Origin of the sequence: Pseudomonas sp. SC3(2021) (genome assembly GCF_019856535.1) — a bacterium.
Taxonomy (GTDB): Bacteria; Pseudomonadota; Gammaproteobacteria; order Pseudomonadales; family Pseudomonadaceae; genus Aquipseudomonas; species Aquipseudomonas monsensis.
In genome coordinates, this window is sequence record NZ_CP082236.1 from 3,760,001 (window position 1) to 3,817,671 (window position 57,671).

Genomic DNA, 57,671 nt, shown 5'->3' on the forward strand with positions numbered 1-57,671 from the left:
GGGCGGTCTCCTCCTAAAGAGTAACGGAGGAGTACGAAGGTGCGCTCAGACCGGTCGGAAATCGGTCGTAGAGTATAAAGGCAAAAGCGCGCTTGACTGCGAGACAGACACGTCGAGCAGGTACGAAAGTAGGTCTTAGTGATCCGGTGGTTCTGTATGGAAGGGCCATCGCTCAACGGATAAAAGGTACTCCGGGGATAACAGGCTGATACCGCCCAAGAGTTCATATCGACGGCGGTGTTTGGCACCTCGATGTCGGCTCATCACATCCTGGGGCTGAAGCCGGTCCCAAGGGTATGGCTGTTCGCCATTTAAAGTGGTACGCGAGCTGGGTTTAGAACGTCGTGAGACAGTTCGGTCCCTATCTGCCGTGGACGTTTGAGATTTGAGAGGGGCTGCTCCTAGTACGAGAGGACCGGAGTGGACGAACCTCTGGTGTTCCGGTTGTCACGCCAGTGGCATTGCCGGGTAGCTATGTTCGGGAAAGATAACCGCTGAAAGCATCTAAGCGGGAAACTTGCCTCAAGATGAGATCTCACTGGAACCTTGAGTTCCCTGAAGGGCCGTCGAAGACTACGACGTTGATAGGTTGGGTGTGTAAGCGCTGTGAGGCGTTGAGCTAACCAATACTAATTGCCCGTGAGGCTTGACCATATAACACCCAAGCAATTTGCGTCGAAGAGACCAGATTGCGGTGTGTGAAGACGAAATGAACCGAAAGTTCGCGCAACTCACAAGACACCTATATCACATACCCGATTTGCTGAAGCGAGGCCAGATGGTCACGAGTCAGTACCCGAATTTCTTGACGACCATAGAGCGTTGGAACCACCTGATCCCATCCCGAACTCAGAAGTGAAACGATGCATCGCCGATGGTAGTGTGGGGTTTCCCCATGTGAGAGTAGGTCATCGTCAAGATTAAATTCCGAAACCCCAATTGCGAATGCAGTTGGGGTTTTGTTTTGCCCGCAGGAAAGTTTCAGGTCAGATCCAGCCGTCGCAAGAGCTGCCATTGGGAAAAATCGTTCTGAAGTGACCGGGCAGTTTTTGGTATGGTGCAGCTCGTTTTTTAACGGACTGATGTCATGCCCACGGATCGGCACTCATTTATGTCAAAGAGTCGCTGTAGAAATGCCTGAAGCCATCCCGATCAAGGACCACGAAAAAGAGACGCGTCTGGTCAACAAGCGGTTGATCGCCTGCGCCTTGTTCGTCTTCGCCATTAGCTGCGCCCTGGTAGTACGCCTTTACATCCTGCAAGTGGTGGAGTTCGACTACCACTCCACCATCTCAGAAAACAATCGTGTCCACGTCTTGCCCATCCCGCCGACACGCGGCCTGATCTACGACCGCAATGGTGTGCTGCTGGCCGACAACCGCCCCAGCTACAACCTGACGATCACCCGTGAACGCGCCACTGACGTCAATCGGGAGCTGGATGAGGTCATCAATCTGCTGCACCTGCCTGCCGAAGATCGCACGGTGTTCGACAAGGCCATGAAGCAGTCCCGCCATCCCTTCACGCCAGTAACACTGTTCTATGAGCTGACGGAAGAGCAGATCGCTGTGCTGGCGGTCAACGAATTCCGCCTGCCAGGACTCGACGTTGAACCGCAGTTCGTCCGCCATTATCCGTTCGGTGCCCATTTCGCCCATTCGATCGGTTACGTCGGCCGGATCAACGAAAAAGAATCCAAGGCCCTCGATTCGGTTGAATACCGCGGCACCCAGTCCATCGGTAAAACCGGTATTGAACGCTTCTATGAAGCTCAGCTGCACGGTCACGTTGGCTACGAGGAAGTGGAAACCAACGCCCAGGGGCGTGTGCTGCGGGTGCTCAAACACACTGATCCTGTGCCCGGCAAAAACATCGTTCTGAGCCTCGACGTCAAACTGCAGGAAGCCGCCGAAGCTGCTCTAGGCGATCGTCGTGGCTCCGTCGTCGCGCTCGACCCGTCCACGGGCGAAGTGCTCGCCATGGTCAGCAACCCGAGTTTCGACCCTAATCTGTTTGTCACGGGCATCAGTTCCAAGGAGTACTCGGCGCTGCGTGATTCCATCGACCGGCCGCTGTTCAACCGCGTCTTGCGCGGCTTGTACGCGCCGGGCTCAACAATCAAGCCAGAGGTGGCAATCGCCGGTCTCGATGCGGGTGTGGTGACCCCACAGACCCGCGTCTTCGACCCGGGTTACTATCAGCTCCCGGATTTCGATCACAAGTACCGTAACTGGAACCACAGCGGCGATGGCTGGGTAGACATGGACGCCGCGATCATGCGCTCCAACGACACCTACTTCTATGATCTGGCGCACAAGCTCGGCATTGATCGCCTGCACGATTACATGGCCATGTTCGGCCTCGGTGAGAAAGTCTCGCTGGACATGTTCGAAGAGTCGCCAGGCCTGATGCCATCCCAAGCCTGGAAGCGCGCCACTCGACGCCAGGCCTGGTTCCCCGGTGAAACCGTGATCCTTGGCATCGGCCAGGGCTATATGCAGGTCACGCCGCTGCAACTGGCCCAGGCCACTGCGCTGATCGCCAACAAGGGCGTATGGAACCGGCCGCACCTGGCCAAGACCGTCGATGGTGTCGCACCGGTCGACGAGCATCCCATGCCGAACATCCTGCTCAAGGATCCGCGCGACTGGGAACAGGTCAACCACGGTATGCAAATGGTGATGCACGACGCCCGCGGCATCGCCCGTGCGGCCGCTGCCGGGGCGCAATACCGCATTGCCGGCAAGAGTGGTACTGCGCAGGTGGTGGCGATCAAACAGGGCGAGCGCTACAACCGCGAGAAGACCCTCGAACGCCATCGCGACAACGCCTTGTTCGTCGGCTTCGCCCCGGCCGAGCATCCGAAGATCGCGATCTCGGTCATGATCGAAAACGGTGAGGCCGGTGGGCGGGTTGCCGGCCCTGTCGTGCGGCAGATCATGGACGCCTGGCTACTTGATCAGGACGGCCATCTCAAGCCGCAGTACGCGGCGCCAACCAAGGCGCCGGGTGATCCGCACGTTTGACCGACAACGGCTGCGCGGGGCAATCAGACTTTTTCGTCGATTCTTTTGGCATTGATAGCGGCCTCGCGTGCGGCGACGATGGCGGCATCCGACGCCGGTGTCCCCAGTTCGCCTTTACGCCACAACTGATGAGAGAACAGGCCGTCGATGGCTTCAGCGCTCGGCGCTTTGCCCTTGGGTATAAACAGGGCCGCCAGATCAATGGTGTTGGCGAAGTTTTCTTTGGTCAGGTTGTACTTGCCCAAGTGGCTGCCTCCCCACCCGGCATCGGCCGCGACCAGTTCGATGGAGGTGTCGCGGTAGCTGTTCGCCGCGGTTTTGAGTGCGCCAGAGGCATTGAGCAGGGCGTTCAATTGCTCCATGTCTGAGGCGCTCAGCTCGCTATTGGAATTCAACGCCTTGAGGCTGCCATCGGTTTCAACGGTAAAGCCGAATTTCTTGTTGGCCAGATCCGGAAAAGTGTCACTCAACGCCGACTTGAAGTCCTCGAACGCCAGCTTCAGCGATTCGTGGGCATTTCTATGCTGTTCGGCGATTTTCGGGAAGTCTGCAGCCTGGGGGCGGCCAAGCCAGACGTCGATCGCTTCGAGGGTCGGGCTGACAGTCTGGGCGTCATCACTGGGATGATAAACCGCCGCCGGATTGAGGTTGACCGCCGTCTTCTGGAGGTCTTCGCTGAGCGACTTTATGTTCAGCGGTTGTGCGGATTTGGTCAGTTCAGCGGCTGAAGGCTGAATAAATGCAGAGTTTAAAGAGATCGCCATGTCGTCATTCCCTGATCGTTGGTTGTAAGTCATTTATCGGCGATCTGAGGCTGTGCTTAAGTCATGCGCTGGCAGTAGGCGTTTCAGGATGTGTCATGGATCTATGCTGGTCGCTGTCGTCGCTGCAACGTGGTGGTCTTCACTCAATACTGGATTGAAAACCGCCACCAGCGAATCGACTACAACCTCAGGCCCCTGGTACCGGGCAACTCATATCCCCTTCCTCACACTTCAAATACTGCTTCAGCGCCTCGACCCGGACCTTGGTCACCGCCGTCAGGCAATTGCTGTAAACCCAGGGATAAACACTTCCGCCCGTTACACCCGACGATGAAAACTTGCACTCGGCATCGCGAAATCCGATCCACGCCCGCTGCGCGCTGACCAACAACTTCTTGCCCTCCGGGTTGTCCTTCAAGCGCCCGGTGATCTGCTGATACAGCGCATTCAATTCTTTGTCCGCTGCCTTGAAGTCCTGTCCGGCACACTGATTCATCGTCGCCTGATCGCTGGCATTGGCGCAGTCGACGGCAGCGTGGGCGAGGGGGGTGAACACCAGGGGCGACAGGGCCAGGAAAAAACGTGGGGACATAGGGGGGCTCACTGTAGATGACGGGAATAACCGGCATTGTAGCGATCAGACTCAACTCCCGCTGTAACCGCGCAGGCGCATGCAGTCATTGGTCAGGTCGATCTGTTTCTCCGCCACCACAATTCCGTCACCCACTCCGGCGCCGACCGCCGCTTCCATGCTCTTGTCCGACGGCGTGCTGTTGTAACTGGCAGTCGCCGACTTGGCCTGATACTGGCACTCGGCTTTGTCGTGCTCCACTGTCGCCTGGGACGCGCCAGGCTTGCTCCAGTGGTCAACGGAACTGACGCAGGCTGACAGCGTCAGCAGTGATGCCCAGAGGGCGGCATAGTGCGGAGACTGCATGGTCTGCTCCAATGTCTGCCGGAATAACCGCTGAGTTTAGACGCAACGGTCAAAGGTCGAGCCCGGGTCGTTGACCGTTTGATACAACTTCAGGTTGGACATGTGGTCATACGAGCCTAGTGTTCAGAACAGGAGGTGACGTATGAAACCAGTACCCAATAGTTTCGAACGCAAAATCACTCTCAAGGCGCCACGTTCCCATGTCTGGCGTGCCTTGGTCGATGCCGAGGCGTTTGGCCAGTGGTTTGGGGTGGCGCTGGAGGGCAGGCGGTTCATTGCCGGCGAATGGACGCAAGGGCAAGTCACGTATCCGGGTTATGAACATGTGTTGTGGAATGTGCTGATCGAGCGGGTCGAACCGCAGCAGTTGTTCTCGTTCCGCTGGCATCCGTATGCCGTGAATCCGAAGATCGACTATTCCCAGGAGCCGACCACGCTGGTCAGGTTCGAACTGGAAGACTTCGAGGACGGCACGTTGCTCAAGGTGTCAGAGTCCGGCTTCGCGCACATTCCCGATGTCCGCCAGAAAGAGGCCTATTACATGGACAGCCGTGGCTGGGAGGAGCAGTTGAGCCGGCTCGAACAGTTTCTTGCCGAGAGCGCCCGGGCACGTGAGCGTGACGGCGGCTGAGGTTTTCCAGTTCTGGTTGAAACGCTGGGTACTGGCGGTTTTTCGAAAATGACCAGCAGACGCAAACGTCGCGGCCGCTGAAAGTCGCGCAGATATCCGCTGCCATGCTCGACGGCTGACAGGGCTAAGGGTTTTCGGAAGGGGGTCTATAGCGAATGTCTTACACGCACTGGTAGCTTTTACGACTATTGCCGATTGGATCCAGAGCGTAATCTACACCCATCAACTGAGACACAGGGAGTGTTTCAGGATCATGGATGATCGACCATTTGCAAGGATCGCTGCCGACAGGGAGTCGATAATGGTCTTGGGAAAAACCCGCTTCGGCGGGTTTTTTTTCGTCCATGGAAAAGTAAACCCCCTGTAAGAGTTGCCGAAGGCTGCGATCTTTTGATCTTGATCTTAAAACCAAATCTAAAGATCGCAGCCTTCGGCCGTTTCTACAGAGGGCGCGCGTTATGAGGCGATCAGTTGGCGCAGGACGTAATGCAGGATCCCGCCCGATTTAAAGTATTCAACCTCGTTCAAGGTATCGATCCGGCACAACACCTCGATCTTCTCCTGACGCCCGTCTTCACGGGTGATCACCAGCGGCAAATTCATCCGCGGTGTCAGCTCGACGCCGGTCAGGCCCTGAATCTCGAAGGTTTCCTTGCCAGTGAGATTGAGGCTCTTGCGGTTCTGATCGAGCTTGAACTGCAGCGGTAACACGCCCATGCCCACCAGGTTGGAACGATGGATGCGCTCGAAGCTTTCGGCGATTACCGCTTTGACGCCCAGCAGATTAGTGCCTTTGGCCGCCCAGTCGCGGCTGGAGCCGGTGCCGTATTCCTGACCGGCAATCACTACCAGTGGCGTGCCGTCGGCCTGATAACGCATGGCGGCGTCATAGATCGCCATCTTCTCGCCACTCGGGATGTACAGGGTGTTGCCACCTTCTTCGCCGCCGAGCATTTCGTTGCGGATGCGGATGTTGGCGAAGGTGCCGCGCATCATCACTTCATGGTTGCCCCGGCGTGAACCGTAGGAGTTGAAGTCCCGTGGTTCCACGCCTTTTTCGCGCAGATAGCGCCCGGCCGGACTGTCAGCCTTGATGTTGCCGGCAGGGGAGATGTGGTCGGTGGTCACTGAATCGCCGAGCAATGCCAGCACCTTCGCCGCTTTGACATCGCTGATCTCCGGCAACGGCCCGCCAATATCGTCGAAAAATGGCGGATGCTGGATGTACGTCGAATCGTCCTGCCAGACATAGGTCGCCGCTTGCGGCACTTCGATTGCTTGCCACTGTTCATCACCGGCAAACACTTCGGCGTATTCCTTGTGGAACATTGCGGTGTTGACCTGATTTACCGCAGCGGCGATTTCCTGGCTGCTCGGCCAGATGTCACGCAGGTACACCGGATTGCCTTGCTGATCGTTGCCCAGTGGCTCGCTGCTGATGTCGGTGCGCACGCTGCCGGCCAAGGCGTAAGCGACCACCAGCGGCGGCGACGCCAGCCAGTTGGTCTTGACCAGCGGATGCACCCGGCCTTCGAAGTTGCGGTTGCCGGACAGCACCGACGCCACGGTGAGATCGGCTTTCTGGATAGCTTTCTCGATCGGCTCCGGCAGCGGTCCGGAGTTGCCGATGCACGTAGTGCAGCCGTAGCCGACCAGCGAGAACCCGAGTTGATCGAGGTATTGCGTCAGCCCGGCGGCCTTGTAGTAGTCGGTGACCACTTTCGAGCCGGGCGCCAGCGAACTCTTCACCCACGGCTTGCGCGTCAGGCCCTTCTCTACGGCTTTTTTCGCCAGTAGACCGGCCGCCATCATCACGCTCGGGTTGGAGGTGTTGGTGCAGGAGGTGATCGCGGCGATCACCACCGCGCCGTTCTTCAGGCGATAGGTGTGGCCTTCGTATTCGTACTCGGTTTCGCCGACCAGATCGGCGTTGCCCACGGCCACGCCACCACCACCTTCGCTTTCCAGGCGACCTTCTTCCTTGCTGGTGGGTTTGAATTGCAGGTCCATGAAATCACTGAAGGCTTGTGCGACATTCGGCAACGAGACCCGGTCCTGCGGGCGTTTCGGCCCGGCCAGGCTGGCTTCGACGCTGCCCATGTCCAGCGCCAGGCTGTCGGTGAACACCGGTTCCTGACCAGGCAGGCGCCACAGGCCCTGGGCCTTGGTGTAGGCCTCGACCAGTTTCACCACTTCAGGCGGACGACCCGACAGGCGCAGGTATTCCAGGGTCACATCATCGACCGGGAAGAAGCCGCAGGTGGCGCCGTATTCCGGGGCCATGTTAGCGATGGTCGCGCGGTCGGCCAGCGGCAGGTCGGCGAGGCCGTCACCGTAGAACTCGACGAATTTGCCGACCACGCCTTTTTTGCGCAGCATCTGCGTGACGGTCAGCACCAGGTCGGTGGCGGTGATGCCTTCCTTGAGCTTGCCGGTGAGTTTGAAGCCGATGACTTCCGGAATCAGCATCGACACCGGCTGCCCGAGCATCGCCGCTTCCGCCTCGATGCCGCCGACGCCCCAGCCGAGCACGCCGAGGCCATTGATCATGGTGGTGTGGGAGTCGGTGCCGACCAGGGTGTCGGGGAATGCGTAGGTGCGCCCGTCCTCATCCTTGGTCCACACCGTGCGCCCGAGGTATTCGAGGTTGACCTGGTGACAGATCCCGGTACCCGGCGGCACCACGCTGAAGTTGTCGAAGGCGCTTTGACCCCAGCGCAGGAACGCATAACGTTCGCCGTTACGCTGCATTTCGATGTCGACGTTCTGTTCAAACGCGCTGGCGCTGCCGAATTTGTCGACCATCACCGAGTGGTCGATCACCAGGTCCACCGGCGACAGCGGGTTGATCCGCTGCGGATCGCCGCCGGCCTTGGCCATCGCCGCACGCATCGCGGCGAGGTCGACTACGGCGGGTACGCCGGTAAAGTCTTGCATCAATACGCGGGCCGGGCGGTACTGGATCTCGCGGTCGGAGCGGCGCTCCTTGAGCCAGGCGGCAATCGCCTTGAGGTCGGCGCCGGTGACGGTTTTTTCATCTTCCCAGCGCAGCAGGTTTTCCAGCAGGACTTTCAGCGACATCGGCAACTGGTCGATATTGCCCAGGCTTTTCGCGGCATCCGGCAGACTGAAATAGTGGTAGGTCTTTTGGTCGATTTGCAGGGTTTTGAGGGTCTTCAGACTATCGAGGGACGGCATTACGATCACTCCTTTGAGTCCGCACGGCTACGGACGGAGGGGACGGGCAGAGCTATCAACGTAGCCCTGTTTTCAGTAGCTGGCTAATAACTGGACTCTATCAATAAGTCCAAGGTTCCGAACTCGGCTATCATGCGCCGGTTTTCGTGACAGGCTTTGCTTCATCGCAAGGCTTGAGCAGCGCGCAGGGGCCGAATGTCCGCCCTCTGCCCAGGAGTAAGAATGAACACCCTATTCATGCATTGCCGGCCAGGCTTCGAAGGCGAAGTCTGTTCGGAAATTTCCGACCTCGCCGCCCAGCTCAACGTGGCCGGTTACGCCAAGGCCAAAGCGGCCACTGCGTACGCCGAGTTCGTCTGCACCGAAGAAGACGGCGCCGAGCGCCTGATGCGCGGTCAGCGTTTTGCCGAGTTGATTTTCCCACGCCAGTGGGCGCGCGGACTTTTCATTGATCTGCCGGAAAACGACCGCATCAGCGTAATCCTCGCGCACATGGCCGATTTTCCGGTATTCGGCAGCCTGTGGCTGGAAGTCGTCGACACCAACGATGGCAAGGAGCTGTCGAACTTCTGCAAGAAATTCGAAGGTCCGCTGCGCAAGGCATTGACTGCTGCCGGCAAACTGGTGGAGGACGCCAGCAAGCCGCGTCTGTTGCTGACCTTCAAGAGTGGCCGCGAAGTGTTCCTCGGCATGGCTGATGCGGGTAACTCGGCGATGTGGCCAATGGGGATTCCGCGTCTGAAGTTTCCCCGAGAAGCGCCCAGCCGTTCGACGTTGAAACTGGAAGAGGCCTGGCACCACTTCATTCCGCGGGATCAGTGGGAAGATCGCTTGCACAGTGACATGACCGGTGTGGATCTCGGCGCCGCGCCGGGCGGCTGGACCTGGCAACTGGTCAACCGCGGCATGCTGGTGACCGCCATTGATAACGGTCCGATGGCTGAAAGCCTGATGGACACTGGCCTGGTTCAGCACCTGATGGCCGATGGTTTCACCTTCAAGCCCAAGCAACCGGTGGACTGGATGGTCTGCGACATCGTCGAGAAGCCGGCGCGTAACGCGGCGATGCTCGAAGAATGGATTGGCGAGGGCCATTGCCGCGAGGCGGTGGTCAACCTGAAGCTGCCGATGAAGCAGCGTTATGCCGAAGTGAAACGTTTGCTCGAGCGCATCGCCGATGGTTTCAAGGCCCGTGGGGTCAAGGTCGATATCGGCTGCAAGCAGCTGTATCACGACCGCGAAGAAGTGACGTGCCACCTGCGCCGTCACGACATCAAGAAAGCCAAATCCCGCTGAAATATGTAACTGGCCGTTATGGCGAGGGACTTGCTCCCGCTGGGCTGCGAAGCGGCCCTGAGTTCGGCATCCATGTTAGTTCCGGCGCACCGGGCAAAAAGATTTTACGACGGCTACGCCGCCGAGCGGGAGCAAGCTCCCTCGCCACACGCTTGGCAATGCGCGACAATGCCGGCCAGTTTCAGGAGTGAATCATGAGTGAAATGATCGATACCCCGGTCGACGGCACCCTCGACGCCACCGGCCTCAATTGCCCGGAGCCGGTGATGATGCTGCACCAGCACATTCGCGATCTGGTGCCCGGCGGCCTGCTCAAGGTGATCGCCACCGATCCCTCGACCAAGCGCGACATTCCCAAGTTCTGCGTGTTTCTCGACCACGAACTGGTCGAGCAACACGAAGAGTCCGGTACCTATCTGTACTGGATCCGCAAGAAACACGCCTGAAACCAAGGCAGCGCACAAACAACTGTGGGAGCCAGCAGGCTGGCTCCCACATTTTTTGTTCCGGTGTAAAGAGAAGGCTCAGCCCAGCGAACGACTGATCCGGATACGCTTGCGCGCACTGCGGGTCAGACGGATCGACAACATCAGTGCCGCACAGCTCAAACCGACGATCAAACCCTGCCACAAACCACTCGGGCCCCGTGGCGCGCCGAGCCAGTCGGTCAGGCCGAGGGCGTAACCCACCGGCAAACCGATACCCCAGTAGGCGAACAAGGTCAGGATCATCGTCACCCGCGTGTCCTGATAACCGCGCAGGGCGCCGGCGGCAGTGACCTGAATCGCGTCGGAAAACTGGAACAGCGCCGAGTACACGATCAGCATCGCCGCGATATGAATCACGGTCGGATCAGCGGTGTAGATCGCCGCAATCGGCTCGCGCAACAACAGCATCATGCTCGCCGACAGACAGGCGTACGCCAGCGCGGTGCCCATGCCGACGCCGGCGGCGAAACGTGCTTCCCGGGGCTCTTCACGACCGAGTGCCTGGCCGACGCGGACGGTCACCGCCATGCCGAGGGAATACGGAATCATGAACACCAGCGAGCTGACGTTCAGCGCAATCTGATGCCCGGCCACCACAGTGGCGCCGAGGCTGCCGATCAACAGCGCGATCACGGCGAAGATGCTCGACTCGGCAAACACCGCGATGCCGATCGGCAGACCGACCGCCAGCAGACGCTTGATCACTGCCCATTGTGGCCAGTCGAAGCGGCTGAAGATCTCGCTCGAACGATAGGCCGGGGCCCAGCGCTCGTAACCGGCCAGACCCAGCGCCATGAACCACATCACGATTGCCGTGGCCCAACCGCAGCCGACGCCGCCCATGGCCGGCACGCCGAAGTGGCCATAGATGAAGATGTAGTTCAGCGGAATGTTCAGTGCCAGACCGCACAGGCCCAGCACCATCGCCGGACGGGTGCGGCCGATGCCGTCACTGGTGCAGCGCAGCACGTGATAGATCGCAACCGCTGGCAGACCGCTGGCGATACCGTGCAGGTACTGCATGCACGGGCCGATCAATTCCGGATCGACTTTCATCAGGTGCAACACCGGCTCGGCGGCGATCAGCATCGACGTCGCGATCAGGCCGACCACCAGCGCCAGCCACAATGCCTGACGGACGATCGGGCCGATTTCGCTGTGGGTGCCGGCGCCGAACCGTTGGGCAACCTTGGGGGTGGTGGCCAGCAGGGTGCCAGTCATCAGCAGAAACACCGGGACCCAGATCGAGTTGCCCAGTGCCACTGCCGCCAGATCCCGTGGTCCGACGCGGCCGGCCATGACTGCATCGACGAAGCCCATGGCCGTGGTCGCCAGCTGCGCGATGATGATCGGCAGCGCCAGGGCGAGCAGGGTCTTGAACTCCAGGCGGATACGCGCGGGGCGGGTGAGGGAGACAGCGACAGGTTGGTCAGTTACGGAATTCACAGGCGAAGCGTCCAAAGGTGTTGATGCGCAAGGCGCCGCATTCTACGCCGCTGACACCTTGGTCAGGAAAAATCCTCTGTTGCGGATTTGTAATCATCAGGCCCATCAACTATGTCGAGGGCGCCTGCTCCCGCTGGGGACGAGGCGCCCCCCGAGCCTATCCAGCGCGGTAGCTCAGGGAAAACCCGAGGGCAGACTTTCCGCCCGCTGCGCAGTCTGGCGGGAGCAAGCGCCCTCGCCACGATGCAGTCTGCACTGGCCCAACGGTGGATCTGCACCTAAACTGCCGATCCGCCAAAGGAGCCCGCCATGCTGATTGTTGCCGACGAAAATATCCCGCTGCTCGATGCCTTTTTTGCCGGTTTCGGCGAGATCCGCCGGGTGCCAGGCCGTTCCATCGACCGTGCGACGGTCGAGCAGGCCGACGTGCTGCTGGTGCGCTCGGTGACCCAGGTCAACCGGGCGTTGCTGGAAGGCAGCCGGGTGCGCTTTGTGGGCACGTGCACCATCGGCACCGATCACCTGGACCTCGATTATTTCGCCGAAACGGGGATCACCTGGTCCAGCGCGCCGGGTTGCAACGCCCGAGGGGTGGTCGATTACGTGCTCGGCACTCTGATGACGCTCGCCGAAATCGAAGGCGTCGATCTGACGCAACGCACCTATGGCGTGGTCGGTGCCGGCGAGGTCGGTGGTCGGCTGATCAAAGTGCTCAAAGGCCTGGGCTGGAACGTGAAAGTCTGCGATCCACCACGTCAGGCGGCCGAGGGTGGCGATTACGTCAGCCTGGAGCAGATCCTTGAGCAGTGTGACGTGATCAGTCTGCATACCCCGTTGACCCGCAGCGGTGACGGCGCGACCTGGCACCTGCTCGATCAGGCGCGATTGCATCAGCTTAAACCCGGAGCCTGGCTGATCAATGCTGCGCGCGGTCCGGTGGTCGATAACGCTGCGTTGCGTAAAGTGCTGCTGGAGCGTGAAGACCTGCAAGCGGCGCTCGATGTCTGGGAGGCCGAACCCGAGGTCGATGTCGCGCTGGCCGAACTCTGCGTACTGGCCACGCCGCACATTGCCGGTTACAGCCTTGATGGCAAACAGCGCGGGACGGCGCAGATCTATCAGGCTTACTGCAATTTCATTGGCCAACCGGCGAGCATCCAGCTCAGTGACTTGCTGCCGGCGCCGTGGCTGTCGCAAGTCACCCTGCACGCCGACAGCGATCCGGCCTGGGCGCTGGCGATGTTGTGCCGTGGCGTGTACGACCCGCGCCGGGATGATGCGGATTTCCGCCGCAGCCTTGTAGGCAATGTCGCTGAGCAGCGTGCAGCCTTTGATGTGTTGCGCAAGCAGTATCCGGTGCGACGCGAGATTGAGGGGCTGAAGGTACGGATCGAGGGGGATTCGCCAGTGTTGCAGCAGATTGTGGCAGCGCTTGGGGCGGTGGCTGTCTAGCGATCAAATCGGCTCTATCGCTGGCAAGCCAGCTCCCCCAGGTTCTCTGTGTTACTCAAGACTTGAACTAGCCACCGGACTTGTGGGCGCGGCCCTACCCGCGATGGTCGCACCACAATTGGCAATTTGCGGGCAGAAAAAACCCGGCCAGAAAGGGGCCGGGTCGGAAGACGCTGGCTATATCACTTTTGTTCGGCAGGCTTGACCAATCGCTTCTCCAGTTCGCGGCAGGCGTCCTGGATCATGTCTTCAGTGATCGGTACTTCACGCCCCTCCTTGTCAATGATGGAGCAACCAAGAGGTTGGCCGGGCTTGGTGCGGATCACTTGAATCTTGTCATCGCTGCTGTGTTGCAAGGACATGGCCTGTCTCCTCATCAGGTTGTGCGCGTAGATTAAAACCGCCACGTGACCAGGCTGTGACAACTCCCTGGGGACTGTCAAAAGCGGCATCTCCACTCAAACAGAAATGACCGCTCGTCTCAACCGGCACTTTAGACCGATAGCAACTATGGCCTAGTCTTTGGGGGCATATTTAACCTGACTCATTGTGATTTACAGAGTTCCACCCCATAGAAGGTTTAGGCTAGCCCCTTTCATCAACACGGATGTGTACCTGAATGACCCCGAAGCTTTCTTCCCGGCACCGTCGCGCCCTGCGCCTGACCAGCCGATTTCTGGCCCCCTACCGTTGGCAGGTCATCGGTGCGCTGCTGGCGTTGGTCGTCACCGCCGCTGTCACGTTGTCGATGGGGCAGGGGATCAAATTGCTGGTCGATCGGGGCTTCATGACCCAGTCGCCGCACCAGTTGAACCAGAGCATCGGCATCTTCATGTTGATGGTACTGGGCCTGGCAGTCGGCACGTTCGCGCGGTTTTACTGGGTGTCGTGGATTGGCGAGCGCTGTGTGGCGGATATCCGGCGTGAAGTGTTCAACCACCTGGTCTATCTGCACCCCGGCTTTTATGAGAACAACCGCAGTTCGGAGATCCAGTCACGCCTGACTGCCGACACCACACTGCTGCAGTCGGTGATCGGCTCCTCGCTGTCGATGTTCCTGCGTAACCTGCTGATGGTTATCGGCGGCGTCGTGTTGCTGTTCGTGACCAATGCAAAGCTCACCAGCATCGTGGTGATTGCCTTGCCGTTCGTGGTCGCGCCGATCCTGATTTTCGGCCGGCGTGTACGCAATCTCTCGCGACTGAGCCAGGACCGCGTCGCCGATATCGGCAGCTACGTTTCCGAAACCCTCGGCCAGATCAAGACCGTGCAGGCCTACAACCATCAGGTGCAGGATGAGCAGCGTTTCGCGACAACCGTCGAGGACGCGTTCGACACCGCGCGTAAACGCATCTTTCAGCGTTCATGGATGATCACCGTGGTGATCGTGCTGGTGCTGGGCGCGGTGGCGGTGATGTTGTGGGTGGGCGGCATGGACGTAATTGCCGGGCGTATCACCGGTGGCGAACTGGCGGCGTTCGTCTTCTACAGCCTGATCGTCGGCAGTGCGATCGGCACCTTGAGCGAAGTCATCGGTGAACTGCAACGTGCCGCGGGTGCTGCCGAGCGCATCGCCGAACTGTTGAGTTCGCATAACATCATCCAGCCCCCGACCACGGGACTGGTGACCTTGCCGGAACGAGTCAAGGGCGAACTGCAATTGCAGGATGTGCGTTTTTCCTACCCGTCGCGTCCGGAAAGCTACGCCGTCAACGGCTTGAATCTGACCATTCGCGCTGGCGAGACCCTGGCGCTAGTCGGGCCGTCCGGCGCCGGCAAGTCCACGGTTTACGATTTGCTGTTGCGCTTCTACGACCCGATTGAAGGGCGGATCCTGATCGACGGCGTGCCGCTGACCAGCCTTGACCCATTGGACCTGCGCCGCAATTTCGCCCTGGTCTCGCAATCGCCTGCGCTGTTTTTCGGCAGCGTCGAAGACAACATCCGTTACGGTTGCCCGGGCGCGACGCTGGAACAGGTCAAGGAAGCGGCGAAAATCGCCCACGCCCATGATTTCATCGAAAAGATGTCGCAGGGTTATCAAACGCATCTGGGCGACGCTGGCCTCGGCCTCTCTGGCGGCCAGCGTCAGCGTCTGGCGATCGCTCGGGCGTTGCTGGTCGATGCGCCGATCCTGCTGCTGGACGAAGCCACCAGCGCCCTCGATGCGCAAAGCGAACACCTGATTCAGGAAGCGCTGCCAAGCCTGATGCACAACCGCACCACGCTGGTGATCGCGCATCGTCTGGCTACCGTGAAAAACGCTGACCGGATCGCGGTGATGGACCAGGGAAAACTGGTGGCAATCGGCACCCATCAGGAGCTGATCGTCAGTAATCCGCTGTACGCGCGGTTGGCCGCGTTGCAGTTCAACGACGGCCACGCGATCGCCGTGTAGACCTTGTCGCAGGCGGCGATCTTTTGATCTTGCTGCAAAAAAATGCCCGCATCCAAGTGCGGGCATTTTTTTGCAGCAAAAGATCACCGCCTGCGGCAGCGTCTACAGATCATTGGTCATCGAAATACCGCTCATGCCAATCCACCAGCGGCTGCGGCGAGTTGAGCTTCTGGCCGTAGATCACCGAATAAGACAGCACGTTCTGCACATACTGGCGGGTTTCGTCGAACGGGATGCTTTCCACCCAGACGTCGAAGCTCAGGTGGTCGGCGCCGCGCAGCCATTGGCGAACGCGGCCCGGGCCTGCGTTGTAGGCGGCGGAGGCGAGGACGCGGTTGCCGTTGAACTGGCTGTGCACTTGGCTCAGGTAAGCGGCGCCGAGCTGGATGTTCTTGTCCGGGTCAAGCACTTGCTGCGGCGAGGCCAGCGGGATGCTGAACTTGCGCGCGGTTTCCTTGGCGGTGCCGGGCATCAGCTGCATCAGGCCGCTGGCGCCGACGCCGGAGCGGGCGTCGTCCATGAACGCGCTTTCCTGACGGGTGATGGCGAACACCCAACTGGAATGCAGGCCGCGCACCTTGGCTTCGCGCACGAGGGTGTCACGGTGCGCCATCGGGAAACGGATATCGAGATCATCCCAGTATTGCGCCTGACTGATGGTGCGGATTGCCGGGAAGTACCATTTCAGGTCGTAGGCCAGTTTGGCCTGGGCGACCATTTCGTCGCGGTTGAAATGGCGGCTGACGTGGTACCACTCACGGCGACCGTCGACGATCTGCCCGCGGGCATGGAATTCCAGGGCGCGTCGCACGCCGGGGGTGTTACGCACTTTGTTGATGGTCGCCTGGCTCAGTACCAGCGGCTTGTTCATCACCGAGTACGGCAGTTGCGAGCGGTCGGCGGCGAGGAAGCCGTAGAAGTCGCGTTCCTTGGCCAGATTCTTGTACAGCGTCTGCGCTTCCGGGTTCCGTGGCTGCGCCAGTTCCAGACTGCGGGCCTGCCAATAGCGCCAGCGGTTGGTGGTGGCCAGATCCTGCGGCAGACGGCGGGTCAACTGATAGGCGTCGTCCCAGCGGGCCAGACGCAGCAGCAGGCGCAGGCGCCATTCGGAAACGGTGTTGTCGCGCAGCTCCGGGTCGTACTTGGTCATCACGTCCAGCGCCCGGCTGTCGAAACGCCGGGCCAGCGTCAGGCCGATTTCCCGGGCGATCGCGACTTTCTCGTCACGGGAGAAGTGCATGCTGCTGGCGTAACCATCGAGCAGGGCCATGGCCTTGTCCGGATCCTGACGGGCGAGGCGACGCAGGCCGAGGCTGACCACGTCGGACATCGGCTCGTCGGCCGGGGTGAAGCGCGACGGCTGGTTGAGCAGTTCGGGCTTCTGCGCGACATCCACCAACAAGCGTCCGCGTGGGGCGAGGGTGGTCAGGCCGTTGACCAGACTGTTGGCCAACGGATAGTTACGCGCCTGGGCGGCCAGTTTGGTGCGCTCCCAGCGTTTCTGTTCGGTCAGTTGGCCATCGGCGGCCCAGATCCCGAACAGCCCGTCACAGGCCGCCGGTTGCGATTTGCCGGTCAGCCACAGTTTGTCGGCGTTGGCGTAACCTTCGGCCTTGTGGCCGCTGCTGATCTGGTACTGCGCGTTGAGGCAGTCCAGTTCGGTAAAGTTCAGTTTAGGGTCGTAATACCTGGTGAAGGTCGCCCAGTCGCCGCGGTCGGCCAGCCAGCGCAACCAGCGCAGTTTCATCCAGTTGGCCTGCGGCAGGTCGCCGTGCTCGGCGAGGAATTTTTCGATCTCGGCGTTGCTCGCGGTCTTCAGACGCGCGGTCAACTCGTCGTAAGCCAGATACGGTTCCAGCGGATAATCGGCCAGGGCCTGGCTGTAACGGAAGTATGGGCCGGTATCGCCCTTGGCCAGGGCGCGCTTGGCTTCATCGTAATACTGGCGTTGGGTGGACAGGTCCACCGCCTGGGCGGATTGAGCGGCAGCGGCGGTAAGTAGCAAACAGGACAAGACACTGAAAAGGCGACTGCGCATGAGACATCCGGGCAGAGAAATCATGACAAGCACCGGCCGCGGCCAGCACTGAATTGTTTGTAGCTTAGCCTTTTGCCAGCAACGGGCGAAAGCTTTGCGACCCATGCAGCACAAGTTCGCAACAAATGTTGTGCAGAGTGCTTCGACAGACAAATTGCCGGCCTGTTGAAGTCCTAAGTCAGGTAGAATGCGCGCCCGGTTTTTGGAGAAGCTCATGACCCTGCTCAAATTCAGCGATGTGTCCCTTGCATTCGGCGCGATGCCGTTGTTGGACAAGGTGTCCTGGCAGATCGCCCGTGGTGAGCGGGTGTGCATCATCGGCCGCAACGGCACTGGCAAGTCCAGCATGATGAAACTGGTCAAGGGCGACCAGAAGCCCGATGACGGCTCGGTGTGGCGTGCCCCCGGTCTGAAAATCGGCGAATTGCCACAAGAATTGCCGGTGGCCGACGAGCGGACCGTGTTCGACGTGGTTGCAGAAGGTCTCGATGGCGTTGGCGCCTTGCTCGCCGAATATCATCACCTGAGCCAGAACATCGTCACCGATGCCGATCTGGACAAGCTGATGCACGTCCAGCACGACCTCGAAGCTCGTGACGGCTGGCGCTTGCAGACCCTGGTCGACAGCACCCTGAGCCGCCTGCAACTGCCGGCCGACAAGACCCTCGCCGAATTGTCCGGCGGCTGGCGTCGTCGCGTGCTGCTGGCGCAGGCGCTGGTGTCCGAGCCGGATCTGCTGTTGCTCGACGAACCCACCAACCACCTGGACATCGGTGCAATTGCCTGGCTCGAAGAAGCCCTGAAGGATTTCCAGGGCGCCGTGCTGTTCATCACGCACGACCGTTCTTTCCTGCAAAACCTCGCCACACGCATCCTCGAGCTGGACCGCGGCGGCCTGATCGACTGGAACGGCGACTACGCCAGCTTCCTGGTGCATAAAGAAGCCGCGCTGGCTGCTGAAGAAACCGCCAACGCGCTGTTCGACAAGCGTCTGGCCCAGGAAGAAGTGTGGATCCGTCAAGGCATCAAGGCCCGTCGTACCCGTAACGAAGGCCGTGTCCGCGCCCTGAAAGCCCTGCGTGTTGAGCGCAGCGAGCGTCGCGAGCGCACCGGCAAGGCGAACATTCAGCTGGAAACCGCCGACAAGTCCGGCAAGCAAGTGATGGTGTTGGAAAATGTCAGCTTCCATCACCCGGACGGCCCGTTCCTGATCAAGGACTTCTCGATGGTCCTGCAGCGCGGCGACCGTATCGGTCTGCTCGGCGCCAACGGTACCGGCAAGACCACCTTGCTCAAGCTGATGCTAAACGGCCTGCAACCGACCAGCGGCACAGTGGAAGAGGGCACCCGGATCGACGTGGCCTACTTCGACCAGTTGCGCCATCAGCTGGATCTGGAAAAGACCGTGATCGACAACGTCGCCGAAGGTCGCGATTTTATCGACATCGACGGCCAGAGCCGCCACGTGCTGAGCTATCTCGGCGACTTCCTGTTCAGCCCGCAGCGTGCGCGCACGCCGGTGAAGGCACTGTCCGGTGGCGAGCGTGCGCGTTTGCTGTTGGCGAAGCTGTTCAGCAAGCCGGCGAACCTGCTGGTCCTCGACGAACCGACCAACGACCTCGATGTGGAAACCCTCGAGCTGCTCGAAGAAGTGCTGCTGACCTTCAACGGCACTGTGCTGATGGTCAGTCACGACCGGGCATTCCTCGACAACGTGGTCACCAGTACCCTGGTTTTCGAAGGTGAAGGCAAGGTGCGTGAATACGTCGGTGGCTATCAGGACTGGATCCGTCAGGGCGGCTCGCCGCGCCTGCTGGGCGTGACCGAGAGCAAGTCGGGCAAGGCTGACCTGAATTCGGCGGTGGTTACCGCTGAGCCTGCTGTGGTTGCTGAGCCTGCCGCTGTCGCGCCGGCGGCCAAGAAGAAACTGAGCTACAAGCTGCAGCGCGAGCTGGAAGCGTTGCCGGGTGACATCGACGCCAAGGAACAGCAGATCGCTGCGGTCGAGGCTGAAATGGCTGAAGCCGGTTTCTATCAGCGTCCGCCTACCGAGACGGCCAAGGTAATTGCTTCGCTGGAGCAGTTGCAGGCTGAGCTGGATGCACTGGTAGAGCGTTGGGCCGAGCTGGATGCCTGACTGATCCGGTGACAAAAAAGCCCGGCCTCATTTGCGTGAGGCCGGGCTTTTCACATGCGGATCGAGATTCAATAGGCGTGGGCCTGGTGTTTCAGCGTTTGACCAGGTGCACCGCCAGTACATCGCAAGGCGCGCCGTGCAGTACGTCATTGGCCGTGGAGCCAAGCAACAGCGCCAGGCCGTGACGGCCATGGCTGCCGACGACGATCAGGTCGCAATGGTTTTCCTTGGCGAAATGATGGATTTCCTGGCGTGGCTGACCATAGGTCAGGTGGCAATTGGCGCCCTCAAGCTCTGCGTATTTGGTTTTCAGACGCTCGAGACGCTCCTTGGCCTGATCGAACTGCTGTTGTTGCAGTTGTGACAGATCCATCGGCACGTCGCCGCCGAACGCCATCGCCATTGGTTCGACGATATGTACCAGCGACAGCTTGGCGCCGTTGCTCGCCGACAGCTCTCGGGCGCGGTGAATCACAGGGTCGCACTCTTCGGTCAGATCTACGGCGACCAGGATATGGGAGTAGGGCATGAGGTGCTCCTCGTGAGGTTTCAATATTGTTAAGTATGGCTGGTTTCAAGCGCATTGGTTCCAAAGTGACACAATGCGCTCACCAAGAATTGGGAATAGAGATATGACGGTCTGGTTAGTGGTGTCAATCCTGCTGGTGGTATTAAGTCCGCTGGCCTGGTTGCGCCCTTCGCGTGTTCAAAGCGGTCGCATGGCCCTGCGCATGGAGGCGCGCCGCATTGGTCTGGCCATGCAATTGGCGCCTCAGGAATGGCCGCACTGGCTGGGGCAGGAGCCGCCCAATCCGTGCGCGCAATACCATCGGCCGCGCCGTGGCAATCAACCGGCGTGCTGGGCTTACTGGCAGAAAGCGCCGGGGGTGTGGGTCAATCAGTGGCAGGAAGTCTGCGAAGACCGGGCGCTGCTTAATCATTTCGAAAAGTTGCCGGGCAACGTTTTCAAAGTCGAGGCCGACAAGCAGATGATCGCCTTGTATTGGGGCGAGAAGGGCGAAGCCACGGTCTTGCAGGATATCGACGCGACTCTGAAAGCGCTGGCGTGATGCGCGGAATTTTCGCACTGCAACGGTGTGAAGCGTCCGGCAGACGAGCAATAAAAAGCCCGACATGATTCGTCGGGCGGGGTTGGCCAGGCAGGCCGGAAATTCTTTTCGAGGCTGTATCGGGCAATCTCTGATCAGCACATCTCACTGTAGTCCAGCCAGCGTAGCCTTTTAAACAGGGTTCGGTGTGAATTAGGGCGACTTTTCTAACTATTGATTCTATGAATGGCTTCACATGCAGGCGTGTGTTGCACGTCTGCGTGGTACGGAAATGACCGCAAAGTCGCATTTGAACCCGTATTTTGGGCGATTGACAATTGTCGGAAATTCCGTGAAGGTGACGTACCCAAATCAAACGGGCGTATGAATTGAGCGTTTGTCTTACAGACTGCTCCTACAGAATCCCGACTATCGCGTTGGCGGGTGTGCCGGGTGGATTGGCGTTAGCATCGACGAAAAAGCGTCCTGCCGAGCCATTCGCCTGCGTCCGACGTGTACTGTTCAGCTTCCATATCGTGGAGATCAGTTGATGATTTACGAAGGTAAAGCCATCACGGTTAAAGCTCTTGAAAGTGGCATCGTCGAATTGAAATTCGACCTCAAGGGTGAGTCCGTCAACAAGTTCAACCGTCTAACCCTGAACGAACTGCGTCAGGCCGTAGACACCATCAAGGCAGATGCTTCGATCAAGGGCGTGATCGTCAGCAGTGGCAAGGACGTGTTCATCGTCGGCGCCGACATCACCGAATTTGTCGACAACTTCAAGCTGCCGGATGCCGAGCTGGTTGCTGGCAATCTCGAAGCCAACAAGATCTTCAGCGATTTCGAAGACCTCAACGTTCCTACCGTAGCGGCCATCAACGGCATCGCGCTGGGCGGCGGTCTGGAAATGTGCCTGGCGGCTGACTATCGCGTCATGTCGACCAAAGCCAAGATTGGTCTGCCGGAAGTCAAACTGGGCATCTACCCAGGTTTCGGTGGCACTGTGCGTCTGCCGCGTCTGATCGGTGTCGACAATGCCATCGAGTGGATTGCCGCCGGCAAGGAAAACCGCCCTGAAGACGCCCTGAAAGTCAGCGCCGTTGACGCCGTGGTTGCTCCAGAGAAGCTGCAGGAAGCTGCCCTTGAACTGATCAAGCGCGCCATCTCCGGCGAGTTCGACTTCAAGGCCAAGCGTCAGCCGAAACTTGAAAAACTCAAGTTGAACGCCATTGAACAAATGATGGCTTTCGAAACCGCCAAAGGTTTCGTCGCCGGTCAAGCTGGCCCGAACTACCCGGCGCCGGTCGAAGCGATCAAGACCATCCAGAAAGCCGCGAACTTCGGTCGTGACAAGGCGCTGGAAGTCGAAGCCGCCGGTTTCGTCAAACTGGCCAAGACCTCTGCCGCGCAGAGCTTGATCGGTCTGTTCCTGAACGATCAGGAACTGAAGAAAAAGGCCAAGGCCTACGACGAAATCGCCAAAGACGTGAAGCAGGCTGCCGTACTCGGCGCCGGCATCATGGGTGGCGGTATCGCCTATCAGTCGGCCTCCAAAGGCACGCCGATCCTGATGAAGGACATCAACGAGCACGGTATCGAGCAGGGTCTGGCCGAAGCCGCCAAACTGCTGGTTGGCCGCGTTGATAAAGGTCGCATGACCGCTGCGAAAATGGCTGAAGTGCTCAACGGCATTCGTCCGACCCTGTCCTACGGCGACTTCGGTCACGTCGATCTGGTGGTTGAAGCGGTCGTCGAGAACCCGAAGGTCAAGCAAGCTGTACTGGCCGAAGTTGAAGCTCAGGTCAAAGAGGACACCATCCTCGCGTCCAACACCTCGACCATTTCCATCAGCCTGCTGGCCAAGGCCCTCAAGCGTCCGGAAAACTTCGTCGGCATGCACTTCTTCAACCCGGTGCACATGATGCCGCTGGTGGAAGTGATCCGTGGCGAGAAGTCCAGCGAACTGGCTGTTGCCACCACCGTTGCCTACGCCAAGAAAATGGGCAAGAACCCGATCGTCGTCAACGACTGCCCGGGCTTCCTGGTCAACCGCGTACTGTTCCCGTACTTCGGCGGTTTCGCCAAGCTGGTCAGCGCCGGTGTCGACTTCGTCCGTATCGACAAGGTCATGGAAAAATTCGGCTGGCCGATGGGCCCGGCATACCTGATGGACGTGGTCGGCATCGACACCGGTCACCACGGTCGTGACGTGATGGCTGAAGGTTTCCCGGACCGCATGAAGGATGACCGTCGTTCGGCCATCGACGTGCTGTACGAAGCCAAGCGCCTGGGTCAGAAGAACGGCAAGGGCTTTTACGCCTACGAAGCCGACAAGAAAGGCAAGCAGAAGAAGGTTGCCGATCCATCGGTGCTGGAAGTGCTCAAGCCGATCGTTTACGAGCAGCGCGAAGTCACTGACGAAGACATCATCAACTGGATGATGATCCCGCTGTGCCTGGAAACCGTGCGTTGCCTGGAAGACGGCATCGTTGAAACCGCCGCCGAAGCCGACATGGGTCTGGTCTACGGTATCGGTTTCCCTCCATTCCGTGGCGGTGCGCTGCGCTACATCGATTCGATCGGTGTTGCCGAGTTCGTTGCCCTGGCTGACCAGTACGCTGATTTGGGCGCGCTGTACCACCCGACCGCGAAGCTGCGCGAAATGGCCAAAAACGGCCAGAGCTTCTTCGGTTAAGCGCCCCCAACTAGAGTGAGAGTGAACTTATGAGCTTGAATCCTAGAGACGTCGTGATTGTCGACTTCGGTCGTACTCCGATGGGCCGCTCCAAGGGCGGCATGCACCGCAACACCCGCGCCGAAGACATGTCGGCGCACCTGATCAGCAAGCTGCTGGAACGCAACGCCAAGGTCGATCCTGCTGAAGTCGAGGACGTGATCTGGGGCTGTGTGAACCAGACTCTGGAGCAGGGCTGGAACATCGCGCGCATGGCGTCGCTGATGACCCAGATCCCGCACACCTCGGCCGGCCAGACCGTCAGCCGTCTGTGCGGTTCGTCGATGAGTGCCCTGCACACTGCCGCGCAAGCGATCATGACCGGTAACGGTGACGTGTTCGTGGTTGGCGGCGTCGAGCATATGGGCCACGTCAGCATGATGCACGGTGTCGATCCGAACCCGCACATGTCCCTGTACGCGGCGAAAGCCTCGGGCATGATGGGCCTGACCGCTGAAATGCTCGGCAAAATGCACGGCATCACTCGCGAACAGCAAGACGCTTTCGGCGTGCGTTCCCACCAGTTGGCCCACAAGGCAACTGTGGAAGGCAAGTTCAAAGACGAAATCATCCCGATGCAGGGCTATGACGAGAACGGTTTCCTGAAACTGTTCGACTACGACGAAACCATTCGTCCGGAAACCACCCTGGAAAGTCTGGCGGCCCTCAAGCCGGCCTTCAATCCAAAGGGCGGCACCGTGACTGCGGGTACTTCGTCGCAGATCACCGATGGTGCTTCGTGCATGATCGTGATGTCGGCGCAGCGTGCGCAGGACCTGGGCATTCAGCCGATGGCGGTGATCCGTTCGATGGCAGTGGCGGGTGTGGATCCGGCGATCATGGGCTATGGTCCAGTTCCGGCCACACAAAAAGCCCTGAAGCGTGCGGGCCTTGGCATCAACGATATCGACTTCTTCGAGCTCAACGAAGCTTTCGCTGCACAGGCCCTGCCAGTGCTGAAAGATCTGAAAGTACTCGACAAGATGAACGAGAAGGTTAACCTGCACGGCGGCGCGATCGCCCTGGGTCACCCGTTCGGTTGCTCCGGTGCGCGTATTTCCGGCACCTTGCTGAACGTGATGAAGCAGAATAGCGGCACCTTCGGGGTGGCCACTATGTGCATTGGTCTCGGCCAAGGCATCTCCACCGTCTTCGAACGCGTTTAAGCGTCTCGTCGATGGAAGCCGGGGCCAAGTGCCCCGGTTTTTGTTTTTGCGGATTTATTTTGTTTTTATTTTGAAAAAATTTGAGTGAGGGCCGAAGCATGCCGATACAACCTGGGCTCTACCAACATTACAAAGGTCCGCAGTACCGCGTATTCAGTGTTGCGCGGCATTCCGAGACCGAGGAAGAAGTGGTCTTTTACCAAGCCCTGTATGGCGATTACGGCTTTTGGGTGCGCCCTTTGAGCATGTTCGTCGAGTCGGTCGAGGTTGACGGCGAGCAGGTGCCACGCTTTGCTTTGGTGCAAGCCGAACCGAGCCTTTTTACCAAGGCATGAGGCGAGTGCGCACAGAACCCTGTGCTTGACCTCACCTTGTATCAACTATATATAGCGGTGCCGCGTCAGGCGCCAACCGCCTTTCACTTCTAGAATTCAGGAATTTTCTGATCCATGGGCAAATCGCTGGTCATTGTGGAATCCCCGGCTAAGGCCAAGACCATCAACAAGTATCTGGGTAACCAATACGTGGTGAAGTCGAGTATCGGCCATATCCGAGACCTGCCCACCAGCGGTTCGGCTAGCGCCAGCAAAGAGCCAGCCGCCAAGCGTGGCAAGGCCGCTGCAGGCGAAGGTCCGGTGCTCACGCCGAAAGAGAAGGCGCGCAAGCAGTTGGTCTCACGTATGGGTGTCGATCCCGATCATGGCTGGAAAGCCAAGTACGAGATCCTCCCGGGCAAGGAAAAGGTCATCGAAGAGCTGCGCCGGCTCGCCAAGGATGCTGACACCATCTATCTCGCAACCGACTTGGATCGCGAGGGGGAAGCCATTGCCTGGCACCTGCGCGAAGCCATCGGTGGTGACGACAGCCGCTACAAGCGCGTGGTGTTCAACGAAATCACCAAGAAGGCGATTCAGGAGGCCTTCTCCGAGCCCGGCGAGCTGGACATCGACCGTGTGAATGCCCAGCAGGCGCGTCGTTTCCTCGACCGCGTCGTGGGCTACATGGTCTCGCCGCTGCTGTGGGCCAAGATTGCCCGTGGCCTGTCCGCCGGTCGCGTGCAATCGGTTGCCGTGAAGCTGGTGGTCGAGCGCGAGCGCGAAATCCGTGCGTTCAACCCGGAAGAATACTGGGAAGTGCACGCCGACCTTGGCACTGCCAAGGGCTCGACCGTGCGTTTCGAAGTGGCGCGTGAAAAGGGTGAAGCCTTCAAGCCGCTGAATGAAGCACAGGCCACGGCTGCACTGGAGAAACTCAAGTCCTCCAGCTACAGCATCGTCAAGCGCGAAGACAAACCGACCAGCAGCAAGCCGTCGGCACCGTTCATCACGTCCACCCTGCAACAGGCCGCAAGCAACCGCCTGGGCTTTGGCGTGAAGAAAACCATGATGATGGCTCAGCGTCTGTACGAAGCTGGCTATATCACTTATATGCGTACCGACTCGACCAACCTCTCGGCCGATGCCGTGGCGATGGCGCGCACTTACATCGAAGATGAGTTCGGCAAGAAGTACCTGCCGGAAACGCCGAACGTCTACAGCAGCAAGGAAGGCGCACAAGAGGCTCACGAAGCGATTCGTCCGTCCGACGCCAACACCACGCCGAGCAAGCTGGCTGGTATGGAGCGTGATGCTGAGCGTCTGTATGAGCTGATCTGGCGCCAGTTCCTCGCTTGCCAGATGCTGCCGGCGCAATACCTGTCGACCACCGTCAGTGTGGCGGCGGGTGACTTCGAGCTGCGTGCCAAGGGCCGCATCCTCAAGTTCGACGGTTACACCCGCGTTCTGCCGCAGATCGCCAAGCCTGGCGATGACGATGTTCTGCCGGACATGGCGCAAGGTGACGTGATGAAGCTGATCAAGCTCGATCCGTCCCAGCACTTCACCAAGCCGCCGGCGCGTTACTCCGAAGCCAGTCTGGTCAAGGAAATGGAAAAACGCGGCATCGGTCGTCCTTCGACTTACGCAGCGATCATTTCGACCATTCAGGATCGCGGCTATGTGACCCTGCACAACCGTCGTTTCTATTCGGAAAAGATGGGCGACATCGTCACTGAGCGTCTGTCCGAGAGCTTCTCCAACCTCATGGACTACGGCTTCACTGCCGGCATGGAAGAGAACCTCGATGACGTGGCCCAGGGCGAGCGTGACTGGAAAAACGTGTTGGACGAGTTCTATGGCGATTTCAAGAAGAAGCTTGAGGTAGCCGAGAATCCGGACAATGGCATGCGTGCCAACCAGCCGGTCATGACCGACATTCCGTGCACCACGTGCGGCCGTCCGATGCAGATCCGTACCGCCTCGACCGGTGTGTTCCTCGGTTGCTCAGGCTACAGCCTGCCACCGAAGGAGCGCTGCAAGGCCACCGTCAACCTGGTGCCGGGCGACGAAATTGCTGCGGACGACGAAGGTGAGTCGGAATCGCTGGTGCTGCGTGGCAAGCATCGCTGCCCGATCTGCAGCACGGCGATGGATGCCTACCTGCTCGACGAGAAACGCAAACTGCACATCTGCGGTAACAACCCGGATTGCGCGGGCTACGAGATCGAAGAGGGTAACTACCGCATCAAGGGCTACGAAGGTCCGAGCCTGGAATGCGACAAGTGTGGCAGCGAGATGCAACTCAAGACCGGCCGTTTCGGCAAGTTCTTCGGTTGCACCAACCCGACCTGCAAGAACACCCGCAAACTGCTGAAGAGCGGTGATGCGGCGCCGCCGAAGATGGATCCGGTGAAGATGCCTGAGCTGAAATGCGAAAAGGTCAACGACACCTACATCCTGCGCGACGGTGCTTCCGGTCTGTTCCTCGCGGCCAGTCAGTTCCCGAAAAACCGTGAGACCCGTGCTCCGCTGGTGATTGAAATTCTGCCGCACAAGGACGAAATCGATCCGAAGTACCACTTCCTGTGTGAAGCGCCACAGAAGGACCCTGACGGCCTGCCAGCGGTGATCCGCTACAGCCGCAAGACCAAGGAGCAATACGTGCAGACCGAAGTCGACGGCAAGCCTACCGGCTGGAAAGCGTTCTACGACGGTGGCAAGTGGACCGTTGAAGACAAGCGCACGAAAGCCAAGGCTGAGTAAGCGCCGGTCCGATACACAAAAGGCCGCATGATGACCCTCGGGTTTCATGCGGCCTTTTTGTTTTGTGCTTGCGGTCGGCTCCGCTGATCCATGACACTGTCAGGTCTGTGTGACGTAATTATTTCGCTGTGGAGACTGCCGGCATGGCGCACGAACTCTATACCCGCACCAATCAGAAGATCTATTTTGCCGGCTTGTCGCTGGAAGCGCTGGCGCGCGCCGAAGAGGGGCGAGCGATGAACGCGTTGGCGTTGATTCAGGCGGGACGTGAATCCGCGTTATTCCACCTCTATGGCGCGCTGTTGGGTCTATGCCATGAGATTGCCGGGTTCTATCGTTTGCCCCAGGCCAGCGCGCCTCGAGCCGAGGTTTTGCTGACCCGCGAAGTGCTGGAAACGATTGCGATCCCCGAATTGGCCGAGATGATTGAGCTGGCAGGTAATCCGGAAACCTGGCTGGCGAAACTGTTGGCGGCGCATTCGGCGCTGTTCCAGCCACCACGGGTGCCGCACAAGCCCAAGGGCGATGTGACGCAGCCGTTGATTCAGGCCGTTAATCTGGATGAAGAGGAGGCGCCGCAGGAACTGACTCGCGAAGAGCTGGAGAGCTGGCGGCAGAATCTCAAAGGCTTGGCCATTCGTTTTCGCGAAGGATTGAACGAGTGTTGAGGTCGATTGACACGGTGGCAATATGAAACATGCTGCTGGTCAAGATCCCGAGCGAAGCCTGAATGATGTCTATATAATCCCTGCCTTTCGTGGAGAACAGACCTATATGCCAACGTCCTTTCTAGAAATTGTCGAGTTACCAGACGGCCGAATCGAACTGCGCAGGGCTGAGGACGAGGGTTCTCTGGTGACGCTGGATTTCTCCGAGGATGCCAAGACGTTCCTGCAGGGGCAGCATGTCGAGATCGCCAAGGCGATGTTGAGTGTTGGTGTGCAGATGGCGGGTCGGATGATCGAAGGTGAGTTTGATAAAGATGAGGGGCCGCGGGTTCTTCATTGATCCCTGCCTGTTTTTGTCGGTACCGCTTCAGATCGGCTTCTCTGTCCCTGGAGAAGCCCTGCGCTCCAAACAGCGCGCGTTGTCAGTGAGTCAACCCAATCGGATGTTCAGGCTTTGAGCGTCGCCCGTGCGTGCAGCGCTGATCAGTTGTTGCCGCGATTGGGCATTCAGCGGGTTGAGCCAGGTCACCACCGTATGACTGCGCGCCAGGCGCAGTGCTTCGCAGGCCAGTTGCTGGGCGCTCTGAGTGCCGCGTGGTTGCAGCAGTAGAATCCGTTCACGATTCAGGCCCGCATCCCGAAGCCATGCCTGGGTCAGGCTGGCCGGTGGCGCAATCAGCGTCAGCCAGCGTGCGTCCTGGTCCTCGCTGAGTTCGCGCAGGATCGGGGCGAGCAGGTTCAGGCAGTTCCCGGCCGCACCGCGCAGTGACAGCTCACTGAATACTTCGGGTTCGGCATTCCAGGGACGCTCGACCACTTCTTTCAGGATCGGCGCCATCGGTTGCGCCAGAAACGCTTCGAATAAAGGCAGTTGTGTTTGCTGAGGTGTGTGTGGGAACTGCATAAAGCCTCCTTTAGCGGCGGATTACGCCGACACTCAAGCCTTCGATCACCAGTTCCTGATCTTTCAGGTCAACTTCGATAGGCGCGAACTCAGGGTTTTCGGCGATCAGCCAGACCTTGCTGCCTTCACGCTTGAAGCGTTTGACGGTCACTTCATCACCGATTCGCGCCACGACAACCTGGCCGTTACGGGCTTCGCGGGTGGTATGAACCGCCAGCAGGTCACCGTCGAAAATACCGATGTCCTTCATGCTCATGCCGTGAACGCGCAGCAGGTAGTCGGCGCGTGGATGGAAGAAGGCAGGGTTGATGTTGCAGGATTCTTCGATGTGCTGCTGGGCGAGAATCGGTGCGCCGGCAGCGACCCGGCCAATGATCGGCAGGGTGGAGTCGTCGGCCTTGGCTTCGAAGCCCGGGATGCGAATGCCGCGGGAAGCGCCAGGGGTCATCTCGATGGCGCCCTTGCGGGCCAGTGCCTTCAGGTGTTCTTCTGCCGCGTTGGGCGACTTGAAGCCCAGCTCCTGAGCGATTTCCGCACGGGTTGGCGGGTAGCCGTTGTCTTCGAGGCAGCGTTTGATAAAGGCCAGAATCTCGGCTTGGCGTGGCGTCAGCTTTAGCATATTGATCGCTCTGTCTTTTTATACAGTGACTGGGATTATATACAGTGAAGCGGTCTTGGCAATGCCCGTTTTTTTACCGGCCGCCAGACGGTCGGCAAGGGTGTTTATTAATGCGATGGGCTTGTGTGGTTAAATAGCTGACCGACCATTCCCAAAACGAACCGGCAGGCTTGACAAGGCACAGGCTGAAACGTATGTTTCAAACAAGTGTTTGTCAGGCGGAGTAGCCATGGCCCAGTCGGAAACCGTTGAACGCATTCTTGATGCTGCCGAGCAATTGTTCGCGGAGAAAGGTTTCGCTGAAACCTCATTGCGTTTGATCACCAGCAAGGCAGGCGTCAACCTGGCAGCGGTGAACTATCACTTCGGTTCGAAAAAAGCGTTGATCCAGGCGGTGTTCTCGCGTTTTCTCGGGCCGTTCTGCATCAGCCTCGATAAAGAACTGGAGCGGCGTCAGGCCAAGCCTGAAAACAAGCCGACCCTCGAAGAACTGCTGGAAATCCTTGTCGAACAGGCTCTGGTGGTTCAGCCACGCAGCGGCAATGACCTGTCGATCTTCATGCGTTTGCTGGGTCTTGCGTTCAGCCAGAGCCAGGGTCACCTGCGGCGTTACCTTGAAGACATGTACGGCAAGGTGTTCCGTCGTTACATGCTGCTGGTCAATGAGGCCGCACCACGCATTCCACCGATCGAACTGTTCTGGCGCGTGCACTTCATGCTCGGCGCCGCAGCGTTCAGCATGTCCGGTATCAAGGCGCTGCGTGCAATTGCCGAGACCGATTTCGGCGTCAACACCTCCATCGAACAGGTCATGCGCCTGATGGTGCCGTTCCTGGCGGCCGGCATGCGCGCCGAAACCGGTGTCACCGATGCGGCGATGGCCACCGCACAACTGCGTCCGCGCAGCAAATCGACGCCGGTCGCCGCCAAGGTTTGACCGCACACGGGTGGGCGCAGCAGCTTGTATCCGCTAAGCTAGCCGCCCATGCCGACTCTCGTTCTGAACCCGATTCTGATGAAAACCGCTGACCTGCCGGGCACTGCCCACGGCAGCGATTTCATGCGGATCGGGTTTTTCGTTTTCAAGGAATCTCTATGACTGCTGGCCTGCAAGGCTCGTTGATGGTGGACGTCGCCGGTACCTGGCTGACGGCCGAAGATCGCCAATTGTTGCGCCAGCCCGAAGTGGGTGGCCTGATCATTTTTGCCCGCAACATCGAGCATCCACGGCAGGTGCGTGAGCTGAGTGCGGCCATTCGCGCCATTCGCCCGGATCTGTTGCTGGCGGTGGACCAGGAGGGCGGTCGCGTGCAGCGCCTGCGTCAGGGCTTTGTGCGTCTGCCGGCCATGCGCGCCATCGCTGACAATCCGAATGCCGAATACCTCGCGGAGCAATGCGGCTGGATCATGGCCACCGAAGTGCTGGCGGTCGGCCTCGACCTGAGCTTCGCCCCGGTGCTGGATCTGGATTATCAGCGCAGTGCGGTGGTGGGTACCCGTTCGTTCGAAGGTGATCCGGAGCGCGCAGCACTGCTCGCCGGGGCGTTCATTCGCGGTATGAACAGTGCCGGCATGGCCGCCACTGGCAAGCACTTCCCCGGTCATGGTTGGGCCGAAGCCGACTCACACGTTGCGATCCCGAACGACGAGCGCAGCCTCGACGAGATCCGCGCCCATGACCTCGTACCGTTCGCCCGACTCAGCCAACAACTGGCCGCTGTCATGCCGGCCCACGTCATTTATCCGCAAGTGGATTCGCAGCCTGCCGGTTTCTCCCGACGCTGGTTGCAGGACATCCTGCGTGGCGAGTTGCAGTTTGACGGTGTGATCTTCAGCGACGATCTGTCGATGGCCGGTGCCCATGTCGTGGGCGATGCTGCCAGCCGTATCGAAGCGGCCCTGAGCGCCGGCTGCGACATGGGCCTGGTGTGCAACGACCGTGCAGCGGCCGAACTGGCCCTGAGTGCCGCGCAACGGTTGAAGGTCAAGCCTTCTGCCCGCATTGCGCGCATGCGTGGCCAGGCGTTCGCCAGCACCGATTACCGCCAGGATCCGCGCTGGCTCACCGCCATCGGCGCGCTCAAAGACGCTCAACTGATTGATTAAGGACGTTTCGCTATGACGGTATACGCGATCATCGGTGGCACCGGCCTGACCCGGCTCGAAGGCTTGAGCATTCGTCAGTCGCTGGCCGTGGACACGCCTTATGGCGCGCCTTCGGCCGAGGTGCAGGTCGGTGAGTATGCCGGCAAGGAGGTGCTGTTCCTCGCCCGTCACGGCCACCCGCATCGCTTCCCGCCGCACAAGGTCAACTACCGCGCCAACCTGTGGGCGTTGAAGCAGGCCGGGGCTGAAGCGATCATCGCGGTGAATGCCGTAGGCGGGATTCACCCGGCGATGCGCACCGGGCATTTCTGCGTGCCGCATCAGATCGTTGACTACACCAGCGGCCGTGAACACACGTTTTTCGCCGACGATCTCCAACATGTCACCCACATTGACTTCAGCTTCCCCTACAGCGAACCGCTGCGTCAGCAGTTGATTGCCGCAGTGGCCGCCGAGGGTTGCGAATACAGCGATCAAGGTGTGTATGCCTGCACCCAGGGCCCGCGTCTGGAGACTGTGGCCGAAATCGTGCGTCTGGAGCGTGATGGCTGCGACATCGTTGGCATGACCGGCATGCCGGAAGCGGCGCTGGCGCGTGAACTCGAACTGGATTACGCATGTCTGGCGCTGGTGGTCAATCCGGCGGCGGGCAAGTCCACCGCGGTGATCACCATGGCCGAGATCGAGCAGGCGTTGCAGAGCGGCATGGGCAAGGTGAAATCAGTGCTGGCACGGGTATTGGCTGGGTGAAAGGCTGACAGCGCCATGACGATAATCATCAGTCAGCTTCACTCGCTGCCGTGGACTGAGGCCTTCAACCGTAATGCTTTGGCCAAAGCCCGCGTTTACGCCATCGAGGACCGGATAAAAATCCATTTGGTCGATGACGAGATGATTGAGGCGGCCTGCGCGGGTTCTGAAAGTTACGTTTATCAACAGGTCATCTATCTGGTTAAAGATGAGCAGGAGCGATTCGGCCTGCGATGCTTTTGCTCCTGCCCGGTGGAAATCAACTGCAAGCACAGCGCTGCGGTGCTCTTTCACTTGCAGGATCGCGCGGCTGAAGAGACTGACCGTGATGCCCCGGTTCAGTTGAATAGAGCACTGGAGCACTGGCTTTCCACTATTCCTGTGGCGACCCAGTCTTTTGAAGAGGCCTCGCAAGCGGCCAGTACGCGACTGTTTTACAAACTCAAGGCCACGCCGGTTTCGGGCAAATGGCTGGTCGAAATATTCAAGGTCTACCAGCTCAAGAGTGGCGAGCTGCGCGACGTCAAACCGTTGTTTTCGCTATCAGACATGCTGATGCGCCAGCCCGGTTATCTGAACGAACTGGACCTGCGGATTGCCAGGCTGTTGGTGGCCACGCACTCCCATCATGCGTATTACAGCGGCTATCCGCTGGACGGTCGCAGTGGCGCCGAATTGCTCGAAATGTTGTTGAACACGCGGCGCCTGTATCTGGATTTTGAAACATTGCAGCCGCTGACTTCGGGCGCGAGCAGAAGCGCGCAGTTTGCCTGGGCCGAACAAGCCAATGGCAGTTTTCGACCGCAATGGAGCAGTGATGAAGCGTCAGTGGAAACAGTGCTCGCGCTGGAACCTCTTTATTATCTGGATCGAGAGCGGCAACAAATCGGCCCGCTATGCAGCGAGTTCGATGAAAAACTCGCCTGTCATCTAGCATTGGCGCCGGAGATTCCGGCACGTCAGGCCATGCAGTTCAGCCATCGAATGAGTGTGGCTACTCAGGTCGCCCCACCGCACAAGTTGACGGAGCGGATCATCGACGATGTTTTGCCCAAGGCTCATCTGACCCTCGCCAGCGGCAAGCGCTACACTCGCTGGCAGTACGAGCCGGAGCACCGAGCCGCTTTGCTGTTCACCTACGGCGGTCTTCCCGTACAGGATCGCAACCCGGAGGTGGTGGTTCTTTCGGGCGTTGAAACCCAGCGTATCCAGCGTCAGCCTGCCGCCGAAAAAGCCCTGCGTCAGCAATTGCAGAAACACGGTTTCAAAAAGGCCACGCGCAAAAGCAGCGTTGATCATCCGGGTGAACGGTTTGATCTGCCCGATGATTCAGCCTGGCTCACATTTGCTCAGAATGGCATTCCCGCGCTGCGTGAAGCAGGCTGGCAGATTGACGTCAGCCATAACTTTCATTTCAACGTGGAGAAAGTCGAGCACTGGTACGCCGAGGTTGAGGAAGAGTCGGGGCGGCAGTGGTTTGATCTGCAGTTAGGGATTGTCGTCAACGGTGAGCGCCACAGCCTGCTGCCGATTTTTCTGCACCTGTTACGCGCCCAGCAGATGCTTCTCGATCCAGCCAACCTCGCTCAGCGCGGTGATGATGAGTTGCTGTTGGTCGAGTTGGGGGCCGGGCGCTTCAGCGCTAACATCAGTGGCAAAGTCGCCCTGCCTTTTGGTCGGGTCAAACCGTTGCTGGCCACACTCAGCGAGTTGTATCTGGGCAATCATCATGGCGATAAGTTGCGCTTGAGTGCTCCCGATGCAGCACGCCTGAGTTTGCTGGAAGGGGTATCGCTGGAATGGCAGGGCGGCGAACGGTTGCGCAATTTTGCCCGGCGCCTGCGTGAATCCACTTACACGCAAGTCGTAGCACCGCTCGGTCTCAATGCGCAGATGCGGCCCTATCAGCTCGAAGGCTTGAGCTGGATGCAAACCCTGCGTGAGCTGGAGGTTGGCGGTATCCTCGGCGATGACATGGGGCTGGGTAAAACGCTGCAAACCCTGGCGCACCTGTTGACGGAAAAGCAGGCGGGGCGGCTTGATCGTCCTGCGCTGGCGGTAATGCCCACCAGTCTGATCCCTAACTGGCTGGACGAGGCGTTGCGTTTTACGCCGCAGTTGAGGGTGCTGGCGCTACATGGCGTGGGGCGGAAAAAAGACTTCGCCAGTTTTGCCGAATACGATCTGGTGTTGACCACTTACGCCTTGCTGCCGAGGGACCTTGAGGTTCTGCAGCCGCAGTTGTGGAGCGTGCTGATTCTCGATGAGGCGCAGAACATCAAGAACCCGGTCAGTAAGGCTGCTCAAGCCGCACGTGATTTGCAAGCCCGGCAGCGCTTGTGTTTGAGCGGCACCCCAATGGAAAACCACTTGGGCGAGTTGTGGTCGCAGTTCCACTTCTTGATGCCCGGTTGGCTGGGTGACAGTAAAGTGTTCAATCGTGATTACCGTACACCGATTGAAAAACACGGCAACGCCGAGCGCATGCAGCATCTGACGGCGCGAATAAAGCCGTTCTTGCTGCGACGCAAAAAGGACCAGGTGGCGACCGAGTTGCCACCGAAAACCGAAATTGTGCATTGGGTCGATCTCAGCGACGGTCAACGCGACGTGTATGAAACGGTTCGCGTGGCGATGGACAAAAAAGTCCGCGACGAAATTGCCCGCAGTGGTGTGGCGCGCAGTCAGATCATCATTCTTGATGCCTTGCTCAAGCTGCGTCAGGTCTGTTGCGACTTGCGCTTGATCAATATGCCGCTGACTGCGAAGGCGCTGCGTTCGGGGAGTGGCAAGCTGCTCAGTTTGATGGAGATGCTTGAAGAGCTGATTGGCGAGGGTCGCAGGATCCTGCTGTTCTCCCAGTTCACCTCGATGCTGGCTTTGATCGAGCAAGAGTTGCAGCAACGTGAAGTCAGCTATTCGCTGCTGACCGGTGAAACCGCAGATCGGCGCACGCCAGTGAAAGACTTCCAGAGCGGCAAGGTGTCGCTGTTTCTGATCAGTCTGAAGGCCGGGGGCACAGGTTTGAACCTGACTGCGGCAGACACGGTGATCCACTTCGACCCTTGGTGGAACCCGGCAGTGGAGAATCAGGCCACCGATCGCGCGTATCGAATCGGGCAAAACAACCCGGTATTCGTTTACAAGCTGATTGCCCGCGGCACGGTAGAGGAAAAAATCCAGGCACTGCAGCAGGAAAAGGCTGCGCTGGCCGGGGCGGTACTGGAAGGTGGCACGACAGGTGGGTTCAAGCTGGAGCAGACTGACATTGAGGCGCTGTTTGCGCCGCTGCCGGTTTCCACGGGTTGATGGTTTAAGCCTGGGCTCGATATCTGAGGGCCCCATCGCTGGCACGCCAGCTCCCACAGGTTTTTGTGCTGTTCACAAAATAGTGTTCAACCCAGATTGTTGTGGGACCTGGCTTGCCAGCGCTGGCAATTTGTCTGAAAAGCGCATCTCAGCGCTTGTCGAGCTTATCCGGCAACGGCGCAAACAGCGCTTCAATATCATCACTCTGCAGTTTCCAGTCCCCGGCCTTGCGTCCATCCAGCACGCCCGCTGCCAAGTCGGATTTTTCCTTCTGCAGGTGCTGAATTTTCTCTTCCACCGTGCCTCGGGCAATCATCTTGTAGACGAACACCGGTTTCTCCTGGCCGATCCGATACGCACGGTCAGTGGCCTGATTCTCGGTCGCCGGGTTCCACCATGGGTCGTAGTGAATCACTGTATCCGCTTCGGTCAGGTTCAATCCCACGCCGCCGGCCTTCAGGCTGATCAGAAAGATCTGACGATTGCCACTCTGGAACTCCTTCACCGGTGTGCGTCGGTCCCGGGTCTGACCGGTCAGCAGCGCATAGGCGATCTTGCGTTTTTTCAGTTCCTCTTCGATCAATGACAGCATCGAGGTGAATTGCGAAAACAGCAGTATCCGCCGACCTTCCTCAAACAGCTCCTCGAGCATTTCCATCAGGCTGTCGAGCTTGCCCGACGTGCTGCCGCGAGCGGGCAGGGTAGCGTCGTTGACCAGACGCAGGTCGCAGCAGACCTGACGCAATTTCAGCAGTGCTTCCAGAATGATGATCTGACTGCGCGCCACGCCTTTGCGCGTGATTTCATCGCGGACCTTCTTGTCCATCGCCAGGCGCATGGTTTCGTACACATCGCGCTGCGCTTCGTTGAGGTCGACCCAATGGATGATCTCGGTTTTCGGTGGCAACTCGGTGGCCACCTGTTCTTTGGTGCGGCGCAGCAGAAACGGTTTTATCCGGCCGTTGAGGTGCTGAAGTCTGACTTCGCTGCCGCGCTTTTCAATCGGCACGCGGTAGTCGGCGTTGAAGCTTTTGACGTCGCCAAGCCAGCCGGGCAGCAAGAAGTGGAACAGCGACCATAGTTCACCCAGGTGGTTTTCCAGCGGCGTACCGCTGAGGCACAGACGCTGCCGCGCATTCAGCTCTCGCGCCGCTTGGGCGGCTTTGCTGTTCGGGTTCTTGATGTACTGCGCTTCATCCAGCACCAACACATGCAGGGGTTGCCTGGCCAGGCGCTCGACATCCTTGGGCAGCAATGCGTAGGTGGTGAGGATCAGGTCGAAGTCAGCGAGGTGGTCAAAGTGCTTTTTGCGGCCGGCACCGTACAGCGCCACCACTTTCAGTTGCGGGGTGAAGTGCGCCGCTTCATCGAGCCAGTTGGGAATCAGGCTGGTGGGCATGACTACCATGCACGGCCGGTCAAGGCGTCCGGCATTTTTTTCGCTGAGAATGTGCGCCAGCGTTTGCAGGGTTTTGCCCAGTCCCATGTCGTCCGCCAGAATCCCGCCAACTTGCAGCTGTCGCAGCGATTGCATCCAGCTCAAGCCTTCGAGTTGGTACGGCCGCAACGTCGCGTTCAGCCCCTGCGGCGCATTGGCGCTGAAATCGCGAATGTCGCGCAGGCGCTGAGCAAACGTACGGATCTGCTCACCGCCTTCCCACAGCAGCGGAATGCCTTCCAGCGAATTGAGACGCGTGGCATCGGCCTTGCTCAGGCGCAGGGTGGTTTCCCCCGGCTCCTGGAGATAAAACTCGCCGAGGGTCGTCAGCACCGGTTTCAGTCGGCCCAGCGGCAGCGCCACCTGCAATGGCCCGTGCTCGCTGTTGCGCTGCGGAATATTCACCAGAATCAGTTCGTCATCGCGCCGGCGCGCCAGGCGTTCCGGGTTGAGGATTTCCGTGTGCGAGCGCATCAGGTTGAGCAGGATCGGCAGCAGGCTCAAGCGTTCACCGTTGACGATGATGCCCAGTTCCAGATCGAACCAGTCGCGTTCCGGTGCCTGTTCGACGGTGGCGTACCAGTCATCCACGGCCGTCAGGTCGAAGCCGAACTCTTCGTCGATCTGCAATTCCCAGCCCTGCGTGCGCAGCTTCGGCAGATCATTGAGGGTGAAGGTCAGCCAGGCACTGTCGTTGACCATCTCATACAGCTCGCCGGCGCTTTCCGGCAGGGCTTTGCTCTGGCGGGTGGCAATACGAAAGCCGAGGATTCGTAACTGTTCGCGGTAGGACTGTTCGACATCCGGATGGCGTTTTATCCGTAATGTCTGGCTTTCCTGACGTATCAGGATGTCGCTGTTTTTCTGCCCGCTGACGTATTCGTCGAGATAGCTGAACGACAGCGCCGCGCGGTGCTGAATGTAGCGCTGCATCTTGCCGTTGCGCGGTTCGAAAGCGCTGAATTCGACACTGGCCAGCCACAGGCGCGGGACCGGCTGAACGTTATCCACCAGCACTTGCGGCGGGGCTTTCGGGCTGCGGTTTTCCAGTACGGCCTGGAGTTTTTCCAACAGTTCGGCGTCTTTGGCGGCAGCCGGGTATTCGAGGGTTTCCTGCACTTGCAGCAGCACCGCTGCGCAATGTTTGCAGTTGCTGCGAACCGGGCAGGTGCACGCGGCCTCCACCAGCAGCAAGGTGCCTTTGGCCGACTCGCGCAGCGTAATGGTCTGACGGTAGACATTGCCGCCAGAGCCTTCGCAACTGGCGGTGATGGTCGCATCGCCGACCTGGGCGATACGGACCCGGTTCTCCAGGGCGTAGCGACGGCCACGCTCCAGGCTCTGTTCCTTGAATCGGCTGACCCAGGAGGGTGCCAACGGTTTACTCAGGGGCGGGGGCATAAGGACTTCGATCAGTCCGGAATGGCTTCAGGCGCTTCCCGCGGCGCCGGCGCCGTCAGGGAAGTGATCTTGATCAGCAGGGCCAGGTGGCCGTTGTCGAGATAGTTGAGTTGGCCGTTCTTGGTGTGGCTGTCCTGCTTCAGGCGTTCGCTGGCGGTGACCATGCCGTTGGCGTCGATCTGGTTGACCCAGAAGTCGGCATTCACATCGGTGAAGCGTCCCAGCTTCATTTCCAGCGTGCCCTCGATCGGGAACTGGCCGAACTGTTCCTTGCCGTCGCTGACGGCCACCTTGGTCGGCGTCTCGCCGAGGGTCTGTTGCCAGGCCTTGTGCAGCAGCACACTGTAATCGCCGCTGGCAGTGAGTTTGTTGGCCACTTCATTCAGCGCGGGTGTGCGCTGGCTGTCGTCGCCCAGACGCTGGGCGCCGGCGGCCCAGTCTTCCGGGGCGGCGCGGCTGACGATCGCCGGCACCGCGTTCTGGCGGACCAGAATCATCTCGACCATGTAGGTGTCATCGGCAAACGCCGTGGGTGCGACCAGAGTCAGCAGCAAGGTCAGCGAACGAAACAGGCGCATTGGGCGTCCTTCAAGCAGTTTTCGGGATGAGGCGCTCGAACAGCGCCTCTACAGTATTAAAGCGCTCTTCCGCGCGCTCCATCGGCACCTGGAACTTGAACATCGTGGCGCCTTCGAATTTGTAGCGTTTTGGCTGGCTCTGGATCAGTTTGATCAACGTCATCGGGTCGACCGGCGTCTGCGCGGCGAACTCGATACGTCCGCCCTGCGGCCCGCCATCGACCTTTTTGATGCCCAACTGTTCGGCCTGCAATTTCAAGGCAGTGATGCGCACCAGGTTCTTGGTCGGCTCCGGCAGCAGGCCGAAGCGGTCGATCATCTCGACCTGCAGATCCTTCAGGCCCTCTTCGTCGGTGGCCGAGGCAATGCGCTTGTACAGAATCAGGCGCGCATGCACATCCGGCAGGTAGTCTTCCGGAATCAGTGCCGGCACCCGCAGGTTGACCTCCGGGCCACCGCCGAGCGGTTGATCGAGGTTCGGCTGCTCGCCCTTGCGGATCGACTTCACCGCACGCTCCAGCATCTCCATATACAGCGTGAAGCCCACGGCCTGGATCTGGCCGCTCTGGCCATCGCCGAGCAATTCACCGGCGCCACGGATTTCCAGGTCGTTAGTGGCCAGCACGAAACCGGCGCCGAGGTCCTGGGTATTGGCAATCGCCTCCAGGCGCTTTTCCGCATCCGCGGTGATTTGCTGGCGCGGCGGGGTCAGCAGGTAAGCGTACGCCTGGTGGTGACTGCGACCGACGCGACCGCGCAACTGGTGCAGTTGCGCCAGGCCGAATTTGTCGGCGCGCTCGATGATGATGGTGTTGGCGCTCGGCACGTCGATGCCGGTCTCGATGATGGTCGAGGCGATCAGCACGTTGAAGCGCTTGTGATAGAAGTCGCTCATCACCTGTTCGAGTTCGCGTTCGCGCATCTGCCCGTGACCGATGCCGATCCGTGCTTCTGGCACCAGTTCGGCGAGATCTGCCGCGCACTTTTCAATGGTCTTCACGTCGTTGTGCAGGTAGTAAACCTGTCCGCCGCGCAGCAGTTCACGCAGCAGGGCTTCTTTGACCGTGCTCTTGTTCTGCTCCATGACGAAGGTGCGCACCGACAGGCGTCGTGCCGGCGGCGTGGCGATGATCGACAGGTCGCGCATGCCCGACACCGCCATGTTCAGCGTGCGCGGAATCGGCGTGGCGGTCAGGGTGAGGATGTCGACTTCGCTGCGCAGGGCCTTGAGCTGTTCTTTCTGGCGCACGCCGAAACGGTGCTCTTCGTCGATGATCACCAGCCCGAGGTTTTTGATCTTGACGTCGTCCTGCAGCAATTTGTGCGTGCCGATGACGATGTCGATCTTGCCTTCGGCCAGATCGGCGACGGCGGCGTTCACTTCCTTGGCCGATTTGAAGCGGCTCATCACTTCCACGGTCACCGGCCAGTCGGCGAAGCGGTCGCGGAAGCTGTTGTAATGTTGCTGGGCGAGCAGGGTGGTCGGCACCAGAATCGCCACCTGCCGACCGCCATGCACGGCGATGAACGCGGCACGCATGGCCACTTCGGTCTTGCCGAAACCGACATCGCCGCAGACCAGTCTATCCATCGGTTTTGGTGCGAGCATGTCTTCGCGCACGGCCTCGATGGTGGATTGCTGATCCGGGGTTTCTTCGAACGGGAAGCCGGCGCTGAACGTCGCGTAATCGGCTTTCGGGTCGGCGAACGCATAACCTTCGCGAGCGGCACGGCGGGCGTAGATGTCGAGCAGTTCGGCGGCAACGTCGCGCACCTGCTCAGCCGCCTTACGCTTGGCTTTCTGCCAGGTTTCGGAGCCGAGGCGATGCAGCGGAGCCAGGGAGTCGTCACTGCCGGTGTAACGCGCGATCAGGTGCAGGTTGGCCACCGGCACGTAGAGCTTGGCGTTCTCGGCGTACTCGAGGGTGAGGAATTCCGCAGCCTGATTGTCGATTTCCAGAATCGTCAGGCCCAGATAGCGCCCGACACCGTGATCGATGTGCACCACTGGCGCGCCTTCGCGCAGCTCGGTGAGGTTTTTGATCACTGCATCGTTGGCGACATCGCTGCGCTTCTCGCGGCGGCGCCGCTGCATGACCCGCTGACCGAACAGCGGGCTTTCCGCGACCAGCGCCAGCGCCGGGTCGTCAAGCATCAGACCTTCGTCAAGCGGGGCAATGGTGATCGCCAGGCGGTCTTTGCCCGCGACGAAGTCCGGCCAGCTGTCGACGGTTTTCGGCCGCAGCTTGAGGCGTTCCAGCAGCTCCAGCAGCACTTCGCGCCGGCCCGCGGATTCGGCGGTGAACAGCACGCGCCCAGGGAATTCGTCGAGGAATGCCGAAAGCGCGGCCAGCGGTTGCGTGGCCTTGGCTTCGATCGCCAGATTTGGCAGGGATTGCGCCGGGAAACGCTCACGGCCGACGCCAGTGTCCACATCCTGTTGACTGGCCACCACGCGCGGCCAGTTTTTCAGGCGGGCGAAGCAGTCTTCCACCGGCAGGAACAGCTCTGCCGGTGGCAATAAAGGACGCGATGGATCGACGCGGCGCTCTTCATAGCGATTGCGCACGTCGTTCCAGAAATTTTCCGCCGCTTGCTCGATGCCCGGCAGCGAGAACACCTGAGTGTCCTGGGGCAGGTAATCGAACAGGGTCGAGGTTTCGTCAAAGAACAGCGGCAGGTAGTACTCGATACCGGCCGGAGTAATCCCGCTGCTCAGGTCCTGGAAGATCGGGCAGCGACGGAAGTCGACATCGAAGCGTTCGCGGAAACGCGCCTTGAAGCGGGTGACCGCATCTTTCTGCAGCGGAAACTCACGGGCCGGCAGCAGCTTGACTGAATCGACCTTGTCGATGGAGCGCTGGTTTTCCGGATCGAAGGTCCGCAGGGTTTCGATTTCGTCGTCGAACAGGTCGATGCGGTAGGGCAGCTTGCTGCCCATCGGGAACAGGTCGATCAGCGCGCCGCGCACGGTGAACTCGCCGTGCTCGTAGACCGTGTCGACGTAGCGATAGCCGCTGGCTTCGAGCCGCGCGCGCATCTGCTCGACATCGAGTTTCTGCCCGACATCCAGCACCAGGCTGCTGCCGAGCAGGAATTTGGTCGGCGCCAGTCGATGCAGGGCGGTGGTGATCGGTACCACCAGCACGCCATGCGCCAGTTCCGGCAGTCTATAAAGGCTGGCGATACGCTGGGAAATGATGTCCTGGTGCGGCGAGAACAGGTCGTAGGGCAGGGTTTCCCAGTCGGGAAAATGCAGAACGGGCAAATCCGGGGCGAAGAAACTCAGCTCCTGTTCCAGCCGTTCGGCACTCTGGCTGTCGGCGGTCAGTAGCAGGGTGAAGCGCTTGGCAGCGCTGGCAGCCTCGGCAATCGCGAGACTCAGGGCAGCACCGGGCAGATTGCCCCAGTGCTGTTTACCTGCCGCAGCAGGGAGAAGCGGTAGACGCAGAACAGGCACGGAAGGTTGAGCTCCAGGCGTTGCGACAAAGTCGGTAATTGTAGCGGCGTCGGGTGCCGCCTGTCAGTTGCAGACTACGTCTATCTTCGTTGTTTGCGCGAAATGTAGTGGTAACCATAAAAACGAGCACTTTTTTCAGGGTTATGTAGTGCCGAAATCGGATGGTGTTACGGAGGGTTACAGACATCGTCTAACAGTAGTCGAAAAATTGACTGCGCTGGAGGCCCCGGTTTTACTGGGCTCGCGGAGGGTGTGATTTTTTTGGAGGAAATTTTGTTACCGATTGCGCGACAAGCGCGCATTGCTGAAAGAGGTTGTCGGCGGCATAATGTAGCCCCTTTTTTCTGCCCCTACATGTGGAAGGTTACCGTGACTCAGAAGCCCGACCAGTGTCTTGGTGAATGGATCGACCGTGAAGCACTCGCAGAAGCGATGATTCCGCTTATCGGTCAGCTCTACCGCAATAACAACGTGGTGAGCTCGATCTATGGCCGCAGCCTGATCAACCAGTCTGTCATCGCGATTCTCAAAGCTCACCGCTTTGCGCGCCACCGCTCTTCCGACGACAGCGAACTCTCCGTCCACGAAACATTCCCACTGCTCAAAGCCATGAGCGAGCTCAAGCTCGGCGCGGCTTCGGTAGACCTGGGCAAGTTGGCGTTCAAATTCCGCAGCGAAGGCAATGGCCGCAGCGCCGAGCAGTTCGTGCGTGAAGAACTGGCTGACGTGGTTGGCCAGCAAAACGCTTCGGCCCGCAAAGGCACTGACGTTGTGCTGTACGGCTTCGGTCGTATCGGCCGTCTGCTGGCGCGCATCCTGATCGAGAAAACCGGTGGTGGCGACGGTCTGCGTCTGCGTGCCATCGTCGTGCGCAAAGGCGCCGACAACGACCTGACCAAACGCGCCAGCCTGCTGCGTCGCGACTCGGTGCACGGTCCGTTCAATGGCACCATCGTCATCGACGAAGAAAACAACACCATCACCGCCAACGGTAACCTGATCCAGGTGATCTACGCGAAGAACCCGACCGAGGTGGATTACACCCAGTACGGGATCAAAGACGCGCTGCTGGTGGACAACACCGGTGTATGGCGTGACGCCGATGGCCTGGGTCAGCACCTGCAATGCCCGGGTGTCGCTCGCGTTGTTCTGACCGCGCCAGGCAAAGGCAAGCTGAAGAACATCGTTCACGGTATCAACCACAACGAAATCACCGCTGACGACAAGATCGTGTCCGCCGCTTCCTGCACCACCAACGCCATCGTGCCGGTGCTGAAGGCTGTGAATGACAAGTTCGGCATCATCAACGGTCACGTCGAAACCGTTCACTCGTACACCAACGACCAGAACCTGATCGACAACTTCCACAAGGGCGATCGTCGTGGCCGTTCCGCCGCGCTGAACATGGTGATCACCGAGACCGGTGCTGCCACCGCTGCTGCCAAGGCCCTGCCTGAGCTGGCCGGCAAGCTGACCGGTAACGCGATCCGCGTTCCGACGCCAAACGTGTCGATGGCCATTCTCAACCTGAACCTTGAGAAAGCTGCCACCCGTGAAGAGATGAACGAGTACCTGCGCTACATGGCGCTGCACTCCGATCTGCACAAGCAAATCGACTTCGTCAACTCGCAGGAAGTGGTGTCCACCGACTTCGTGGGTTCGCGTCACGCCGGTGTGGTCGACGCTGAAGCGACCATCGTTCAGGACAACCGCGTTGTACTGTACGTCTGGTACGACAACGAGTTCGGCTACAGCTGCCAGGTGGTTCGCGTGATGGAAGACATGGCCGGTGTAAACCCGCCAGCGTTCCCGCGCTAAGCACTCGTTGCAAACAAAAACGCCCCGACTTAGGTCGGGGCGTTTTTGTTTGTGTGCCTTTTAGAGCTGTGTCGTCAGTACCGGCCTCTTCGCGAGCAAGCTCGCTCCCACACTGGATCTGTGTCGCTCAGAAAATCCCCTGTGGGAGCGAGCTTGCTCGCGAAAGCGATTTATCGGGCGCCGCCGGGGATGGCCGCCTGCGCAGTCCGCAGCTCATGCTTGTTGCCGCGGAACAACACCAGCGTCGCAATCAATCCCAACACCGCCGCACCACTCAGCCAGATCCCCGGCGCTGCCTTGTTGTCCAGCACATGAATCAGGTAAGTACACGCCGCCGGGGTAAACCCGCCGAACGTCGCGGTTGCCAGGCTGTAAGCCAGTGAGAAGCCGGTCGTACGCACTTCAACCGGCATGATCTCGGTCAGCGCCACCACCATCGCGCCGTTGTACGAACCGTAGAGGAACGACAGCCACAATTCGACAATCAGCAAATGGCTGAAGCTCGGGTTCGCCACCAGCCACGACAGCGCCGGGTAGGCGGTCAGGATCGCCAGAATGGTCGCCGCCAGTAGTAAGGGTTTACGGCCGATCTTGTCAGACACCGAGCCCATCACCGGCAACCAGAAGAAGTTCGACAGACCAATACACACCGTCACCAGTAACGCATCGAAATCCGACAAATGCAGTTCAGCCTTGCCGAAGGTCGGGGTGTAGGCGGTGATCAGGTAGAACGAAACGGTAGTCATCACCACCAGTGCCATGCCGGCGATGACAATGCCAAAGTTCTGACCGATCGAGCGGACAATTTCCCGCAGGGTTGGGCGATGTTTCCTGGCTTGGAACTCTGGCGTTTCCTCCAGCGAGCGGCGAATGACAAAGATCACCGGCACAATCATGCAGCCGATCAGGAACGGCACGCGCCAGCCCCAGTCACCCATTTGTTCCGGGCTCAGCCAGTGGTTGAGGCCGACGCCGAGCAGGCCGGCGAAAACCACCGCCGCTTGCTGACTCGCAGACTGCCAGCTGACGAAGAAGCCCTTGCGGCCTGGTGTGGCGATCTCTGCCAGATAGACAGATACGCCGCCCAGTTCTACGCCAGCGGAAAAGCCTTGCAGCAACCGACCGAACAGTACGAGCAGCGGTGCGGCGACGCCGAGGGTGGCGTAGCCCGGCACGCAGGCAATCAGCACCGTACCGGCAGCCATCAACGCCAGCGTGATGATCAGCCCTTGGCGACGGCCATGACGGTCAATGTAGGCGCCGAGGAAAATCGCCCCGAGCGGACGCATCAAGAAGCCGGCCCCAAAAGTGGCCAGTGAAAGCATCAGCGAAGCGAAGGCGCTGTCGGTGGGGAAGAAGGTCTTGGCAATGGCTGTGGCGTAAAAGCCATAGACCATGAAGTCGAACATTTCGAGGAAGTTGCCGCTGACAACGCGAAAAATCGCTTTGCCTTTGCCCGTGGTGGAGGACATGTTCAGGTACTCGCTATTGGATTTTGTATAAAGATGTTGCAGATCCTTTAATTCATAATGGCCGTCGCGGTTTTACGGAGAGATGAATAATTGTTCACTAGACGGTTGCTTGGGCTTGTGATTCTGGCTGGCTTATTGGCAGGCTGCGGCAATGGCGATTCCATGGAAAGCCTTGGTGGGGCGACCATGGGCAGCACGTATTCAATCAAGTATGTGCGCCGCGCCGGCTTGCCCGAACCGAAGCAAGTTCGCGGTGAAGTGGAGGGGATCCTCGGCGAAGTCGATCGGCAGCTATCCACCTATCGCAACGATTCGGACATCGAGCGCTTCAACGCTTTACCCGCCAATAGCTGTCAGAAAATGCCTGCAGCGGTACTCGAATTGGTCCGCACGGGCGAACAACTGTCAGCGCAAAGCGAAGGCTCCTACGACCTGACTGTCGAACCGCTGATGAATCTCTGGGGGTTCGGCCCGCAAGGGCGCGAAGAGAAAGTCCCTGGCGCCGCCGCACTCGCCGAGGTGATGTCGCGCGTCGGTTATCAGCACTTGCGCATCAAGGGCGAGCAGTTGTGCAAGGACGCCGCCGTCGAAGTCGATTTCAACAGCATCGCCGCCGGCTATGCCGTCGACACCATCGCGGCACGGCTCGATGCCATGGGCATCCACGATTACCTCGCTGAAGCCACGGGTGAGCTAAAGGCAAAGGGGCGAAAGCTTGACGGCTCATCGTGGCGCATCGCGCTGGAAGAACCTCGTGACGATCAACAGGTGGCCGAGCGCATCATTAATGTCGATGGCTACGGTGTGTCCACGTCCGGGGATTACCGTAACTATTTCCTGCAGGACGGTCGGCGTTATTCCCACACTCTCGATGCGCGCAGCGGGGCGCCGGTCCTACACGATCTGGCGTCAGTCACGGTGATTCATCCTTCAGCGTTGATGGCCGATGGACTGTCGACGCTGTTGCTGATTCTCGGGCCGGAAAGGGCGTGGGACTATGCCGAAAAACATGGGATTGCTGCATTCTTCGTGATTCGTGCCGATACAGGTTTCGTCATCCGCACCAGCCGGGTCTTCGAGCGGCTCAATGGCGCAAAAGTTGACTGAAAACAGTACGAAGGCTGGCGTTGTAGTGCAGGCAAAAGTAGCCTACGACGCGACCAAGGGTTAATGTGCGCGGCGTTGACGCTTCTATAGACTGTGTCCGGGTTCTTCATTGGCCCCCAATTGTTCCTTCGCGCCGCGATTCGGCGTGATTTAGCCGTCGGTGCTGCTGGCATCGCGGCCTGTTCTGAGGAGTACGCATGGCTGTCTACAACTACGACGTGGTGGTGTTGGGTTCCGGCCCGGCGGGAGAAGGCGCGGCAATGAACGCCGCCAAAGCAGGGCGCAAGGTCGCGATGGTCGACAGCCGTCGCCAGGTCGGCGGTAACTGCACCCACCTCGGTACCATCCCGTCCAAGGCCCTGCGTCACTCGGTGCGGCAGATCATGCAGTTCAACACTAACCCGATGTTCCGGGCGATCGGCGAGCCGCGCTGGTTCTCCTTCCCGGACGTGTTGAAAAGCGCCGAGAAAGTCATTTCCAAACAAGTCGCTTCGCGTACCGGCTACTACGCCCGTAACCGCGTCGACGTGTTCTTCGGCACCGGCAGCTTCGCCGACGAGCAAACCATCGAAGTGGTCTGCGCCAACGGCGTGGTCGAGAAACTGGTGGCCAAGCACATCATCATCGCCACCGGTTCGCGCCCGTATCGCCCGGCGGACATCGATTTCCACCACCCGCGCATCTACGATAGCGACACCATCCTCAGCCTCGGCCACACCCCGCGCAAACTGATCGTTTACGGCGCCGGCGTGATCGGTTGCGAATACGCCTCGATCTTCAGTGGCCTTGGGGTATTGGTTGAGCTGGTGGACAACCGCGGTCAGTTGCTGAGCTTCCTCGACTCGGAAATCTCCCAGGCGCTGAGCTACCACTTCAGCAACAACAACATCACCGTGCGCCACAACGAAGATTATGATCGCGTTGAAGGCGTCGATAACGGCGTGATCCTGCACCTCAAATCCGGCAAGAAGATCAAGGCCGACGCCTTGCTCTGGTGCAACGGCCGTACCGGTAACACCGACCAGCTCGGTCTGGAAAACATCGGCGTCAAGGTCAACAGCCGTGGCCAGATCGAAGTCGACGAGGCCTACCGCACCTGCGTGCCGAACATCTACGGTGCCGGCGATGTGATCGGCTGGCCGAGCCTGGCCAGTGCCGCCCACGACCAGGGTCGTTCGGCAGCCGGCAGCATTGTCGATAACGGCAGCTGGCGCTTTGTGAATGACGTGCCGACCGGTATCTACACCATTCCGGAGATCAGCTCGATCGGCAAGAACGAGCAGGAACTGACCCAGGCCAAGGTGCCGTACGAAGTCGGCAAGGCGTTCTTCAAGAGCATGGCGCGTGCACAGATCGCCGGCGAGCCGCAAGGCATGCTGAAGATCCTGTTCCACCGTGAAACCCTGGAAGTACTGGGCGTGCACTGCTTCGGTTATCAGGCGTCGGAGATCGTGCACATCGGTCAGGCAATCATGAGCCAGCCGGGTGAGTTGAATACGCTGAAGTACTTCGTCAACACCACGTTCAACTACCCGACCATGGCCGAAGCCTATCGGGTAGCGGCGTACGACGGCCTCAACCGGCTTTTTTGACGGGCTCCGGCCGGTGGCCTGAGCCGGCCGGGGAGACCGATTTCAGCAATTCTCGAGGGTGGCAGTGGCCAAACCGGGAAAGTCTGTAATCAGGCTGTCAACGCCGAAGTCGGCGAGTCTGCGCATCAGCGCAGGCTCGTTGACGGTCCACACCGACACATGCAGCCCCTGACGCTGCGCCTTCTGCAGGCGTTCCGGCGTACACAGCGTCCAGTTCAGCGCCAGAATCTCACAGCCATAGTTGGCCGCGACCTTCAACGGGTCGAGCCAGGCGTATTCGGCTACCAGTCCGCGTGACACGTCCGGCACCAGGTCCAGTGCCGCTTTCAGCACTTCCCGCGAACTCGAAGTAATGGTCACCTTGTCGAGCAAGCCATGGCGCTGGGCCATTTCGCGAATCGCCAGCACGGTGGTTGCAGCGCGGGTGCGCGACGCACTTTTGACTTCCAGTTGCCAGTGCTCGAAATCACACTGCTCAAACAATTCTTCCAGCGTTGGAATCGGGCACGGCTTGATCCAGCCCGGGCCGCCCTTGCGCGCGTCGTAGGTCACAAGTTCCGCGGCGCTGTGCTCGACGACCTTGCCACGGCGGTCGGTGGTGCGCTTGAGGGTCGGGTCGTGGATGACCATCAACTCGCCGTCCTTGGACAGGTGCAGGTCCAGTTCGCAACGGCGCACGCCGTGTTTGAGACATTCCTGAAAACTGGTCAGGGTATTTTCCGGTGCTTCGCCCTTGGCGCCGCGGTGGCCGTAGATGAGGGTCACGGTGCTTCCTTAAATTAAATGCCAGATTCGTTCTGTTCGCGGGCCAGGCGTCGTTCCTGGGCCTGCTTCTGCAAGATATAGCGCGCGAGCAACTGGCGCTGGGCGTCGGTCAAGTGTTCGAACTCGGTGCCGACGTCGTAGCCGTCGCCCTTGCGATCGCAATGGGTGACGCGGGCGCGCAGCAACAGGCCGAGCGCCTGCGGCATCAGCACCAGTTTCACCGACAGGTGCGCGCCAGTGGCAAGCGCGGTCGGGTGCTGAAAGTCGATCCCGCCTTCAGAGATGATCACCGGTTGCGGCTCGCCGATGTGGCCGAGCACGGTCAGGGCGACTACTTGGCTGAGCAGGTCGATGCGCTTGTTCTGGGATTTGAGGAACGCGGCGATGGCCCGGTCGCGCTCGCTGATCTGGCGCAACAGGTGTTGCGACTCGAATTCACTCAGGTGCAGTTCACTGAGCAGGTTGAAGAGCGGGGAAGCATCCTGCAACACTTCCTGGCCTGCGGCTTCGAGAGCGGACAGGGGCTGAATTTCCAGTGCGATCGTGTCCTCGATACGGTAGTATTCGCGGCGATCTTCTTCATCTAATGTCGACATGGCGAACCCATGGTAGCGGCGGTGGTCTGAGTGTAAAGCTGGTTATCGACCCCCGCCACAAGGACGTTCCTTTTCCCTCCGAACAAGCCCCGACATGTTCAGACCTCTCTTCGTATTTATCGGCACGCGTTATACCCGTGCAAAGCGTCGCAATCATTTTGTGTCATTCATTTCCCTGACTTCGATGATCGGGCTCGCCCTTGGCGTGGTCGTGATGATCGTGGTGCTATCGGTGATGAACGGCTTCGATCATGAGATGCGCACCCGTGTGCTGGGCATGGTGCCCCACGCGACCATCGAATCCACCGAGCCGATCAACGATTGGCAAGGCCTGGCCGCCAAGGTCAAGCAGAACCCGCAGGTGACGGCCGTTGCGCCATTCACCCAGATGCAGGGCCTGCTGACCAATAACGGTCAGGTGTCCAAGGTGTTGCTCAACGCCATCGACCCTGCGCTCGAGCGCAATGTGTCGATCATCGACAACTTCATGCAGCAGGGCAAACTCGACGATCTGACGCCGGGCAGCTTCGGCATTGTGATCGGTGACAAGGCCGCGACCAAGCTCGGGGTGGGCATCGGTGACAAGATCACCTTCGTCGCACCGGAGGTCAGTCTGACCCCGGCGGGGATGTTCCCGCGCATGAAGCGCTTCACCGTTGTGGGCATTTTCCATGTCGGCGCCGGTGAGCTCGACGGTTACCTCGGCGTGACCAACCTGCAGGATCTGGCGAAGATGCACCGCTGGAAACCTGATCAGGTGCAGGGCATCCGCCTGAAGTTCGACGACCTGTTCCAGGCGCCGCGTGTGGCGTGGAACATCGCCCAGCAACTCGGTGAAGACCATTATTACGCCCGCGACTGGACCCGTACCCACGGCAATCTGTATCAGGCCATCCGCATGGAAAAAGCCATGATCGGCCTGTTGTTGCTGCTGATCGTCGCCGTGGCTGCGTTCAACATCATTTCTACGCTGGTGATGGTGGTCAACGACAAGAAGGGCGACATCGCCATTCTGCGTACATTGGGCGCCACGCCGGGCACGATTATGCGCACGTTCATGGTGCAGGGCACGGTGATCGGCGTGGTCGGCACGGCGATCGGTGCCGTGGTGGGGATTTTCGCCGCGCTCAACGTCAGCGCGGCGATCTCGGCCCTCGAAGGGCTGATCGGCCATAAGTTCCTGAATGCCGACGTGTATTTCATTGATTACCTGCCGTCGCAGGTGCAGAGCCAGGACGTGGTCATGGTCTGTGCCGCTGCGTTGGTCCTGAGTTTCCTCGCCACCCTGTATCCCGCCTGGCGTGCCGCGCGCACCCAGCCGGCGGAGGCGTTACGTTATGAGTGAGTCGGGCATGAGTGAACAAGCAATCCTGAGCTGTCGCAACCTGGGCAAATCCTACGAGGAAGGCCCGGAATCGGTGGAAGTGCTGGCCGGTCTGCAACTGGAGTTGCACCCGGGCGAGCGTGTGGCGATCGTCGGCAAATCCGGTTCGGGCAAAAGTACCTTGCTCAACCTGCTCGGCGGCCTCGACACGCCAACCGAAGGCAGCGTCTGGCTCGACGGCGAAGAGCTGTCGGCCCTGAGCGAGAAGAAGCGTGGCCTGCTGCGTAACCGTGCCCTCGGGTTCGTGTACCAGTTCCACCACTTGCTGCCGGAATTCACGGCGCTGGAGAACGTCTGCATGCCGCTGCTGATCGGCAAGACCGCGATCCCAGAGGCGCGCCAGCGCGCCACGGCGTTGCTGGAGCGCGTTGGTCTGGGCCATCGTCTGGAGCACAAACCGGCGGAACTGTCCGGTGGCGAACGCCAACGTGTGGCGATCGCCCGGGCGCTGGTGAACAATCCAGGTCTGGTGATGCTCGACGAGCCCACCGGCAACCTCGACTCCCACACCGCCGAAGGCATTCAGGACCTGATGCTGGAGCTGAGCACGTCGATGCGCACGGCGTTCCTGGTGGTGACTCACGACATGAACCTGGCTCGTCAGATGGATCGCGTCCTGCAGTTGCAGGAAGGCTGCCTGACGCCTATCTGACCGGCTGAAACCCGGTGCCTGTAAAGGCACCGGGTCTTTTATTTTTATACGGTGCCCCAGCGAATGTTCAGACCGTTATCGATCTTTATCGGCACGCGCTATACCCGCGCCAAGCGCCGCAATCGCTTTGTTTCGTTCATTTCGATGACCTCGATGATCGGCCTCGCCCTCGGCGTGCTGGCGATGATCGTGGTGTTGTCGGTGATGAACGGCTTTCAGCGCGAAATGAGCTCGCGCATCCTCGGCATGGTGCCCCACGCGACCATCGTCGGCGTCAAGCCGATTGATGACTGGCAGCCGGTGGCCGCCGCCGCGATGAAAAATCCCGAAGTCACCGCCGCCGTACCGTTCACCGAGATGGAAGGCATGCTGTCCTACAAGGGCTTGATGCAGCCGATCCAGATCAGCGGCATCGACCCGGCCCAGGAAGGCAAGGTGTCGATTGTGGCGCAGCACATCGTGCAGGGGCGTCTCGATGCCCTGAAGCCGGGCGAGTTTGGCGTGGTGATCGGTGAAATCACCGCGCGGCGCTTTCGCCTCAACGTTGGCGACAAGCTGACCCTGATCGTGCCGGAAGTCAGCACCGCACCGGGCGGCATCACCCCGCGCATGCAACGGTTGAATGTGGTCGGTGTGTTCAAGGTCGGCGCTGAGCTGGATGGCTCCATGGGCCTGATCCACATGGCCGATGCGGCAACCATGCAGCACTGGGAACCGAATCAGGTGCAAAGCGTGCGGCTGGCGGTCAAAGACCTGTACGCCGCACCGAAAGTGTCTTCGGACATCGCCACAGGCCTTGGCGCCGAGTTCAAGGCTGACGACTGGACCCACACCCAGGGCAGCCTGTTCAGCGCCATGAAAATGGAAAAAACCATGATCGGCCTGCTGTTGCTGATGATCGTCGCCGTGGCGGCGTTCAACATCATCGCGACGTTGATCATGGTGGTGAACGACAAGGGCGCGGACATCGCGATCCTGCGCACCATTGGCGCCACGCCCCGGCAGATCATGGCGATCTTCATGGTGCAGGGCACGGTGATTGGCATCGTCGGCACCCTCATTGGCGGCGTACTGGGGGTGATCGCCGCGCTGAATGTCAGTGAGATGGTCGGCTGGGTCGAGCGGGTAACCGGGCAGCATATCTTCAGCTCCGACGTGTATTTCGTCAGCAATCTGCCGTCGGAATTGCAGGGTGGGGATGTGCTGTTGATCTGTTCGGCGGGCTTTATTCTGAGCTTCCTGGCGACGCTGTATCCGGCGTGGCGGGCGGCGAAGATCGAGCCGGCTCATGCCTTGAGATATTCCTGAGTTTCAAGTCCGTCTTCGCGAGCAAGCTCGCTCCCACAGGGTTTTGGGTCGTTCACAAATGGTGATTCAACTCAATACCTGTGGGAGCGGGCTTGCCCGCGATGGGGCCGGACCTGCCGGCCTCATTTCCCCTTGGGCAACTCGATCACAAACCGCGTCCATCCCGCTTCTGATTCGCAATGAATCTCCCCACCATGGGCCCGGACGATAGATTGCGTAATCGCCAGCCCCAACCCCGCATGCTCGCTGCTGCCTTCCTGCCGCGCCGGATCTGCGCGATAAAAGCGGTCGAACAACCGCGGCAACAGTTCGGCTGAAATCCCGTCACCACTGTTTTCGACCGACACCTGCACGGCGTGCGGCTGATCGACAATGGACAGGTTTACGCTGCCCGCCGCCGGGGTAAAGCGCAGCGCGTTATCCAGCAAATTCGACAAGGCCCGGCGCAGCATGCTGCGATCACCTTTTATCTGCGCGTTACCCTCGCGACTCAGCGTCACCCCGGCGTCCTCGGCCAGTGGCGCGAAAAACTCCAGCAACACGTCGCTCTCGTCCGCCAGTTCCAGCGCCTCACGCTTGGGCATCAACAAACCGTGATCCGCCTTGGCCAGGTACAACATGTCGTTGACCAGTTGTGCCATCCATTGCAGTTCTTCGAGGTTGCTGTGCAGAGCTTCGCGGTAATCCTCGATCGGCCGTGGGCGGGTGAGGGTGACCTGGGTGTGAGTCAGCAGGTTCGAGAGCGGCGTGCGCAGTTCATGGGCGATGTCGGCCGAGAATGCCGACAGCCGTTGAAACGAGTCGTCGAGGCGTCCGAGCATGGCGTTGAAGCTGTGGGCCATTTCCGCAAGCTCGGGCGGCATTTGCCCTTCCGGCAGGCGGGCATTCAGCGATTGGGCGGAAATCCCGCGGGCCACCGCGCTCATGCGCCGCAAAGGGCGCAAGCCGCTGCGTGCCGCCCAGGCGCCGAGCAGCGCGGTGGCCAGTGCCGAGAGGCCGACGGTCAGCCAGATCAGATGCTGCATGCGTTGCAGGAAGTGTTGGTGGTGGGTGATGTCCAGCAACAGTGTCAGTTGCGGCGAATCGCTTTTATCCGGGTAGAGCGGGGCGTTGAGCACGCGGTAATCGGTGCCATCCTGACGGAGGGTTGCCAGCCCGGGTTGTTGCGGCAACTCCTTGGGGATGTGCGTCGAGCTGTCGTACCAGCGTTGGCCGTCGCTGCCGGTGATGCGCAGAGCCAGATCGGCCTGCCGGCTCATTTCATCCGCCAGCCGCGCTTCGCCGGTGCCCGGTTGGACAGCCTGCAAGGCGCGGCGCAGGCCGATCAGTTTGCCGTCCAGTTGTTGCTGATCGAGCTCGATAAAGTGCGCCTCGCTGGCGCGGTTGAACAACACCCCGGCGAACAGCGAGACCACGGCGGTACACGCGGCAAACAACAGGGCCAGACGCGAACTCAAGGACAAGCGGCGCATCAGGCACCACGCTCTTCAAGCACGTAACCCATGCCGCGCACGGTGTGGATCAGTTTGTTCGGGAACTCATCGTCGATCTTCAGGCGCAACCGGCGGATCGCCACTTCGATGACATTGGTGTCGCTGTCGAAATTCATGTCCCAGACCTGCGAAGCGATCAGCGACTTCGGCAGCACTTCACCCTGGCGGCGCAAGAGCATTTCCAGCAGGGCGAATTCCTTGGCGGTCAGGTCGATGCGCTGGCCACTGCGCTCGACCCGGCGGCGGATCAGGTCCAGGCGCAGGTCGGCCAGTTGCAGGCTGGTTTCCTGTGGCGTGGCGCTGCCGCGGCGCAACAGGCTGCGTACCCGGGCCAGCAGTTCGGAGAAGGCGAAAGGCTTGACCAGATAATCGTCAGCGCCGAGTTCAAGGCCGTGCACCCGGTCTTCCACGGCGTCCCTGGCCGTCAGAAACAGGACCGGGGTATCCAGTCCGGCGCTGCGCACCGCTTGCAGAATCTGCCAGCCACTGCGACCGGGCAGCATCACGTCGAGGATCAACAGCGCATAATCACCACTCAACGCCAGATGCTGGCCGCTGTTGCCGTCGGCCACCAGTTCCGTGTTGAAACCGGCCTCGGTCAGGCCCTGGCACAGGTATTGGCCGGTTTTCGCTTGGTCTTCGACGATCAACAGTTTCATGGGCGGCTCGGGGTGATAGATACGAAGGCTTTATACCGTGCGCAACGGCAGCACGCGCCAACCTGACAAAGTTGTAATCTGCCTGTCAGGTAGATGCCAGCGCAGGCCGGCTAAAGTTTCCCACAGGCTGAACCTTATCTTGTTGGAGTACGACCATGTTTTTGCGCAAATCCCTGGCGCTGAGCGCCTGTTTGTTGGCGTTGAGCGCGCCGGTGTGGGCCGCGCCAGCGCACACCTATGACTTCGGTCAACCGGCACCTGCCGCCAAGGCCACCCGCAGCATCGAGGTGGTGATGGGCGATATGTCGTTCGATCCCAAGGCGATTCAGGTCAAGGCCGGTGAGACCGTTCGTTTTGTGCTAGTGAATAAAGGCCAGTTACTGCATGAATTCAACCTGGGTGACGCGGCGATGCACGCCAGGCACCAGCAGGAAATGCTGCAGATGCAGCAAAGCGGCATGCTTACGCCGACCGGCATGAAGCACATGTCCCACGATATGGCGGGCATGGATCACGCCGCGATGGGCCACGGCATGAAGCACGACGACCCGAACAGTGTGCTGGTCGAACCGGGTACAACCGCGGAACTGACCTGGACCTTCAGCAAGGCTACCAGCCTGGAATTTGCCTGCAATATTCCCGGTCATTACCAGGCCGGCATGGTCGGCAAACTGACGGTCAGTCAGTAAGCACTCAAAGGCGGGCGCAAAGGCTGGTAGAATCCGCTGATTCTTCAGTCAGGTTTCCGCCATGCATCCCGCAGCCGAACATTCGCCGCTGGGCAAATCCAGCGAATACATCGCCACGTACACGCCGTCCCTGTTGTTCCCGATCCCGCGCACCGCGAAGTGGGCCGAACTGGGCCTGACCGCCGATACCCTGCCGTATGAAGGTGTGGATTTCTGGAACTGCTTCGAACTGTCGTGGTTGCTGCCGTCGGGCAAACCGGTGGTGGCGATCGGTGAGTTCAGCATTCCGGCCGATTCGCCGAACATCATCGAGTCGAAGTCGTTCAAGCTGTATCTGAACTCGCTGAACCAGACGCCGTTCGCCGACATCGCCGCGCTCGAAGCAACACTGGTCAAGGACCTGTCGGCGGCTGCCGGCAAACCGGTAGGCGTGCGGGTGCGCAGTCTGAAGGAGGTCGAAGCGGAAGGTGTCGTGGCGTTGCCCGGCGTGTGCATCGACGACCTCGACATCAGCGTCAGCAACTACGAGCATCCGCGTCCGGAACTGCTGCGTTGCGATGATTCGCGGATTGTCGAAGAAAGCGTGCACAGCCATCTGCTCAAATCCAACTGCCCGGTCACCAGCCAGCCGGATTGGGGCAGCGTGGTGGTGCAATATCGCGGTGCGGCACTGGATCACGCCAGTCTGCTGGAGTACATCGTCAGCTTCCGCCAGCATTCGGACTTCCACGAACAGTGCGTGGAGCGGATTTTCCTCGACCTGCAGCGCCTGCTGAAGCCGGAGAAACTCACGGTATTTGCACGTTACGTGCGTCGCGGCGGTCTGGATATCAACCCGTATCGCAGTACTGAATCTGTACAACTGCCGAACCACCGTCTGGTCCGTCAATAAACAATCTCTGTAGGCTCACCCCTGCATGGGAAAACGTTTCAAATCACGAAAATGAAAAAGCCCTGCCGGTGATGGCAGGGCTTTTTGCATTGCAGTGGGAGGGTGATCAGATGCCCATGCTGCCCAGCGCATTGACGATATTGCGCAGGGTGCCGGCAATAGTCGGGT

The 57,671-nt window shown here is 59.8% G+C and carries 45 protein-coding genes and 2 rRNA genes (2 of these 47 running past the window's edge); 28 read left to right on the forward strand and 19 right to left on the reverse strand.

Going from position 1 to position 57,671, the window contains the following annotated elements; all coding sequences use genetic code 11:
* The 3 genes from K5Y35_RS16835 to mrdA form a co-directional block, all read left to right on the forward strand.
* Window positions 1–654 (forward strand): 23S ribosomal RNA (locus K5Y35_RS16835) (it extends 2,239 nt beyond the left edge of the window).
* Window positions 655–804: 150 nt separating this feature from the next.
* Window positions 805–920, forward strand: a 5S ribosomal RNA gene (gene rrf / locus K5Y35_RS16840).
* A gap of 213 nt (window positions 921–1,133) precedes the next feature.
* Window positions 1,134–3,026: a penicillin-binding protein 2 gene (mrdA, locus tag K5Y35_RS16845; protein WP_222832394.1), complete on the forward strand. Its 1,893-nt coding sequence runs from the start codon at window positions 1,134–1,136 to the stop codon at window positions 3,024–3,026.
* Between the two features lie 23 nt (window positions 3,027–3,049).
* Here the strand turns inward: mrdA and K5Y35_RS16850 are convergent, their stop codons facing one another.
* The 3 genes from K5Y35_RS16850 to K5Y35_RS16860 all read right to left on the reverse strand — a co-directional run bounded on the left by K5Y35_RS16850 (window position 3,050) and on the right by K5Y35_RS16860 (window position 4,727).
* Entirely contained in the window at window positions 3,050–3,790 is a 741-nt protein-coding gene (locus tag K5Y35_RS16850; RefSeq protein ID WP_222832395.1) for a hypothetical protein, read from the reverse strand.
* A gap of 187 nt (window positions 3,791–3,977) precedes the next feature.
* Complete coding sequence (locus K5Y35_RS16855) at window positions 3,978–4,382, reverse strand: lysozyme inhibitor LprI family protein (protein WP_128614676.1); 405 nt, start codon at window positions 4,380–4,382, stop codon at window positions 3,978–3,980.
* Window positions 4,383–4,433: 51 nt separating this feature from the next.
* Complete coding sequence (locus tag K5Y35_RS16860) at window positions 4,434–4,727, reverse strand: hypothetical protein (RefSeq protein ID WP_128614675.1); 294 nt, start codon at window positions 4,725–4,727, stop codon at window positions 4,434–4,436.
* A gap of 142 nt (window positions 4,728–4,869) precedes the next feature.
* Between K5Y35_RS16860 and K5Y35_RS16865 the strand changes: the two genes are divergently transcribed.
* Window positions 4,870–5,358 carry an SRPBCC family protein gene (locus K5Y35_RS16865; RefSeq protein WP_222832396.1) on the forward strand — a complete coding sequence of 163 codons (489 nt, stop codon included), beginning with the start codon at window positions 4,870–4,872 and terminating at the stop codon, window positions 5,356–5,358.
* Between the two features lie 456 nt (window positions 5,359–5,814).
* Here K5Y35_RS16865 and acnA read toward each other — a convergent pair whose 3' ends face one another.
* Entirely contained in the window at window positions 5,815–8,556 is a 2,742-nt protein-coding gene (acnA, locus tag K5Y35_RS16870; RefSeq protein ID WP_123461905.1) for an aconitate hydratase AcnA, read from the reverse strand.
* A 222-nt stretch (window positions 8,557–8,778) separates the two neighbouring features.
* Here acnA and rlmM point away from each other — a divergent pair, with 222 nt between their 5' ends.
* Entirely contained in the window at window positions 8,779–9,852 is a 1,074-nt protein-coding gene (gene rlmM / locus K5Y35_RS16875) for a 23S rRNA (cytidine(2498)-2'-O)-methyltransferase RlmM (RefSeq protein WP_222832397.1), read from the forward strand.
* A gap of 194 nt (window positions 9,853–10,046) precedes the next feature.
* Window positions 10,047–10,298, forward strand: a complete 252-nt coding sequence (gene tusA / locus K5Y35_RS16880) for a sulfurtransferase TusA (protein ID WP_123461909.1) — start codon at window positions 10,047–10,049, stop codon at window positions 10,296–10,298.
* 78 nt (window positions 10,299–10,376) lie between these two features.
* Here tusA and K5Y35_RS16885 read toward each other — a convergent pair whose 3' ends face one another.
* Window positions 10,377–11,786: an MATE family efflux transporter gene (locus tag K5Y35_RS16885; RefSeq protein WP_222832398.1), complete on the reverse strand. Its 1,410-nt coding sequence runs from the start codon at window positions 11,784–11,786 to the stop codon at window positions 10,377–10,379.
* A gap of 309 nt (window positions 11,787–12,095) precedes the next feature.
* On the opposite strand from K5Y35_RS16885, the gene pdxB reads away from it, so the two are divergent.
* Window positions 12,096–13,238, forward strand: coding sequence for a 4-phosphoerythronate dehydrogenase PdxB (pdxB, locus tag K5Y35_RS16890; protein ID WP_222832399.1), 1,143 nt, complete (start codon window positions 12,096–12,098; stop codon window positions 13,236–13,238).
* Window positions 13,239–13,420: 182 nt separating this feature from the next.
* On the opposite strand, the gene K5Y35_RS16895 is transcribed toward pdxB, so the two are convergent.
* Window positions 13,421–13,600, reverse strand: coding sequence for a PA1571 family protein (locus K5Y35_RS16895; protein WP_123461915.1), 180 nt, complete (start codon window positions 13,598–13,600; stop codon window positions 13,421–13,423).
* A gap of 257 nt (window positions 13,601–13,857) precedes the next feature.
* Between K5Y35_RS16895 and K5Y35_RS16900 the strand changes: the two genes are divergently transcribed.
* Entirely contained in the window at window positions 13,858–15,636 is a 1,779-nt protein-coding gene (locus K5Y35_RS16900; RefSeq protein ID WP_222832400.1) for an ABC transporter transmembrane domain-containing protein, read from the forward strand.
* A 109-nt stretch (window positions 15,637–15,745) separates the two neighbouring features.
* Here the strand turns inward: K5Y35_RS16900 and K5Y35_RS16905 are convergent, their stop codons facing one another.
* Complete coding sequence (locus tag K5Y35_RS16905) at window positions 15,746–17,674, reverse strand: transglycosylase SLT domain-containing protein (RefSeq protein ID WP_222832401.1); 1,929 nt, start codon at window positions 17,672–17,674, stop codon at window positions 15,746–15,748.
* Between the two features lie 214 nt (window positions 17,675–17,888).
* Between K5Y35_RS16905 and K5Y35_RS16910 the strand changes: the two genes are divergently transcribed.
* Window positions 17,889–19,811 (forward strand): ATP-binding cassette domain-containing protein, encoded by a 1,923-nt coding sequence (locus K5Y35_RS16910; protein WP_123461920.1) that lies wholly within the window; start codon window positions 17,889–17,891, stop codon window positions 19,809–19,811.
* Between the two features lie 91 nt (window positions 19,812–19,902).
* On the opposite strand, the gene K5Y35_RS16915 is transcribed toward K5Y35_RS16910, so the two are convergent.
* Window positions 19,903–20,340, reverse strand: coding sequence for a universal stress protein (locus tag K5Y35_RS16915; protein WP_123461922.1), 438 nt, complete (start codon window positions 20,338–20,340; stop codon window positions 19,903–19,905).
* A gap of 103 nt (window positions 20,341–20,443) precedes the next feature.
* Between K5Y35_RS16915 and K5Y35_RS16920 the strand changes: the two genes are divergently transcribed.
* The 7 genes from K5Y35_RS16920 to K5Y35_RS16950 all read left to right on the forward strand — a co-directional run bounded on the left by K5Y35_RS16920 (window position 20,444) and on the right by K5Y35_RS16950 (window position 28,851).
* Complete coding sequence (locus tag K5Y35_RS16920; protein ID WP_123461924.1) at window positions 20,444–20,881, forward strand: hypothetical protein; 438 nt, start codon at window positions 20,444–20,446, stop codon at window positions 20,879–20,881.
* 529 nt (window positions 20,882–21,410) lie between these two features.
* Window positions 21,411–23,558, forward strand: coding sequence for a fatty acid oxidation complex subunit alpha FadB (gene fadB / locus K5Y35_RS16925; RefSeq protein ID WP_123451295.1), 2,148 nt, complete (start codon window positions 21,411–21,413; stop codon window positions 23,556–23,558).
* Between the two features lie 29 nt (window positions 23,559–23,587).
* Window positions 23,588–24,763 carry an acetyl-CoA C-acyltransferase FadA gene (gene fadA, locus K5Y35_RS16930; protein ID WP_007910465.1) on the forward strand — a complete coding sequence of 392 codons (1,176 nt, stop codon included), beginning with the start codon at window positions 23,588–23,590 and terminating at the stop codon, window positions 24,761–24,763.
* Window positions 24,764–24,861: 98 nt separating this feature from the next.
* Window positions 24,862–25,098: a DUF1653 domain-containing protein gene (locus K5Y35_RS16935; protein ID WP_123461926.1), complete on the forward strand. Its 237-nt coding sequence runs from the start codon at window positions 24,862–24,864 to the stop codon at window positions 25,096–25,098.
* Window positions 25,099–25,212: 114 nt separating this feature from the next.
* Window positions 25,213–27,843 (forward strand): type I DNA topoisomerase, encoded by a 2,631-nt coding sequence (topA, locus tag K5Y35_RS16940; RefSeq protein ID WP_123461928.1) that lies wholly within the window; start codon window positions 25,213–25,215, stop codon window positions 27,841–27,843.
* Between the two features lie 143 nt (window positions 27,844–27,986).
* The gene (locus tag K5Y35_RS16945; protein ID WP_123461929.1) at window positions 27,987–28,511 is read left to right on the forward strand and encodes a DUF6586 family protein; all 525 of its coding nucleotides are present in this window, start codon (window positions 27,987–27,989) and stop codon (window positions 28,509–28,511) included.
* A gap of 106 nt (window positions 28,512–28,617) precedes the next feature.
* Window positions 28,618–28,851, forward strand: coding sequence for a hypothetical protein (locus K5Y35_RS16950; protein WP_064392830.1), 234 nt, complete (start codon window positions 28,618–28,620; stop codon window positions 28,849–28,851).
* A gap of 90 nt (window positions 28,852–28,941) precedes the next feature.
* Here the strand turns inward: K5Y35_RS16950 and sulA are convergent, their stop codons facing one another.
* Both sulA and lexA read right to left on the reverse strand, forming a co-directional pair.
* Entirely contained in the window at window positions 28,942–29,415 is a 474-nt protein-coding gene (gene sulA / locus K5Y35_RS16955) for an SOS-induced cell division inhibitor SulA (protein WP_123461931.1), read from the reverse strand.
* Window positions 29,416–29,425: 10 nt separating this feature from the next.
* Window positions 29,426–30,034 (reverse strand): transcriptional repressor LexA, encoded by a 609-nt coding sequence (gene lexA, locus K5Y35_RS16960; RefSeq protein ID WP_003226590.1) that lies wholly within the window; start codon window positions 30,032–30,034, stop codon window positions 29,426–29,428.
* A 229-nt stretch (window positions 30,035–30,263) separates the two neighbouring features.
* Here lexA and K5Y35_RS16965 point away from each other — a divergent pair, with 229 nt between their 5' ends.
* From K5Y35_RS16965 to K5Y35_RS16980, 4 genes are all read left to right on the forward strand, one after another.
* The gene (locus K5Y35_RS16965) at window positions 30,264–30,971 is read left to right on the forward strand and encodes a TetR/AcrR family transcriptional regulator (protein ID WP_007910473.1); all 708 of its coding nucleotides are present in this window, start codon (window positions 30,264–30,266) and stop codon (window positions 30,969–30,971) included.
* 170 nt (window positions 30,972–31,141) lie between these two features.
* Entirely contained in the window at window positions 31,142–32,140 is a 999-nt protein-coding gene (gene nagZ / locus K5Y35_RS16970; RefSeq protein WP_177490500.1) for a beta-N-acetylhexosaminidase, read from the forward strand.
* A gap of 12 nt (window positions 32,141–32,152) precedes the next feature.
* Window positions 32,153–32,890 carry an S-methyl-5'-thioinosine phosphorylase gene (locus K5Y35_RS16975; protein ID WP_222832402.1) on the forward strand — a complete coding sequence of 246 codons (738 nt, stop codon included), beginning with the start codon at window positions 32,153–32,155 and terminating at the stop codon, window positions 32,888–32,890.
* A gap of 15 nt (window positions 32,891–32,905) precedes the next feature.
* On the forward strand, window positions 32,906–36,199 hold the full coding sequence (locus tag K5Y35_RS16980; protein WP_222832403.1) for a DEAD/DEAH box helicase: 3,294 nt from the start codon (window positions 32,906–32,908) through the stop codon (window positions 36,197–36,199).
* 148 nt (window positions 36,200–36,347) lie between these two features.
* Here the strand turns inward: K5Y35_RS16980 and K5Y35_RS16985 are convergent, their stop codons facing one another.
* The 3 genes from K5Y35_RS16985 to mfd are packed head-to-tail and all read right to left on the reverse strand — an operon-like array spanning window position 36,348 to window position 43,076.
* A complete protein-coding gene (locus tag K5Y35_RS16985; protein ID WP_222832404.1) occupies window positions 36,348–39,038 on the reverse strand; it encodes a DEAD/DEAH box helicase in 2,691 nt (896 codons plus the stop codon).
* An 11-nt stretch (window positions 39,039–39,049) separates the two neighbouring features.
* Window positions 39,050–39,616, reverse strand: a complete 567-nt coding sequence (locus K5Y35_RS16990; protein WP_123461941.1) for a CsiV family protein — start codon at window positions 39,614–39,616, stop codon at window positions 39,050–39,052.
* Window positions 39,617–39,626: 10 nt separating this feature from the next.
* Window positions 39,627–43,076: a transcription-repair coupling factor gene (gene mfd / locus K5Y35_RS16995; RefSeq protein ID WP_123461943.1), complete on the reverse strand. Its 3,450-nt coding sequence runs from the start codon at window positions 43,074–43,076 to the stop codon at window positions 39,627–39,629.
* A 354-nt stretch (window positions 43,077–43,430) separates the two neighbouring features.
* Between mfd and K5Y35_RS17000 the strand changes: the two genes are divergently transcribed.
* Window positions 43,431–44,894: a glyceraldehyde-3-phosphate dehydrogenase gene (locus K5Y35_RS17000; RefSeq protein ID WP_123461946.1), complete on the forward strand. Its 1,464-nt coding sequence runs from the start codon at window positions 43,431–43,433 to the stop codon at window positions 44,892–44,894.
* Between the two features lie 170 nt (window positions 44,895–45,064).
* On the opposite strand, the gene K5Y35_RS17005 is transcribed toward K5Y35_RS17000, so the two are convergent.
* Window positions 45,065–46,366: an MFS transporter gene (locus K5Y35_RS17005; protein ID WP_008087743.1), complete on the reverse strand. Its 1,302-nt coding sequence runs from the start codon at window positions 46,364–46,366 to the stop codon at window positions 45,065–45,067.
* Between the two features lie 90 nt (window positions 46,367–46,456).
* On the opposite strand from K5Y35_RS17005, the gene K5Y35_RS17010 reads away from it, so the two are divergent.
* Entirely contained in the window at window positions 46,457–47,473 is a 1,017-nt protein-coding gene (locus K5Y35_RS17010; RefSeq protein WP_261991199.1) for an FAD:protein FMN transferase, read from the forward strand.
* A 197-nt stretch (window positions 47,474–47,670) separates the two neighbouring features.
* A complete protein-coding gene (gene sthA / locus K5Y35_RS17015; protein ID WP_064117858.1) occupies window positions 47,671–49,065 on the forward strand; it encodes a Si-specific NAD(P)(+) transhydrogenase in 1,395 nt (464 codons plus the stop codon).
* 42 nt (window positions 49,066–49,107) lie between these two features.
* Here sthA and K5Y35_RS17020 read toward each other — a convergent pair whose 3' ends face one another.
* A complete protein-coding gene (locus K5Y35_RS17020; protein WP_222832405.1) occupies window positions 49,108–49,830 on the reverse strand; it encodes a glycerophosphodiester phosphodiesterase in 723 nt (240 codons plus the stop codon).
* A gap of 14 nt (window positions 49,831–49,844) precedes the next feature.
* On the reverse strand, window positions 49,845–50,426 hold the full coding sequence (locus K5Y35_RS17025) for a PilZ domain-containing protein (protein WP_123461952.1): 582 nt from the start codon (window positions 50,424–50,426) through the stop codon (window positions 49,845–49,847).
* Between the two features lie 94 nt (window positions 50,427–50,520).
* On the opposite strand from K5Y35_RS17025, the gene K5Y35_RS17030 reads away from it, so the two are divergent.
* The 3 genes from K5Y35_RS17030 (at window position 50,521) to K5Y35_RS17040 (ending at window position 53,770) form a co-directional block, all read left to right on the forward strand.
* Window positions 50,521–51,771: a lipoprotein-releasing ABC transporter permease subunit gene (locus tag K5Y35_RS17030; RefSeq protein ID WP_123461954.1), complete on the forward strand. Its 1,251-nt coding sequence runs from the start codon at window positions 50,521–50,523 to the stop codon at window positions 51,769–51,771.
* Window positions 51,764–52,462, forward strand: coding sequence for a lipoprotein-releasing ABC transporter ATP-binding protein LolD (gene lolD / locus K5Y35_RS17035; RefSeq protein ID WP_409201999.1), 699 nt, complete (start codon window positions 51,764–51,766; stop codon window positions 52,460–52,462). Before K5Y35_RS17030 ends, lolD begins: the two co-directional genes overlap by 8 nt.
* 63 nt (window positions 52,463–52,525) lie before the next feature.
* The gene (locus K5Y35_RS17040; RefSeq protein ID WP_123461957.1) at window positions 52,526–53,770 is read left to right on the forward strand and encodes a lipoprotein-releasing ABC transporter permease subunit; all 1,245 of its coding nucleotides are present in this window, start codon (window positions 52,526–52,528) and stop codon (window positions 53,768–53,770) included.
* Between the two features lie 122 nt (window positions 53,771–53,892).
* On the opposite strand, the gene K5Y35_RS17045 is transcribed toward K5Y35_RS17040, so the two are convergent.
* Together K5Y35_RS17045 and K5Y35_RS17050 are read right to left on the reverse strand one after the other, a co-directional pair.
* Window positions 53,893–55,242 (reverse strand): heavy metal sensor histidine kinase, encoded by a 1,350-nt coding sequence (locus tag K5Y35_RS17045; protein WP_222832407.1) that lies wholly within the window; start codon window positions 55,240–55,242, stop codon window positions 53,893–53,895.
* Window positions 55,242–55,922 carry a heavy metal response regulator transcription factor gene (locus K5Y35_RS17050; protein WP_222832408.1) on the reverse strand — a complete coding sequence of 227 codons (681 nt, stop codon included), beginning with the start codon at window positions 55,920–55,922 and terminating at the stop codon, window positions 55,242–55,244. The genes K5Y35_RS17045 and K5Y35_RS17050 overlap by 1 nt, the downstream gene beginning before the upstream one ends.
* Window positions 55,923–56,077: 155 nt before the next feature.
* Here K5Y35_RS17050 and K5Y35_RS17055 point away from each other — a divergent pair, with 155 nt between their 5' ends.
* A complete protein-coding gene (locus tag K5Y35_RS17055) occupies window positions 56,078–56,611 on the forward strand; it encodes a plastocyanin/azurin family copper-binding protein (protein ID WP_123461963.1) in 534 nt (177 codons plus the stop codon).
* A 61-nt stretch (window positions 56,612–56,672) separates the two neighbouring features.
* Window positions 56,673–57,503 (forward strand): NADPH-dependent 7-cyano-7-deazaguanine reductase QueF, encoded by an 831-nt coding sequence (queF, locus tag K5Y35_RS17060; protein WP_222832409.1) that lies wholly within the window; start codon window positions 56,673–56,675, stop codon window positions 57,501–57,503.
* A 106-nt stretch (window positions 57,504–57,609) separates the two neighbouring features.
* Here queF and K5Y35_RS17065 read toward each other — a convergent pair whose 3' ends face one another.
* Window positions 57,610–57,671: the 3' end of a DUF4404 family protein gene (locus K5Y35_RS17065; protein ID WP_222832410.1), read on the reverse strand. The gene runs 202 nt beyond the window's last position; the window shows 62 of its 264 coding nt (coding positions 203–264); its start codon lies beyond the right edge, outside the window; its stop codon occupies window positions 57,610–57,612.

Bases quoted from the DNA above. Each gene is read 5' to 3' on its own strand.
- K5Y35_RS16910 (WP_123461920.1), top strand. From the start codon at position 17,889: ATGACCCTGCTCAAATTCAGCGATGTGTCCCTTGCATTCGGCGCGATG.
- K5Y35_RS17000 (WP_123461946.1), top strand. From the start codon at position 43,431: ATGTGGAAGGTTACCGTGACTCAGAAGCCCGACCAGTGTCTTGGTGAA.
- K5Y35_RS16945 (WP_123461929.1), top strand. From the start codon at position 27,987: ATGGCGCACGAACTCTATACCCGCACCAATCAGAAGATCTATTTTGCC.
- K5Y35_RS16975 (WP_222832402.1), top strand. From the start codon at position 32,153: ATGACGGTATACGCGATCATCGGTGGCACCGGCCTGACCCGGCTCGAA.
- mrdA (WP_222832394.1), top strand. From the start codon at position 1,134: ATGCCTGAAGCCATCCCGATCAAGGACCACGAAAAAGAGACGCGTCTG.
- K5Y35_RS16865 (WP_222832396.1), top strand. From the start codon at position 4,870: ATGAAACCAGTACCCAATAGTTTCGAACGCAAAATCACTCTCAAGGCG.
- topA (WP_123461928.1), top strand. From the start codon at position 25,213: ATGGGCAAATCGCTGGTCATTGTGGAATCCCCGGCTAAGGCCAAGACC.
- K5Y35_RS16980 (WP_222832403.1), top strand. From the start codon at position 32,906: ATGACGATAATCATCAGTCAGCTTCACTCGCTGCCGTGGACTGAGGCC.
- tusA (WP_123461909.1), top strand. From the start codon at position 10,047: ATGAGTGAAATGATCGATACCCCGGTCGACGGCACCCTCGACGCCACC.
- K5Y35_RS16990 (WP_123461941.1), bottom strand. From the start codon at position 39,616: ATGCGCCTGTTTCGTTCGCTGACCTTGCTGCTGACTCTGGTCGCACCC.
- K5Y35_RS16950 (WP_064392830.1), top strand. From the start codon at position 28,618: ATGCCAACGTCCTTTCTAGAAATTGTCGAGTTACCAGACGGCCGAATC.
- K5Y35_RS17005 (WP_008087743.1), bottom strand. From the start codon at position 46,366: ATGTCCTCCACCACGGGCAAAGGCAAAGCGATTTTTCGCGTTGTCAGC.
- fadA (WP_007910465.1), top strand. From the start codon at position 23,588: ATGAGCTTGAATCCTAGAGACGTCGTGATTGTCGACTTCGGTCGTACT.
- K5Y35_RS17040 (WP_123461957.1), top strand. From the start codon at position 52,526: ATGTTCAGACCGTTATCGATCTTTATCGGCACGCGCTATACCCGCGCC.
- lexA (WP_003226590.1), bottom strand. From the start codon at position 30,034: ATGCTAAAGCTGACGCCACGCCAAGCCGAGATTCTGGCCTTTATCAAA.
- K5Y35_RS17045 (WP_222832407.1), bottom strand. From the start codon at position 55,242: ATGCGCCGCTTGTCCTTGAGTTCGCGTCTGGCCCTGTTGTTTGCCGCG.
- K5Y35_RS16900 (WP_222832400.1), top strand. From the start codon at position 13,858: ATGACCCCGAAGCTTTCTTCCCGGCACCGTCGCGCCCTGCGCCTGACC.
- K5Y35_RS17025 (WP_123461952.1), bottom strand. From the start codon at position 50,426: ATGTCGACATTAGATGAAGAAGATCGCCGCGAATACTACCGTATCGAG.
- K5Y35_RS16985 (WP_222832404.1), bottom strand. From the start codon at position 39,038: ATGCCCCCGCCCCTGAGTAAACCGTTGGCACCCTCCTGGGTCAGCCGA.
- sulA (WP_123461931.1), bottom strand. From the start codon at position 29,415: ATGCAGTTCCCACACACACCTCAGCAAACACAACTGCCTTTATTCGAA.
- K5Y35_RS16905 (WP_222832401.1), bottom strand. From the start codon at position 17,674: ATGCGCAGTCGCCTTTTCAGTGTCTTGTCCTGTTTGCTACTTACCGCC.
- pdxB (WP_222832399.1), top strand. From the start codon at position 12,096: ATGCTGATTGTTGCCGACGAAAATATCCCGCTGCTCGATGCCTTTTTT.
- K5Y35_RS16855 (WP_128614676.1), bottom strand. From the start codon at position 4,382: ATGTCCCCACGTTTTTTCCTGGCCCTGTCGCCCCTGGTGTTCACCCCC.
- K5Y35_RS17050 (WP_222832408.1), bottom strand. From the start codon at position 55,922: ATGAAACTGTTGATCGTCGAAGACCAAGCGAAAACCGGCCAATACCTG.
- K5Y35_RS16915 (WP_123461922.1), bottom strand. From the start codon at position 20,340: ATGCCCTACTCCCATATCCTGGTCGCCGTAGATCTGACCGAAGAGTGC.
- queF (WP_222832409.1), top strand. From the start codon at position 56,673: ATGCATCCCGCAGCCGAACATTCGCCGCTGGGCAAATCCAGCGAATAC.
- K5Y35_RS16895 (WP_123461915.1), bottom strand. From the start codon at position 13,600: ATGTCCTTGCAACACAGCAGCGATGACAAGATTCAAGTGATCCGCACC.
- K5Y35_RS17030 (WP_123461954.1), top strand. From the start codon at position 50,521: ATGTTCAGACCTCTCTTCGTATTTATCGGCACGCGTTATACCCGTGCA.
- K5Y35_RS16935 (WP_123461926.1), top strand. From the start codon at position 24,862: ATGCCGATACAACCTGGGCTCTACCAACATTACAAAGGTCCGCAGTAC.
- K5Y35_RS16920 (WP_123461924.1), top strand. From the start codon at position 20,444: ATGACGGTCTGGTTAGTGGTGTCAATCCTGCTGGTGGTATTAAGTCCG.
- K5Y35_RS16965 (WP_007910473.1), top strand. From the start codon at position 30,264: ATGGCCCAGTCGGAAACCGTTGAACGCATTCTTGATGCTGCCGAGCAA.
- K5Y35_RS16850 (WP_222832395.1), bottom strand. From the start codon at position 3,790: ATGGCGATCTCTTTAAACTCTGCATTTATTCAGCCTTCAGCCGCTGAA.
- fadB (WP_123451295.1), top strand. From the start codon at position 21,411: ATGATTTACGAAGGTAAAGCCATCACGGTTAAAGCTCTTGAAAGTGGC.
- K5Y35_RS16860 (WP_128614675.1), bottom strand. From the start codon at position 4,727: ATGCAGTCTCCGCACTATGCCGCCCTCTGGGCATCACTGCTGACGCTG.
- sthA (WP_064117858.1), top strand. From the start codon at position 47,671: ATGGCTGTCTACAACTACGACGTGGTGGTGTTGGGTTCCGGCCCGGCG.
- K5Y35_RS17055 (WP_123461963.1), top strand. From the start codon at position 56,078: ATGTTTTTGCGCAAATCCCTGGCGCTGAGCGCCTGTTTGTTGGCGTTG.
- acnA (WP_123461905.1), bottom strand. From the start codon at position 8,556: ATGCCGTCCCTCGATAGTCTGAAGACCCTCAAAACCCTGCAAATCGAC.
- lolD (WP_409201999.1), top strand. From the start codon at position 51,764: ATGAGTGAGTCGGGCATGAGTGAACAAGCAATCCTGAGCTGTCGCAAC.
- rlmM (WP_222832397.1), top strand. From the start codon at position 8,779: ATGAACACCCTATTCATGCATTGCCGGCCAGGCTTCGAAGGCGAAGTC.